Genomic DNA, 45450 nt, shown 5'->3' with positions numbered 1-45450 from the left:
AAACAACTAAGAACCGTCCCTTACGGGATCAGTCGTTCCGCCCGCAGACGGGTAAACAGATCGGCAAAAGAGTCCGGCGTGTACTGGTAATCCAAAAACCCGGCACGGCGGCTCTTGCTCATATCCGTCACACATTCGACCGGCCGTCCCAGATCCGCATCCGTATGCCAGGCCGAGGCCAGCCGCCCGATCCGGCTCTCCGTCAGACCGTATTTCGCGGCAATCTGCTCCCAGAGTTCCGCATCACCCGAAAGCGTTTCCTCAAGCGAGGTCGCATGCCCCGGATAAGGCGCAGCCTCAATCCCGAACCATACTGCCAGACGCGGCCAGAGCCATTTCCAGCGCACTAGGTCGCCATTCACGATATTGAAAGCCTCGTTCCGGCCCGCCGCAGACGTGGACGCCCAGAGCAGCTGCCGCGCCAGTTGCCGCGCATCCGTCAGATCCGTCAGACCATCCCACTGCACAGGCGATCCCGGAAAGACGAAAGGCCGCCCGGTCTCCCGGCAGATCGTCGCATAGACCGCCAGCGTGCTGCCCATGTTCATCGCATTGCCGACCGCATAACCGATCACCGTATGCGGACGATGCACGCTCCACGAAAAACCATGCCGCTCGGCCGCTTCGTAAAGGGCGTCTTCCTGATCGTAATAGAAGTTCCGCAGATCCAGCCGGGGCACTTCCTCCCGGAACGGCGTCACGGGCGGCTCGCCCGATGCATAGGCCTCGAACGGGCCAAGATAATGCTTCATGCCGGTCGTCAGCGCCGCATGAACCAGAAGCTCAGGCTCCGGCAGGGCTGCGAACAGATTACGCACCATCGCCGCATTGACGCGACAGTTCTCTTCCTCGGTCGCCTGACGCATCCAAGAGCAGAAGAAGACATGGCTTGGCCGCAGATCCTTCAGCGCCCCGGCGAGCGACGGCGGATCCAGCAGATCGGCCGCCACCGGCAGCACGCCCGCCACATCATGACGCGGCCGGCGCGCCAGACCATGCACCGTCCAGCCCTCGGCCACGAGACGCGCCGCAAGATTCTGGCCGACAATACCCGTCGCCCCGACCACCAGGGCGGTCCGGCTTGGTGTCACAGCAGGAACAGAAGAGGTCATGGGATTTTTCCTTTGCAGAAAACGGGGACTGCTCCACATCTGATACGACATCCCCATTTCCGCCAGACGGCACCTTGTCGTGCTCTGGTGACCAGAAGGTTCCCACTCCATGACATCGCCGCTGCCCGATCACTACCGTCAGGCACCTTTCGCCGAAGACTGTGCGCCACGCCGGATTCTGAGGCTTTTCAGCGGCAAATGGACCACCATGATCCTGCACACGCTGCATCTTCTGGGCGGTACGGCACGCCCCGGAAAGCTCCAGCGCAGCATCCCCGATCTGTCGAAAAAAATGATGACCCAGACGCTTCGTGATCTTGAATCGCAGGGCCTCATCCGCCGCAATGTCCGACAGATCATGCCACCCCATGTCGATTACAGCCTGACAGAACTCGGACAGACCTTCGTGGAACCCGTCGAGCTTCTCTATCACTGGGCCATCCGCAACGCCGATGCTCTCGACCGGCTCGCACGGCACGAAGCCTCCACATCCGAATAGGCCGCCCGCATGAAGAGGGTAGGACAGAGCCGCCGCCCTGTGCCATGTTTACAGCACCAGACCGCCCCCGGCGGACCACCCCGTGCGGACGCCAGACCGCGCGGCAGACCGCGTAATTTGCAAGGACTCATCAGACCGATGCCGTCGATACCCCGTCCCGATCCGTTTCCATCGTCTCCCACACGAACCGGACGCGCCGTCCCCGGCATCTTCCTCTTCCTGCTCCTCGGTGTCCTGGCGCTGTTCCCGGCCCGGGCGGCCGACACCACCACAGCCGCCCCGCTGAACCAGCAGGAAGCACAGCAGCTCCTCAACGTCCTGAACAACCCGAAGGAGCGGGACGCCTTCACCCACACCCTTTCCCTGATGGCGCGCGGCCTTCAGGTCGAGACCCCGGCTACTGCTCCTGCAGCAGCCCCGACACCTGCGACCGCAGCGCCGGCAAAAGCCGCACCAGCCAAAGCGGCCGCCAAGCCCGTCGCCGAAGTCCCGCCCGACATCCATACCGGTCTGAGCAGCATCCGCCTTCAGGCACTGGGCTATCTGCACAATTTCCTTGGCCTGTTCAGCGATCTCGGGATCGTCGGACGCTGGGCGCACACGACCCTCGCCTCGGCCGACACACGCACCACGATTCTGCATGCCTTCGCGGGTGGCCTCGTCGCCATGGTCTGCGGCATCGTGCTGGAGCGGATCGTCTCCCTGAGCCTGCGCAAACCCCTGCGCCAGCTCACGCAGAACGCTGAAAACAGGGAACAGCGCAACACAACCGCAACCAATGCCACCACGCCTGCGGAACCCATCGTCGACGGCTCCAGCCAGACCCGTGCCGCCGACCAGCGGCGACAGGTCGAGACCCTGCGCTTCCTCGCCCGCGTGCCCTACGCGCTGGGGCATTTCGCGCTGAAGGCCATTCCGGTCCTGGCCTTTCTGGCCGTCGCCTATCTCGCTGTTCTTGTCCTGCCCTGGAGCGAGAAGACCGACAACGTCATCACAACGCTCGCCAACTGCTACGCCGCCGCCCGCTGCCTCTATCTGTTCGTCGAGACCGGCTTCGCGCCCCGCTCCCCCACCATCCGCCTGCTGCCCGCAACGGATTCCACCGCTTTCCTGCTGACCCGCTGGTGGAACGTGCTGGTGGCCGCACCGGCCATCATCTTCTGCCTTTCCACACTGGGCAGCCAGTTCAACCTCTCCCCGCGCGGCACGGACGCCATGATCCGCGGCGTGGTCCTGATCGAGCACATCCTGATCGCCATCTTCATCTGGCGCATCCGGCACCTCGTCAGCCGCGCGCTCCAGCCCCGCGCGGTACCCAACACCGCGATGTGGACCTTCATCGTCGCCATCACACGCCTGTGGTGGGTCCCGGCCATGTTCCTCGACGTGTCACTCTGGGTCGTCTGGGCCGCGCATCTGCGCGGCGGCTACCGCTGGATCCTCGACACCACCGGCATCACCATCGGCATCCTGGTCGCCTCGCGGCTGGTCGCGGTCATGGCCTACGGCCTGCAGGACCGCTTCTTCCGCATCAACCCGGTCCTGACCGAGCGCTTCCCCGATCTTCAGAAACGCGCCGACCGCTACTATCCCTTCGCCCGCAGGATCCTGACCGGCGTTCTGCTGTTCCTGACCCTGATCGCCATGACCGAAGCCTGGGGCCTGCCCACATTCGGCTTCTTCCTGCACAACGCCGTCGGCCGTCACCTGATGGATGCCGTCCTGACGATGCTGGTCGCCCTCACCGTGGCCGTCACGATCTGGGAAATCATCAACGCCTTCCTCAGCCAGCAGCTCACCCGCTTCGAGAAGTCGGACCAGATGTCGCGCGCAACCCGCCTGCGCACGGTCCTGCCCATCATCCGGACCGTCCTGCTGGCGATCATCATCATCATCGTCGCGGTCACGACGCTCTCGCAGATCGGCATCAACGTCACCCCGCTGCTCACCGGTGCGGGCATCATGGGTGCCGCCATCGCCTTCGGTTCCCAGAGCCTGGTCAAGGACTTCATCACAGGCTTCTTCATGCTCGTCGAAGATGCCATCCAGGTCGGTGACTGGGTCACGACCGGCGGCGTCTCGGGAACGGTCGAAAACCTTTCGATCCGCACCGTGAAGGTCCGCGACATCAACGGCGACCTTCACATCATCCCGTTCTCGTCCGTCTCCTCGATCGCCAACACGGCCCGCGGTTACAACCAGGTCATCGTCAGGCAGCAGCTCGACCTCTCCGAAGATCTGCCCCGCGTGACGGCCATCATGGCGAAAACCCTCAAGGAAATGCGCGACGACCCGGTCTTCGGCCCCATGATCCTGTCGGACTACAACGATCTGGGCGTGGACAACAGCGACAGCGGCGGCGCCACCCTGCTTGGCAGCTTCCGCACGACTCCGATGATGAAATGGAAGGTCAAGCGCGAGTTCTACCGTCGCATCACCAACCTGCTGGCCGCAGAAAACGTCAAGTTCTACACCGGCACGTCCTACTTCACGACGCCACCAGGCAACGCCATGTGCATCACCGCAGACGTCACACTGCCGGCTCCGGCCAACGACGCTCCTGCTACTCCGACACCACCGACCGTCCAGAATCCCGCGCCAGAAACGGCCCAGGACAACGGCAAGCCGGAGGGCAACGCACCGGCCTGACCTCCAGACCGGCCCATGGGCGGAACGATGCCATTCCGACATGCTTCGCCCATAATTGTTAATCAATTAAATAAAGTCTTGATTTAAGGTTCCGACAGGATCATCCTGTCTTCATATTATCGAGAACCCTCCTCACCGCTGCCACGCAGACGATTTCCCGGCCCGATTTTCCTGTGGCCCCGCATCGCCCGCCAAACGGCGAGGATCATGCCAAGGAATCCAGCGATGTCTCTAGCCCTGGTCTCATCAGAGCCGTCCGAACCCGATCAGAAGACCGCCACGGCCGCCCTCACCGACACCCCCATGGCCACGCCAGATCCCGCCACCCTGGCCGAGAAGAACCGCCAGGAAGAGCAGGTTCTGAAAAAGCGTTTCATCGGAATGGTCCTCGGGCTCGTGTTCGCGCATGTCTATGTGGCGCTCGCGCTGGCCTATTCCTACATGGACGACCACAACCACCTGCACACCTGCTGGCTTCCGCTGCTCGGGGCCTTCATCTGCGGGATGATCTTCGTCTTCCACGTCTCGATCTCGTAATCAGGAGAGGCCTCCATGACCCGTACAATCCGCCACGCCTGGCTCCAGCCCTTCCTGTCCACGACATTGTGGACCCTCGTCCTGATCGACATCGCCGTCATGACCTATCTGGAAAATCAGGATTTCTTCAAGGATTACGCCGGATGGGCCTGGCCCTCCGTCCTGATCACCGGGATCATCGGCTATTTCATAGGGCCGCCGATCGACCGCCTCTTTTCCAGGAAATCAGCGGCACCGAACCGGCGTTAAGCGCGCCCTGACAGCGCCCGTCAGTCACAAGACAAAAAAAAGGGAGACAGAACACTGTCTCCCTTTTTCCGTTCGAAAAGCCCGCAACCCTTACCGCAGGATACCCGTATGCCCGACGCTGTAGCGTCCCGGCTGCGGCCAGACCGTCAGGCCATGCGGCTCCGCGCCGACCGGGATCTTGCGCATCGCACCCGTATCAGTGTCGATCGCATAGACCACGTCATCAAACCGACCCGACAGCCAGAGCAGCTTGCCGTCCGCGCTGACATTGCCCATGTCCGGGCTGCCACCACCGGGAATCATCCAGGTCTTGATGACCTTGTCCGTCGCGAAATCGATGATCGACACGCCACCCGGCCCATGCTTCGGACCATGGATGCGGTGTGAGCCACGATTGGCGACATACATCAGCTTGCCGTCACGGCTCGGATACAGGCCATGCGTGCCGATGCCCGTCGGGATGAAGCCGGTCTCCTTGAAGGAATCCCCATCCACAACGAACACGCCATCAGCCATCATGTCCGCCACGTAGAACTTGTGACCGTCCGGCGCCGTCAGGATGTCCTGCGGCATCCCGCCCCTGGACAACTTCAGCATCCCGATCATCTTCAGGTTCACCGTATCGACCTTGGCGACATAACCGCCGAACTCGCAGGTGAAGATCGCGTATTTGCCGTCGATGGAGAAATCGGCGTGATTGACGCCCTTGCATTCCGGCGTCTCGACCGAGCCCTTCAGCTCCATCGTATGCGGATCGCGGAAGTCCAGACGTTTGTGCGCCTCGGCCACCGTGATCGCGTATTTCCCGTCCGGCGTGAAATACATGTTGTACGGATCATCCACGGCAATGGACGGACCCGGCTTGGCCGTCGCCGGGTTGATCGGCGTGAGCGAGCCGTCCGGACGGCCTTCGCTGTTGTTCGTCACCCACAGCGTCCGCAGATCCCAGGACGGCACCACATGCTGCGGCGAGTGCCCGACCGGGAACGTGTCCACGACCTGAAAGGATGCCGGATCAATGACGGAGACGCTGTCCCCGCGCAGGTTCGGCACATAAATGCGGGCCGGGTCCTGCGCGATCGCCGGCGAGATATGGGACGGCGTCGTCTCGCTGTAGATGTTCTTCGGGTCGATCACAGGCGGCATGCCCGGAATCGTCTGGATACCGGAGGCTGCAGCCGGCGCCGTTGCGGCGACAGGAGCGGACGCATCGGCCGGCACCGGCACCATCGGCGCACTCGGGGAGTATTCCTGCGCATGGGCCGCGGCAGCTCCCAGCAGCGTCATCGCCACTAGAAGAGGAGTCTTGAATGTCATGGATGGCTCCTTTGGAAAGACTGGATTGCCGCAACCGCGGTCCGGATCTGCATGTCCGTGCCGATCCGGCCGAGCCCGGCCGATGCGCGCCGCGGATCGCCACCATAGACGCCATCGGCCGCACCCGGTTTCGGAGCCGCGCGCAACGCATCCTGACGCACAAGCGACGGATCGACCGCCAGCATCAGCGACGTATCGCTCAGCTCCGCATGAAGCCCCACCTCGGCCGCATGGCCCTGCGCGCGCAGGGCATCGGCATACTGGTGAGGAACGACTTCATAGTAATCGCGCAGATAAAGCACGGCTGCCTGACCCTTCCAGGCCCGGTTCAGCTCCTGCGCCACCTGCGCCATGAAAGACTGGTATCCGCCATGATCGCCCAGCAGCACGATCCGCCGGAAACCCTGAACACGGAAACTCTCCGCAGCGCCCTTGAGCAGCCCCTCGAACACGGCAGGCGGTACAGAAATCGTGCCCGGAAACTTCATGTGAGACGTGCGCGGACTCGTCGAGCCCTCGGGCACATAGGCCACAACAGGGGCCACCAGCGTATGCCCGGCCTGAACCGCAATCGCATCAGCCAGAACCTGTGCCCGCACATTATGCTTGCCGACCGCCATGTAAGGGCCGCTCTGCTCGGTTCCGCCCACGGGAATGATGACGGTATCCGTCCCCGCCTTCACATCCTGCGCCACCTCGGTCCAGCTCCGGCAGGCGAACTCGGCCTGAAGCGCCAGACCGCTGCAATGCGCGCCCTCGCCGGCCATACCCTGCGCCTGCACAACCGGGACAGACAGACCCATCCCGACGCAGAACAGGACAATATGACGGGACAGGCGAGACAGGTTGAACATCCGGACCGGAACACCTCTGGCAATGGCTGCCCTTCCCTACTCCATCTTGGGGCGCCTTTTCCAGAGCCCGGATTGCAGGCTTCCGGTCTTTCCGGAAACGGATTATGCAGTATAAGACGCTATGGCTTTCCCGATTTCCTATGATCCCGATCCCGTCGACAGCGCCGCCCACCTGATCCAGGTCGCGCTCACCCCCGTTTTCATGCTGTCGGGCATCGGCACCCTCATCAACGTGTTCAACACACGCCTGGCCCGCGTCGCCGATCATCTCGAAGACGTGCGCAAGAAACTGGGCAGCCCGAAAACGGACGATACCCCGGTCGACCCCGTCGACAGCCCCGAACGCCTCAAAACCCAGCAGACCCGCCTGCACCGCCGCGTCTTCGTTCTGGATGTCGCGATTCTCCTCAACGCCATCGGCGGCGCCTCGACCTGCGGCGCGGCCATGGCGCTGTTTGTGGGCTCGATCCGGGACGCTTCGACGTCAGCATGGCTGCTCGCACTTTTCGGCATAGCTCTCGCCTGCACCGTCGGATCGCTGATGTTCTTCCTCGCCGACACCCTGCTGAGCTGGCACGGACTGCGTCGCGACACCGATCTGAGCCTCGACGCGGAATAACCTTCCGCGCAATTTTATTTCAAAAACCACCCGGAACGGTACTGTTTCCCGCAAGAAATCCTGATCTGCAAGCGTATCCCGCTTTACTTTAACAAAAGCGAAATAATCGCCCGGCGGGAACAAAAACGGCGTCTCCGCAAAGAAGGCAAAAGTTTAAAAGGCATTTATGCACGGAATGCAGGGCTGACCCTGCATCTGTATTTGTTGCTTTGGACCCCGATTCTGGAGTTTCTCCCGCTGCACGCCGCAAAACGGCAAAGATAACCACACGGAGATTTTCCAAATGACGTCCATGACCCTGATCCACCTGATCGGCCTTCCCACCAGCCTGCTCGCACAGTTCTCGATGGTTGCTTTCGTTCCGATGATCGGCGCGCTGATGATTGCTACGGTTGCTTCCGACCGCGTTTCCGAGAGCTGATCCCAGTTATCTCGGGACAGGCCCGGCCTTCGTGCCGGGCGTCCCGCTTTTTCCTCTCCCGGCTGACGCGGACCGCGCTCAGTGCCGGACAGAGAGATAGGATTCCGGATCCAGCCGGCGGCGCCACAGATCGCACAGCCAGCAGCAACTGATCCCGACCAGCATGCCGATCGATGTCGACCCGACCCAGTGCGTCGGCAGAAACGACATCATGACTCCCGCCAGACCGGCGATCGTCCAGTTCATTGTTCCCATCAGCGCCGAAGCCGCGCCCGCCTGATGCCCGTGATGCGTCAGGGCCAGAATGCCCGCGTTCGGCCCGATGAAGCCCAGCGAAAATGTCGTGCACCAGATCAGCGCACACAGGATCCACGGATCCTTTGGCCCTGCCAGTCCGCTCAGACACACCGCCACGGCCAGCACGCAGAACATCAGCACCGCCAGCATCCCGATTTCCATCACCCGCGTAAACAGGAACCGGTTGGCCAGTCGCGCATTAATCTGCGAGCCAAGAATGAAGCCCACGCCGTTCAGCCCGAAGAAAATGGCGAACAGATGCGGCGAGAAATGCAGGATGTTCTCGAACAGCGCCGGGGCGTTGGACAGATAAGCAAACATCGTGAACGTCCCGAAGCTCACGACCATCACCGCGGAACAGAACAGCGGCTCCCGCAACAGATCCCGGTAACGCGCCGCCATGCCGCTGACCGGCAGAGCAAAACGCCGCTCCATCGGAAGCGTTTCCGGCAGCAGAAACAGCGTGCCGAGAAACATCACAACGCCAAAGACGACATTCGCCCAGAAAATCAGCCGCCAGTTCCCCAGATCCAGCAGGAAGCTGCCGATCGAGGGGGCCAGCAGCGGCCCCAGCCCGAAAATCAGCATCAGCTGCGACATGAGCTTCACACCCGCCGCTCCGGTCGCCACATCGCGCACCATCGCGCGCGGCGCGACCGAGCTGATCGCACCGCCCAGAGCCGCTATGAAACGCAGCGCACAGAACATATGGAAACTGGTCGTCAGGGCCAGCCCGACCGAAGCAAGGGCATACACCACCAGCCCGCACAGAAGCGGCAGCTTGCGCCCATAACGGTCACAGAGCGGCCCCAGGGTGAACTGTCCGATCGCCAGCCCCGCCAGCCACGCCGTCAGTGTCAGCTGCGCCGATCCGGGCCCATGCCCCAGATCATGCTCCAGAGCCGGAAACGCCGGCAGGTACATGTCTGTCGAAACGGGCCCCAGAATGAAGATCACACCGATCAGCACACGGGTCAGGGCATTCATCCCCGCGGGGGAGGTCTCTTCGGACAGCGACGTAACGGACACGCAGGCACCATGACTGGACAGAGCAGAAAACCGAAAACGGGCTTCCCCTGCTGGAGAAGCCCGTTGCCATACTCAACGCCTTTTTGTCCGGACTGACCAGCCCCGAATTCAGGAGCCATTCCTCATTCCGGACAGGGACGCAGACCTTACTTCGGCCAGTTGGCCAGAATGTCCGTCTTCACGTTCTGCGGCAGACTGACATAGTCGAGGCGGGCATTGTCCGCGTCACCATGCTGAAAACCCCACGTAAAGAAGTTGCGCACAGCCTTGCCGGACTCCTTCTGGGCGGCATCAACCGGCACCAGAACGAACGTTGCCGTCACGATCGGCCAGGACGATGCGCCATCCGTGTCCAGCAGGTTCACCGCATAGTGATCGGCATGGGCCCAGTCAGCAGCCTTGGCGGCTTCCGCGAAGCTGGCCAGCGTCGGGGCAACGAAGGCACCGCTGTGGTTCTTCATCTGGGCGATGTTCAGGTGGTTCTGCGCGGCATAGGAATACTCGACGTAACCCACGCCACCTTCCGTCTGACGCACCATGGCGGCAATGCCGTCATTGCCACGTGCACCCGAACCACCCGGCCAGGCGATGGACGTGCCGGCACCAAGCTTCTGCTTCCAGGTCGGGGAAACCTGCGACAGATAGGACGTGAAGACGTAGCTCGTGCCCGAACCATCCGCACGGTGGATCGGCGCGACATCCGTATCCGGCAGCTTCAGACCCGGGTTCAGGGCCTTGATGCGGTCGTCATCCCAGGTCGTGATCTCGCCGTCATACAGACCGGCCAGCGTCGGGCCATCGAGACGGAGCTGGCCCGGAGCAATACCCGGCACGTTCGCCACGACCACGATACCGCTCATGACGGTTGGGAACTGGTACAGCTTTTCCTTGGCCAGACGATCACCGCTCATCGGCTTGTCGGAGGCACCAAAGTCAACCGTGCGGGCAATGACCTGATCCTGACCGGCGCTGGAGCCCACGCTCTGGTAGTTCACGGCGATACCGGCCTGGCTCTTGGCCGCCGTGCCCCACGCACCATAGATCGGTGCGGCGAAGCTGGACCCTGCGCCCGTGATGTCCGCAGCCTGCGCCGACGACACGAACGGGGTCATGGCAGCCGTGCCAAGGGCCGTGGCGACGAGAAGACCGAATAGCGGAGCTCTGCTCTTGATCATGGGAATCCCTTATGGGGCGTGAAAACTGCGTCCTTAGTAACGCTGACCGCAAAACAGAAACAGTAGGGCATGCGTGATAGTTTCATGACACCTTCCGGACACGGGGAGTGCCGAAATGTCACACCCCCACTCCAGCAAGCCACCGGTTCAGACGGCTCTCGCAACAAAACTGACATACATAATCCGAAATCCGCGGTTTCCCTTGGGTGTCAGTCAGGAGCGTCATGGAACTGTCATGTTCCCGTCATGAAACCTTCCCATTATTTCAAAATGCGAATCAGATACCTGAACTGCGGAACACACGCCCTCCCCAGAAGGACGCACCGCAGCAATGGTTTTTTCTTTCCGCCGGACCACGGCCCTCTTGGCCACAACGACCCTGGTTTCACTTCTTCCTCTTTGTGGCCATGCCCGGGCCGCCGACCAGATGCAGATCATGGAACGGCAGATCCAGGCCATGCAGGCACAGCTCTCCACCATGAAGAAAGAGCATGCCGAGGAAGTCAAACGCGCCCGCGCCGTTCTGGGCCGCCAGCGGGAAGAAGCCGAAAACAACCCCTACGCCCAGCGTGGCCGCTATATCGGCCAGCCGCGCCCCGCCGCACAGCCGCTGATCAGCGTCCGTCCGGCAAAGGCTGGCGCCGATGATGGCCGTCCGCCGTCAGACCGCGCAGACGTCTCTTCCTGGTCCGACTTCCAGCGCGCAACCGCGCAGGACGAGGAAGTCACGGTCGGCGGCATCAAGGTGGGCTTCCCGGGCGGTCGCCCGACGATCCAGTCCTCCGACGGCGCCTACGCCCTGTCGATCGGCCTCGCCTATCATGAAGACTTCGGCGGCTTCTTCAATTCCGGACCGCGCGCTGGCGAGAGCCGTGGCGCCTTCAACGGCTTCACGTCCAACCAGCGCCGTCTGCGTATTCCGTTCATGTTCCGCTACAAGAACTGGGTCGCGGCCGTCACGCCCGACTTCGGCGCCAATCATAACGACGGTTATGTCGGCCTCTATGAAGGCAACCTGAACTATACCGGTCTGCACAACACGGTCCTGACCGTCGGTTACTTCCAGCCGCGCGTGACCGAGGAAGATTCCGAAAGCTCCAACGACTTCTTCACGCTCGAGCGTCCGAGCATCACCGACATGGTGCGTAACATCGCCGCAGGCGATGCCCGCTTCAGCGTCGGTGGCCTGCATTACGAGAAGCGCTGGTGGGTTGCCGGTTACTTCACGGGTCAGGAATGGGGCCATCGCAACGCCTCTGACATGAGCTCCACCTATTATGGTGGCGGCAGCGGTTCCACGGTCGACAGCCAGACCGGCGCCACCCTTCGCGTTGCCGGCCGTCCGGTCGTCACCAAGGACGTGGACCTGCATGTCGGTGCGTCTGCCATCTCCGCCTTCAAGGTGGCCTGCAACACGGGTTCCGACCCCAATCACTGCACCCGTTCCACGTCCTTCGGACAGCGTCCGGAGTTCGATATCGGCGAAGCCAACCTGGCCGCCACGGGCACCATCCGCAACGCCTCGCAGGTCTGGGCCGCCGGTCCGGAACTGGGTCTTCGCTGGCGTCGCCTGATCGTCAAGGGCGAGTACTATCACGTTGGCGTCCAGCGCTCGGCTCCGGGCCTGAAATCCGCCAGCTTCCAGGGCTGGTACGGCTCCGCGGCCTACACCCTGTTCGGCAACCCGCGCATGTACAACATCAAGGAAGGCGCGTTCGGCGCTCCGGGCGTGAAGGCTTCCGAAGAGTTCAACCCGGCCCTCAACCAGTGGGGTGCACTCGAAGTCGTCGGCCATTACAGCGTCATCGACCTCAACAGCAACCTCAACGATGCCAACTCCAAGAATGTCATCCGCGGCGGTCAGCAGACCGTCTGGACCGGCGGTCTGAACTGGTACCCGAACCGTCACTTCCGCCTGATGCTGGACTACAGCCACTTCATCGTGTCCCGCAGCAACCAGGCCACCAACACCGCCGGCCGCACCGGCAACTCGATCGCAGCCCGTATCCAGGCTGCTTTCTAAACCGTACCCGTTACCCTCTCCCGGCCCCCGGTCCGGGAGAGGCCCTTTTACCCAACACCATTGCGTGCACATCCGCTTTCCTTATTGCGGCCCACGCCCCGCAGACAGCATGCTTCCCGTTCCATAACGAGAGAACCGGCTGATGCTCCTCAACGCAAAACCGCTCCTTCCCGCAGCAGCACTCGCAGTGGCCTTCCTTTGCTCCGCCGCTTTTGCCCAGCCCGCTGCCAGCTCCCACATCGTCACAAGTCAGAAACTCGACTGGTCCGCCGCCGCGGCCCTGGCCTCCGAAGCCGTGCGCATCTGCGCCGCACAGGGCTATTCCGTGACCGCCACCATCGTGGATACGAGTGGGCATGAACAGGCCGTCATCAAGGATGACACCGTCCCCCTGCAATCGCTCTCCGTTGCCTACCGCAAGGCCTATACGGCCTATTCCTATGGTCTGGCCTTCAACAAGAACACGACCAGCGAACTGATCGCCGCAGGCGTCACCGGCCCCGCAAACGGCGCCCTGAACACCATTCCCGAAGTCCTGTTCGTTCCCGGTGGCGTCACCCTGCGCCGCACAAGTGACCACGCCATTCTTGGCGGGCTGGGCGTATCCGGCGCCCCCGGGGGAGACAAGGACGAAGCCTGCGCCCTGCATGCCGTCGAAAAACTCAGAAATACCTTCCAGTAACACAGCCTCTCTTATTGAAATCCGGAAGTTACAGGAGTTTTGAGAACAGGGCTCTTTCTGTCGATCCTTTCACGTGATTCCAGTCTTTCCAGCAGAGTTTCCTTTTGTGAATCATGCCGGTATTGTCCGGCCACACTGAAGACTTCCTGAAAGACTGTCTCTTGCTGCGCTGGTTTCTGGTTTCCATCCTGTCCCTCACCGTTCTTCTCCTGGCCCTGTTCGGCGCAGGATGGATCTGGATCGACCACAAGGACCTTGCCGCCTTCGCCACCGCGAAGCTGGAAAGGAAGCTGGACCGTCCCGTCCATATTGGCGCCCTGCACATCCATCCCGGAACCTGGCTGACGATCGAAGCGGATGACGTCTCCGTCGCCAACATCGCCAGCGGCACGCGCCCGCAGATGATGACGCTCGGCCATCTCGGCGCACAGGTCCGCCTGACTTCCCTGATCTGGGGGCCGCCCGAAACCCGCAACATCGTCATCTCGAAGTTCTCGGGCCTGTTCGAGCGCACGCCTGCGCATCTGCCCAACTGGCGCTTCGGCCCCCACCAGAACGACCCGCGCCCCCCGCTCACGCCAGAGCAGCAGGCCAAAGCGGACGCACCACCCGATCTGCACAGCGCCCCGGGCCTGCGCAACGTCACGATCCTCGACAGCGACGTGACCTACCGCTCGGCCAATGGCGCATCCTACAAGGCCACACTCGGGAAGGTCGAACTCGCCTCAACCAGCGATACGAGCCCGCTCACCATGACCCTGAGCGGCGCCTATAACGGCACCCCGATCGCGATTTCCGCCGAAATGGAGCCGATCCGCGACCTCCGCAAAACGCCACAGCGCCCCTACGGCACCAAGGCCCATGTCACATCCGGGGACATGACCTCGGACTTCACCGGCACCCTGACGGACCCGACAAATTTCGACGGCGTCGAAGGCCATACCACCGTCACCACACCCACATCCGACACGCTGTTCAACGTCGCTGGAATCAAGGGCGATCATGCCCCGGTCAAACTGACCCTGTCCGGCGATTTCAGCCATTCCGGCAATGACTGGCATTTCCGCAAGGCGAACGGCACCATCCAGACCAGCACGATGGAAGACGGGGACTTCACGCTTGTCGAAGGCAGCCACGGCAAACCCGATGACGTGACGGCAAAGATCGGTTTTGGCCGCCTCGACATCAACGGCCTGATGCCGATCCTCGCGCCCCCTGGCGCCAAAGGCAGCAAGAAAAGCCCCTCCACGCTCCACGCGGACCTGCTGCTTCTGACACCACCCGATCCCGATCCGCTGGTCCATTTCGACCTCGCGGCCCGTCAACTGGTCTACAACAGGCTCGACTTCGCAAACCTGAAGATCCAGGCGGCCCAGATCCCCAACCGCATCGACATTCCTGTCCTGCGCCTCGGCTATGTCGGGGCCTCCCTGAGCGCCAACGGACATATCGAAGCCGACGGGAAATCCTCCTCCCGCATCGCTGCCGAACTCGCCCTGACCCATGGCGACATCGACCGCCTGCGCCGCGTCGCGGGCCTCGCTCCCGTTCCGGTCAATGGCAGCCTGAGCTTTCGTATCATCGCCAGCGCAAACAACGTCCACACCCTCAACGAAGCCATGAGCCGCGCCGACCTCACCGCAGCCGTCAGCATGGAAAAGGGCGAGATCGCGCGTGAGATCGTCGAGGCCGCCTCGATGGATCTGCGCCTCCTCTTCCGCCACGCCAAGGGCGTCACCCCCATCACCTGCCTGCTCGGCGTCCTGCAGATGCATCAGGGCATCGGTGTCGTCGTACCGCTGCGTCTGCGCACCGGCGCAGGCACCATCGCGGCCAAGGCGGATTTCGATCTCAACCGCAGATGGCTTGATCTCGTCTTTGCCAGCCGCCCCTTCTCGACCAGCTTCTTTGCCCTGGATGTTCCCATCCGCGTCAGCGGCCGTTTCGATGCGCCGGTCCTTTCCCTCGCAAGATGGTCGAAGGAAGGCCGGAACATGCTCGCGGATTCAAACGAGGTCACGAACCTTCCCCCCGCCCTGCAGGGTTTCGCGGCCTCCAACGCCTGCGCCCGCCCCACACGCTAGCCATTGCATCCCCGGGATTTGCACCCCATCCAGCCCCCGGCTATGCACATCGCACCGTAGGAAGAGGGTCCAGATATGCGTATTGCAATGGTCGGTGGCGGATATGTCGGTCTTGTCTCAGGCGCCTGCTTCGCCGAGTTCGGAGCCGACGTCACCATCGTGGAGCGGGACCTCAGAAAGCTTGAGGCCCTCAATGCCGGTCGCATCCCCATCTACGAGCCGGGACTGGACACTCTCGTCAGCAGCAATGTCGACGCCGGTCGCCTGACATTCGGGGATGATCTCGGCGCCGCCATGACTGACGCCGATGCCGTCTTCATCGCCGTCGGCACCCCCACCCGACGCGGCGACGGCCATGCCGACCTGACCTATGTCTACGCCGCGGCCGGAGAAATTGCCCGAGCTGCGAAAACGGATCTGCTGGTCGTTACGAAATCCACCGTACCCGTCGGCACAGGACGCGAAGTCGCCCGTATCCTGCGCCAGACACGCCCGGACCTGACCTTCGACGTCGCCTCCAATCCGGAGTTCCTCCGCGAAGGCAACGCGATCGACGACTTCATGCGTCCCGACCGCGTCATCGTCGGGATCGACCGTTCGGGACCGGATAAAGGCGCCCGTGCCCAGGCCCTCATCGAACAGCTTTATCGTCCGCTGATGGCCATTCAGGCCCCGATCGTCCTGACGGATCTGGAAACGGCGGAACTGACCAAATACGCCGCCAATGCCTTCCTCGCGATGAAGGTCACCTTCATCAACGAGATGGCTGATCTGTGCGAGAAGGTCGGCGGCAATATCCATGACGTCGCCCGCGGCATGGGCCTCGACCAGCGGATCGGCAGCCGCTTCCTCAGTCCCGGCCCGGGCTATGGCGGCTCCTGCTTCCCCAAGGACACCCGCGCCCTGACCGCCATCGCTCAGGATGCCGGCGCCCCTACAAAACTGGTCGAAGCCACGGTCGCGATCAACGAAGCCCGCAAGACCGGCATGGCCGAACGCATTATCGCGCAGGCGGGTGGCAGCCTTGAGGGTAAAACGGTCGGTATCCTGGGCCTGACGTTCAAGCCCGACACGGACGACATGCGCGAAGCGGCGTCCCTGCCCATTCTGGCTCGCCTGCATGAAGCAGGCGCCGTCCTTCAGGTGTTCGATCCCGAAGGGATGGACGCGGCCCGCGCGCTCCTGCCGGAAGGCGTACGCTACTGCGAGGACGCGCTGACCGCCTCACAGGACGCCGACATCGTGGTCGTCCTGACGGAATGGAACATGTTCCGCGCCCTCGACCCTGCGCGCCTGCGAAGCGCCATGCGCGGCAACGCCATCGCGGATCTGCGCAACATCTGGAGCCCCGACCTCATGCGCGAGGCCGGGTTCGATTACCGCTCGATCGGGCGGCCCTGAAAGAGCGCCTTAGCGGGCCCGGGCTTCGGATCGGGCCACCGCACGATCCACAGGCGCAAACGTCCCGTTGCGCAGCCGCCGCTCCAGCTCCTCAAGGGACTGGCCTTTGGTCTCGGGCACGTAACGCAGCACGAACCAGAACGCGAAGGCGTTAACGCCCGCAAACAGCCAGAACGTCCACCCCGCGCCCAGCATCTGCACAAGCGACAGCGTGGTCAGGGAAATCAGCAGATCCGCCCCCCAGTGGCTTCCGGCCACGAGACTCATGCCCTTGCCACGGCAGGACAGCGGATAGACTTCCGCCCCAACCAGCCAGATGGCGACCGACAGGCTGCCCGTATTGAAAATGGTATAGGCCATGACGGCCGCGACCGTGATCCATGCCCCGATCCCGCCGGTCAGGTGCATCGCAAACGTCGTTCCCAGAACCGCCAGCGCCACCACGGCGCCTGGCAGCATCCGCAGGAGCAGCGTCCGCCGCCCCCAGGTATCGACGGCCCAGCCGCCGAATACTGTCGCAAAAACCATGCCCACGCCTACCGCCACAGAAGTCAGCAGGGCGGAATCCTGCCCGAAACCCGCATCGGCAAAGATCGTCGGCGCGTAATACATGACGGCGTTGATGCCCGTGAATTGACACAGGAGCGCAATCCCCACGGAAGCCGTCAGCGCAGGCCGCACCCAGGGCTTAGCCAGTTCAGACCACGGCGCCTGCACATCATGGTTTTCAATGATTTCCTCCAGCTCCCGGTCCGCCGCCTCATCGGACAGACGCACACGCCGCAGAACCGCCCTTGCTTCTTCGATCTGCCCGTTCAGGGCCAGCCAGCGCGGGCTGTTGGGCAGGAACGCCATGCCCACGAACAGGATCAGCGCAGGCAGCATCCCGATCCCGAACATCAGCCGCCAGCTCGAGTCCCGCAGCAGATAACCGGTCACGAAAGAACTCGTGATGCCGAAAACCACCGCCAGCTGAAAGCCGACAACAAGCCGCCCCCGACGCTCCGGCGGCGAGACTTCCGCGATATAGATCGGAACGATCTGTGACGCCGCACCGATGGCCAGGCCAAGGATCAGACGGGCAATAATCAGAACGGCCACACTCTGCGCCGAGGACACAACGACCGTCCCCAGCAGGAACAGCGCCGCCGCGATCATGACCGTGCGCCGGCGCCCGATCCGGTCGGAAATGCTCCCGGCCCCGAGGCACCCGATCAGCGCTCCCAGAATGATGGCCGACGTTACGATTTCCGCCCCAAGCGTATCCAGATGGAACTGGTTGCGAAGCTGGAGCAGGGCGGAAGAGATAATGCCGGTATCATACCCGAACAGCAGCCCTCCCGTTGCCGAAATGGTCGCAATGAAATTCGTCAGGGCATGTCCGCTCAACCGTCCGTGCGCGTTCCTGTTCTGCATCGTGAAACCTTCCACCGCGAAGCCGCAGGCCGTTATTCGTGAGACAATCTGCCTGCGTTAACGCTCCACAACAGGAAAATAACATCACAAAAGTTACGGTTTTCGTTTTTATCGTGAACTTTCTCGTGTGCCATCCGGCATATCCCTGAGGCGGCAGACATGAAAAAAACCCCTTCCCGTAAGGAAAGGGGGTTCTGACGTCATTGCCGCCGGGAAAGCCCGTCTTACGGCTGGACAATCCGCAGAATAAACGCCGTCAGGGTGTTGATGGCCTCCTGTTCCGGCCGGTCCGCAGGCAAACGCAGTTCGGGCGAAACCGGCGCTTCGTAAGGCGCGGAAATGCCGGTAAATTCCGGAATCTTTCCAGCGCGCGCCGCGGCATACAGCCCCTTGGGGTCCCGCTTTTCGCAGGTTTCCAGCGGCGTATCCACGAAGACTTCATGGAAGTTCTCGCCCACGATCTGCCGCGCCTGTGCCCGGTCCGCCTGAAGCGGCGAGACCAGCGCCACGATCACAACCTGCCCGCTTTCGGCCAGGATCTTCGCCACATGCGCCGCACGGCGGATGTTCTCGTGACGGTCTTCCGGCGAGAACCCAAGATCGCTGCACAGCCCGGCCCGCAGAGTGTCCCCGTCCAGAACTGTTGCATTGATCGCCTGCTCGGACAGCGCCAGTTCGGCCGCACGCGCCACCGTGCTTTTGCCCGAACCCGGCAGACCCGTCAGCCAGAACACACCGCTCTTGTGACCGCGCGTCTGGACCTGACGGGCGGCGGAAACACGGCTGGCCGTCGGATGGATGGCATGTTCGCCGTCCGCCAGTTCAGCCGGACCGATCAGCGGCGCGCCACCAACGATGCGCTGGTAACGATCTACCAGAACACCGCGCCCGTCACCAAATCCCGGCGAGAACGGGTCGAACAGCACGGCATGGGATGCCGCCAGCGTAATTTCCGCAAACCCGTCAGGCGGAACGCTGTCGCCTTCACGCAGGGTCAGATCTTCCAGATCGACCACGGCGTCGATGGAGGCCACTGTCACGTCATGCTCGGCCGTGGCCAGACGCAGCGTAAAGCTCTCGCCCACACGCAAAGGCTCGCCACGCAGCCAGAACAGACGCGTGCGGATCCGGGCCGAACGCTCCGGGGCCGCAGCCTGATCGTCAGCCGGGAACAGCAGATCACCACGATCCGGCACCAGATCCGGCTCCAGACGCAGCGCAATGGATTCACCTGCACCCGCGACCGGAAGCTCCGGAGCATGCCAGCGGCAGACTTCCGCCACGGTCGCAACCTGTCCCTGCGCCCCAATGCTCAGACGATCTCCCGCACGGACGGTCCCACGCTCGATCCGGCCCGCGACGTAGCGGATGCCGTCAAAGCGATAGACATCCTGCACCGGCATCCGGAACGGCAGCGCGGCGCGCGAAGCCGGCGGCGGCACATTGGCCAGCGCCTCGACCAGCGTCGGGCCCTTGTACCAGAGCGAACGCTCGGAGCGGCTGGCAATGTTATCGCCATCACGGGCGGAGGCAGGCACAACGGCCTCGACCTCGATTTCCAGACGGCCCAGAAGCTGGCGCACATCGGACTCGACCTTGACGATCTGCGCCTCGTCAAAGCCCAGGATATCGGACTTGTTGAGCAGCACGATCACATGGCGGATGCCGATCAGCCGCAGCAGCATGGCATGACGCCGCGTCTGCTCCTGCGCACCTTCCTTGGCATCCACGACCAGCACGGCGGCTTCCGCATCGGCGGCACCCGTAATCATGTTGCGCAGGAACTGGCGATGGCCCGGCGCATCAACGATCACGAACTCACGCGATCCCAGACGGAACGGAATCCGCGTGGAATCGACCGTCACGCCCTGATCGCGTTCGATCTGAAGAGAGTCGAGCAGGAAGCTCCACTCTACCGCCAGCCCACGCTTACGGCTGCTCTCGACGATCTGCGCCAGCTTGCCGTCCTGCAGGCTGTCAGTGTCGTACAGAAGACGCCCGATCAGTGTGGACTTGCCATGATCGACATGCCCGACGATGACGATGGGCGTCGCTGCGGCGCGGTGGGTTTCCGAAAAGCTCTCGGTCACGATGTTGTCACCCATTTTCACAGATATCCCGCTACACGCAGACGCTCGAACACGTCTTCGGACTCATGATCCATCGCACGCCCCGCGCGCTCGGAGGTCCGGCTGGTTTCCAGTTCGGCAATCACTTCCGCCACGGTGGAGGCATTGCTCTCGATCGGATTGGTGATGTCCTGATCGCCCAGCGAGCGGTAACGCTTGCCGTCTTTGGCGAAATACAGATCCACCAGCGGAATGCCCTCACGCTCGATATAGCGCCAGATGTCGATCTCCCGCCATGCCAGCAGCGGATGGACGCGGATATGCATGCCGTCTTCATACGGCGTCGCATACTGGTCCCAGAACTCCGGCGGCTGGTTGCGCACGTCCCAGCGATGCCCGGCACCACGCGGGCTGAACACGCGCTCTTTCGCACGGGTCGCCTGCTCGTCACGACGGATGCCTGCAATGACGCCCCGGAACTTGTGCTTGTCGATCATCGCGGCCAGACCGGCCGTCTTGCGGGCAGCAGAGCGCGCAGCCGGCGGCAGGGACGGGTCGATTTCCTCAACCGGCGGGCAGTAGCCCAGCAGCAGGTCCAGGTTCCACTTCTTCGTATATTCGTCGCGGAAGGCATACATTTCCGGGAATTTCTTCTCGGTATCGACATGCATGACGGGGAACGGGACATGCCCCATGAACGCCTTGCGCGCCAGCCAGACCATCACGTTGCTGTCCTTGCCAAGCGACCACAGCAGGGACAGGGGCTTCAGCTTGCGATAGGCCTCGCGCAGGATGAAAATGCTCTGGGCCTCGAGCTGGTCCAGATCATCCATGATACGCGGCTGTGCCAAACCGGTGGTGAACTGATCCCGGGACAGGATCCGTGTTTGCGTCATTATCCGCTCCGTAGTCATGCCGGCCTGTGAATGCCGCATTCCGTCTTGGCCAGACCGGCCCAGCGGCCCGCCCGTCCATCTTCACCATCCTTGACCGCCCTTGTGCATGGAGCACAACCGATCGAGGTGTAACCTTTTGCAACCAGGGGGTGCCGTGGCAGGTCCCGGCGCTGCATCTGCGCCTCGATTTTCTCGGGGCCCCAGCCCGCCAGCGGGTTGAGCTTCACGCTGCCATCAGGCTGCGGATCAACCAGCGGCAGCGCCGCCCGCGTCGCGGACTGGCTGCGCTTGCGCCCCGTAATCCAGACATCGAAATCCGGCAGCACCAGATCCAGCGGCTCGACCTTGCGCAGCGCACAGCACGCATCCGGATCGAAATCCGCGAGCTGATCCTGTGGATCACGGTCATGCAGCGCTTGCGGTGTAGGAGACAGGGTCCGGACATCCGAAAGCCCCAGCCTGCGGGACAGTCTGTCACGGTATTCCAGCGTTTCGGGAAAGTGCCGCTTCGTATCCAGGAAAAACACCGGAACCGAAGGGTCAGCCTGCGCTACAAGATCCAGCAGAACCGCCGACTCCGCCCCGAAAGACGAAATCACGGCCACGCGTCCCCGCAGCAGATCCAGAGTCTCCCCCAGCACCCGGTCTTCGGGGATCTGGCGGAGATGATCCAATTCCGTCCGTGAGAGAGGCATGCGCTGCACCTACCTGTGTCCAGATCAGTCATGCCACCTGCGTGGCACGCCCCGAGACATAGGCGCATCATCCGCAAAAATAAACTATTTTATTTGATATAACTTTTTTGTTTCGTCATTATATCACGTTGAGCGCACGTTTTTTCAGCGCAATCTCCGCCGCACAGGCGCAGTATATCGCCAGGCCGCAGACTGCCGCAGCCGCGTCATTCCCGGAAGACCCCGCAGACGCTCCCGCCAGTGCGAACCGTCCAGAGGGGATTCGTCCTGTAAAACACGAGACTCTTCTGCCCGCTCCGCTTCCCTCTGCCCGGCCGCCGCAGACCCCGGAAGCGGATCTGCCGCCTCACGCACCATGCGCTCCCAGCTTTCGACACGCCGGCGAACATCCGGCTCAGCCCGGAAAAACACCCCGAATTCAAACCCCGGCGGCGCCGTATCCTCAAACCCCGCGCACGCCAGATCCAGAACATTGTTCCGCGCCAGCGGGATCATCAGTTCCGCAAGATGCCGCGGCGTGAACACCCAGCAATGCACATCCACATAATGCGACGGATCGGACAGCGCAGGGCGCACCCAGTCCAGCGCCTCTTCAAAGGAAAACTGCACCTTCATGTCACCGGGCGCACTTACCCCCTCGTAAAAATCCTGACAGCGCACCTCGGAATCACGCACCTTGTTCAGCGCGAAGTCGAGAATGTCACGCGCATCCGGCGTGCGCCGCTTCTGCATCCAGGCGACCAGCAGATCCGCCAGCCGGGTCGGCGGCCGCAGCGCATCGAAGGAAAAACGGGCATCGGGCAGCATCAGGCGGATTTCGCCCTCCGCCGAGAGCACTTCGGACGCCTCGGCCAGCCAGCCGATCAGATCCGGAACATGCTCGCCCACATGAGACGCCACGATCAGATCAAACGAGCCGTCCACGCAGTCCTTCAAAGGACGATCGAGCCAGACGACATCTACCGGAGCCAAATTATCAGGGGTCACGGCCGGGTCCCACGCGAACTGACGCAGCAGCCCTTCCGTATCGACCCGGTCCGCATAAAGGACCTGACACGCGTCCCGCGTCAGGACCGGCGTCGTCAGCGCCCCGATTTCCAGGCAGCGGGCCCGACTGAAATCAATGCCGCGCCGCAGGGCCGCCTGACGTTTGCGGAAAATTTCTGGCACAGAACCTCGATCTCTGGACAGGAGCCTGACGCGACAGACCCGGAAAACACAAAAGCCGGAACGCGCCCGCGGGAAAGGCTATAGGAAGCCGGTTAAAAACCTGTCAACGCTGGCGCAGTCCCGACACCCTCAGGCGAAATGGCGCGCCGCCCCACATAATGGCCCACTCCGCCATTATAGCTTCCGCAAAAAGCCGGTTCGACAGCCTGAAAATCCCTCTGAACGCCATCTGGCACGGTTCATGCATCATGGGATTTCATGGACATGCTCTCACCCTTTTGCACCCAGCGCCTTGCGGGCTTCCTTGTCCGCCAGACCGTGCAGCCGCAGATGATGGCGGAACTGATAGTAAGTCAGGCCGAGCAGCTCGGCCGCGCGCCGCTGGCTGAACTGCGCCTCACGCAGGGCGGCTTCCAGAAGGCTGCGTTCATGTGCCCGGACATCCGCCCCGAAGTCCCGCGGAAATGTCAGCGGCTCGCCTATGCTTACGCTCCCCACAGGACCAGCAGCCGGCGCGGCCATGCCCTGCCAGTCCGGCGTCACGAACGGGTCCAGCACAATCTCGTCCAGCGCCCTTTCCGGACGGTCCATCCGATAAACGCTGCGCTCGACCACATTGCGCAACTCGCGCACATTGCCCGGCCAGTCATAAGCCTGCAGGCGCGCCAGAGCCCGGTCCGTAAAGCCCGCGAAAACCTTTCGTCCCAGTTCCGCGCTCATGCGGGTGGCAAAATGCCCGGCCAGCAGCGGAATATCTTCCGGACGGGCGCGCAGCGGCGGAATATTCACGACATCAAACGCCAGCCGGTCCAGCAGATCCGCCCGGAAGCGCCCCTCCCGCGCCATGGCCGGCAGATCGGCATTGGTGGCCCCGATCAGCCGCACATCCACGCGAATGGTCTCGCTGCCGCCCACGCGCTCGAAACTGCCATATTCGATCACCCGCAGCAGCTTTTCCTGCACGGCCTGCGACGCGGTTCCGATCTCGTCGAGAAACATCGTGCCGCCATCCGCCCGCTCGAAACGGGACAGGCGACGCTTCTGCGCGCCCGTGAACGCACCAGCCTCATGACCAAACAGTTCACTGTCCAGCAGCGCCTCGGGCAGGGCCGCGCAGTTGAGCTTCACCAGCGGCCGGTCCCAGCGGTCCGACAGCAGAGCCAGACGCGCAGCCACCAGTTCCTTGCCCGTCCCGCGCTCGCCGATCACGAGAACCGGGCGCTTCAGGGGCGCCAGTCGGGAGACCTGATCCAGCATCTCCAGAAATGCCGGAGCCCGCCCGATCGGGGTCGGCACCTCGTCCATATCGGTGCTTCTCGCCATTTTCTGGTCTCTCACGCCCCTGTTTCGGTCTTCAGTTCATAACACCCTCAAAACAGCATCGCTGACAAGGGCAGGCATTCTGTCCTAAGTCTCTCCAACAGGAAGGAAAGCATCATGGGTATTTTCTCTCGCCTCGCCGATATCGTGAACTCCAATCTCAATGCGATTCTCGCTACCGCCGAGGACCCGCAGAAGATGATCCGCCTGGTCATCCAGGAAATGGAAGACACGCTGGTCGAGGTCCGCAGTCAGGCCGTGCGCACGATCGCCGAACGCAAGCAGCTTGAACGCCGCGTCCGCACCATGATGCATGAGGAAGACGAGTGGCACCGCAAGGCTGGCCTCGCCATCGAACGCGGTCGTGACGATCTCGCCAAGGCCGCCCTCGCCGCCCGCCACAGCGTCGAACAGTCCCGCGAGGCGCTGGAGCAGCAGATCGCCCAGATCTCCGATGGGCTGGACCAGCAGAACGACGACATCTCCAAGCTTCAGGCCAAGATCGCCGACGCCAAATCCCGTGAAAAGGCGCTCTCCATCCGCGCCCGCACCGCGCAGGGCCGCCTGAAGACCCGCGAGAAGCTGTACGACATCCGCATCGACGACACCCTGAACCGCTTCGATCAGGTGGAACGCGCTCTTGATGAACTCGAAGGCAAGGCAGAGGCGTATGATCTGGGACGCCGCACCGGCCGGCCGTCACTTCAGGAGGAACTCGCAGCCCTCGAAACCGATGCGGTCGTGGAAAGCGAGTTCGAGGCCCTCAAGCGTCATGTCTCCGAAAAGAAAAGCGCAGGCTGAAAGACGGCTGACCAGAAAAGGCCCAAGGCATGAATTCGTCCATCTTCCCTTTCCTTGTCCCGATCACGGCCATCATTGCCTGGTCAGTAACAAGCATGGTCAAGCACATGACGCGCCAGCCTGACCGCGCTGTGTCAGCAGACCCCATGCTTCAGGCCGCCCTGACACAGGCCGAAGCCCATGCTACGCGTCTGGAAGAAAGGATCGACCAGCTCGAACGCATCCTCGATGAGGATATCCCGGGCTGGAGAGCAAGGAACGCACGATGACACGCCGCCCCGTCCCCTTTTATGGTCGCCGCCCGGCGCTACTGGCGCTGCTGGCGGGCACGGTCCTGCTGGCGCCTGCGGCCCATGCCGCACGGCTGACCCTCTCCGGTGAAGATCTCGACCTGTCCATTCCCTGCACGGGACAGGTGAAGGTCGTGGTTGATCCCGGCATGAAGGACGGGGCGACCCTTGATTCGAGCAGCATGGCGCAGGTCGCGATGCACACCGGCAAGGAAGAGGCGCAGAGCCGCATTTCCATCGCCACAAAAGCCTGCGCGCCGAACGGAAAACTGACGATCAGCATTTCCCCGAACACCGGCCTGACCATCCATGACAGCCATGACACGCATTTCGTCATCACGGGAAAGCTCGCCTCGCTCGACGCCAGCCTCGATTCCACGACCATGGACATCGAGGACACGCAGTCGCTGGACCTGAACATGCAGGGCGCTTCCAGCGTCCATATCAAGTCCCTGGAACGCGCGGCGCAGATCGTGGCGTCAGGAGCCTCGACCCTGACGGCCGACACCGTCCAGCTCACAGCCCTTTCGGCGCAGCTTACACAGAATGCGGCCATGACCCTTTCCGGCAGCAGCATTGATGCCCTGACGCTGGTGACGGCCGATCAGGCCAGCGCCACCATTCTGGGTCATGCGACTGTCGCGACCGTCGCGGCCAACGGGACGGGCGAGGTCAATATCGAAGCGGTTTCCGGACCGATGGTGCGCTCGGGCAAAGGCACCGTACGCGTCGGCGCGCAGAACGGCGTGATCTACCGCCCGACACCGCCGCCCCCCGCCGCGGTGCCGGTCCCCGCGACACCTGCTCCCCTGCCATCCACTCCGGTTCAGGCTCCCGCAACGGGAACGGAAGCGGCCGCAACCGTCCCGACCCCCGTCGTGCCGGCGCCAGCTCCGGTTCCCGCACCGACGGCGCCATCCGTACCTGAAAGCCCGACCGTACCGCAGGCCCCCAGCGTCACGCCTTCCGCGAAAGCCGCGCAGTCGGACAGTGCACCGGTTACAACACCTCCGGCCTCAACCGCGCCCGCTACGGAAGCGCCTGCAACGCCTTCGACATCCGCCAGTGGTGCATCCACATCGGTCACGGCACCGCAGACCACATCGCCAACCGCGCCCCAGACGTCGCCTGCCGCTCCTGCACCCCAGGACAGCAAAACGCCCGCAAAGCCGAGCGTCACGCCTGTGCCGGAAAGCACGCCGGCTCCCACCACCCCGGCGCCTGCAACCCCGACACCGGTCACTCCAACACCGGCAAACCCCGCAACGGTCACGCCGCCGGCTGCCGGAAACGGCTCACAGGGAGACTAAGACATGCGCCAGCCTCTGCCTGCGCGTCTTGCCCTGATCGCGCTTCTGGGATGCGGCATCGCAGCCCTTCCGGGAACGGCCTGCGCAGATCCGGCGGTCATGCCGCCTGCCCCTCCGCCTCCTCCCGCGCCGCCTGCACTGGAAGCTCCGCTGACGGCTTCCGGAACGCTCGTGATCCCCGCAACATGTCTGGACCACCTGTCCGTCGTGGGTGGAGAAGACGCCCATATCGTTTCGGGAAGCGGCCGCCTGAAAAAACACGGCGACCGGCTGACCTTCACGACATCCGCACGGGACTGCTCAACGCAGGACAATGCCGTCGTTATGGTCCCGGCGCAGACCGGTATCGAGATCCTGTCTCCCAGAAACAACCTGACGACGTATCGCATCAGCGGCGTCAACGGTGAGGTGACGGCCGTCACAGGGCGGGGCGATCTGGAGGTCGATCAGGCCGCGGGCCTGACCCTGAACATGGCAGGTTCGGGAACGGTCTCGGTCCGGCATGTCACGGGTCGGCTGACCGTACAGAACCTTGCCAGCGGTGACCTGCATATCGACAGTATCGCCGCCGCCAGTGTGAACCTGACGGCCATGTCGTCGGGCGACATCCGGATCGGCCCGGGCGATACGGATGTCCTGACGGTCCGGGATTATGGCTCGGCCGACATCGTGCTGAATACCCGCACGCGCGATGCGGATGTGACGCTCATGGGCAGCGGTGACATCACGCTTCAGAAAGTGAGCGAGACGCTGAAGAAGCGCCCGCTCGGCTCCGGCACCATCTCCGTGACCGAAAGCTCGGGCGCGCGGATCACGACCTCAACCACACCCGATCCGTCCGCGATCCTGTCCGATACGGCGCGAAAGGTCTTTAACAGCTTCCATATCCAGCTCGGGAATTCGGATGAGGATTCCGAAGCCCCTGTCCATACCCGGCATCACTCCGGCAGCCACGGACTGATTGGCCTTCTGCTGAAAATTGCTCTGATCGTCTGGGCCGTGCGTCTCTTCCGGCGCTATCGCCGGACGGGCGTCCTGCCGTTCCGGAGCACGCTGGACAAAGCCGCTGCGGGATATGCCGAAGGCGTGCGAAGCTGGTCCCTGCACCGCGCCGCCTGGCGGGATACTCCGGCTGCCAGCGCAACGGCCGTGATGCGGGATGCCGTGACGGGTTTCCGCCGCCAGCCGCCGGAACCGGCCGAGGATTTCTCCCGCTCCGTCCCGCCAGGTCATCCGCTGGCACGGCTTCAGGACCGGCTGGTCCGGATGGAACGGCGGCTCGGCCTGATGGAGCAGTTCGTCACATCGCCCGATTTCAGTCTGGAGCGGCAGTTCCGGGACCTTGAACGGGCTGACGAACGCCGCGCCTGAACCGCCCCGGGCAGAGGATGCGGACGACGGAAACTTTGACGTCCGGATGCTGGCAGGGTAGGGGCTGAAGGGTGAATGCCGTTCTTGACCCCATAGCGGCCCTTGGCCGTGCCGCTCTCGGCCTTATCAAGCAGGCAGGTGCTCTCGCCCTGTTCGCGCTGGAGGCTCTGTCACATCTGGTGCGACCGCCTTTCTACTGGCGCATCTTCTTTTCCAGCCTGATCGAGACGGGATTCTTCTCCCTGCCCGTCGTGGCCCTGACCGCCCTGTTCTCCGGCGCCGTCATCGCGCTCCAGTCCTATGTAGGCTTCGGGCAGTATCATGTTCAGAGCGCCATTGCCGGGATCGTCGTCCTGGCCGTGACCCGCGAGCTCGGGCCGGTTCTGGCGGGGCTGATGGTGGCCGGACGCGTGGGCGCGGCCATGTCCGCGCAGATCGGCACCATGCGCGTGACCGACCAGATCGACGCGCTCACCACGCTTTCCACCAACCCGATGAAATATCTCGTGACGCCGCGCCTTCTGGCCGGAACGCTCGCGCTGCCCTGCCTCGTGCTGGTGGCCGACATTCTGGGCGTGATGGGCGGTTTCACGGTTTCGGTCGCCAAGCTCGGCTTCTCGCCCTCGACCTACATCACAGCCACGCTGGACTCGCTCAAGACGATGGATGTCGTCGTGGGGCTGGTTAAGGCGGCGGTGTTCGGATTCCTGATCGCACTGCTGGGCTGCTACAACGGCTATAACAGCCGGGGCGGCGCGGAAGGCGTGGGCTCGGCCACAACGGCCGCCGTTGTGGGCGCCTCCATCCTGCTGCTGCTGTTCGATTACCTCCTGACGGATCTGTTCTTCTCACAATGAGCACGCCCCCCGTAAGCACTCCCAAGATCCGCATCCGCGGCCTGCACAAGGCTTTCGGCTCCAAGATCGTGCTCGATGGCGTGGACCTCGATGTCGAGACCGGCACGTCCATGGTCATCATCGGTGGCTCGGGCTCCGGCAAATCCGTCCTGCTGCGCTGCATCCTCGGCCTGATCGAACCCGACGCCGGGACGATTGAGATCGACGGTGAAAACCTCCTGACAGCTTCCCGTTCGCGGCAGGATGCCCTGCGCCGGCAGATCGGCATGCTCTTCCAGAACGCAGCCCTGTTCGACAGCATGAGCGTCGGCGAGAACGTGGCCTTCGGCATCCGCGCCAAACATTCCGACCGCAACGGTCCGCCCCCCTCGCGCGCGCAGGCTCTCCAGATGGCTGGCGATCTGCTCAAACAGGTCGGGCTGGACCCGTCCGTCGGCGATCTGAGCCCGTCCGAACTCTCGGGCGGCATGCAGAAGCGCGTCGGCCTGGCGCGCGCGATTGCGGGCAATCCCAACATCATGTTCTTCGACGAACCCACGACCGGACTGGACCCGATCATGGGGGCTGTGATCGACGGGCTGATCGTGGACTGCGTGCAGAAGCTCGGCTCCACGGCCATCGCCATTACCCATGACATGGCCTCGGCCCAGCGGATCGGGAACCGTGCGGCCATGCTCTATCATGGGCGGCTGATCTGGCAGGGCGAGGCGTCTGAACTCATGCATTCCGGCAATGCCATGGTCGATCAGTTCACCCATGGCCGACGCGAAGGCCCCATCACCATGGAACTGCGCAAATGAGCCTGCTGCCCCGCTTCCCCAAAACCGATCCCGTCATCTGGAAGCGCATCGGGCTGAGCTATCTGATCGCGCTGCCCCTGCTGTTCATCATGTTCCGCAACCCGCCAGCCCATCCGAACATGCTAATTCAGCTTCTGGGCTTTTTGCTGATCATCATGGTGTCCCGCCTTCTGGCACGCCTGATCCTGCGGACCGACAAGTAGGCATCGGGGCTCTGCCCGGGCCCGGCAGGGATTGTAATCCCTGCACCCTGATTCTGAAGGTTTCCAAAAGTCGCGACCTTTGGTGGGGTGCGGGGCAAAGCGCCGTCTGGATCAGTGCCAGCGCACTCCCTATATACTGGCTTTGTTCCCCTCAGACCGAAGAGATCCGTCTTGGCCAAAAAGCCGACTACCCGTTACGTCTGCCAGAACTGTGGCGCCACCTATCCGAAATGGAATGGCCGATGCGAAGCCTGCGGCGAATGGAACACGCTGGCCGAGGAAACGGTTGAACCCACAGCCCGCAAGACCGGCAAGCTAAGCGCAGGACGTCTTCAGACCGTCCGGCTGGATGGCGAAACCCGGCCGCCTCCACGCATCACAACAAGCATTGCCGAGCTGGACCGCGTTCTGGGTGGCGGCCTCGTCCCGGCCTCGGTCGTACTGGTTGGCGGTGATCCAGGCATCGGCAAGTCCACGCTCATGCTTCAGACGACCTGCGCGCTGGCGCGGTCCGGACATCGCGTCCTGTATGTCTCGGGCGAAGAATCGGTGGACCAGATCCGCATCCGCGCCCAGCGGCTGGGTCTGGACCGCGACCCGAAAATGCTGGACTCGCTGGACCTCGCGGCTTCGATCAATGTTGGCGAAATCGTTGGCTCGCTTGAGCAGGACCGGGCCCATACGGTCGTGGTCATCGATTCCATTCAGACGATGTGGCTGGAAAGCGTGGAAAGCTCGCCGGGTTCAGTCTCACAGGTCCGGGCCAGTGCGTTCGAACTGATCCGGCTGGCCAAGACGCTCGGTTTCGCGCTGATCCTGATCGGGCATGTCACGAAGGAAGGTGCTCTCGCCGGGCCGCGCGTGCTGGAACACATGGTCGATGCCGTCATGTATTTCGAAGGTGATCGCGGGCACCAGTTCCGCATCCTGCGCGCCGCCAAGAACCGCTTTGGCGCGACGGACGAGATCGGCGTCTTCGCCATGACCGATATCGGCCTGACCGAAGTCCCCAACCCGTCCGCGCTGTTCCTCGCGGAGCGGCGCGGCAATATCGCGGGGTCAGCCGTGTTTGCTGGGCTGGAGGGCACCCGCCCCGTCCTGCTGGAAATCCAGGCCCTGCTGTCCCCAAAGGCAGGCGATGGCGCACCCCGCCGTGCTGTCGTGGGCTGGGATACCTCGCGGCTGAACATGCTGCTGGCCGTGCTCGACTCCCGCTGCGGGCTCAAGCTCGCCAACATGGATGTCTATCTCAACATCGCTGGCGGCCTGCGCGTGAACGAACCTGCGGCTGACATGGCTGTGGCGGCGGCACTTGTCTCCGCAGCGACGGGCACGCCCACATCCCCTAACGCCGCCTATTTCGGCGAAGTGGGCCTGTCCGGCGAGATCCGGCAGGTCAGTCAGGCCGATCTGCGTCTGAAGGAAGTGGCCAAGCTGGGCTTCGGCGAAGCAATCCTGCCCCGCCGCGTTTCCGCAGCCTCGGCGCGAGTCAAACCACCGGCAGGACTGAAACTGCGTGAGATCGGACATCTGACGGATCTGGTCGGACCGTTTGCCGACAAGGACACATAACGCACAAATTTTTGCTTTTCCTGTGCTTAAAGGCGAGTTTTTAACGTTTTATTTTCGACACCCACAAAGTCTCGCAGGATATATTTGCGTATATTCTGCGTCTCTTGGGTAAAAATCCCGTATCATCTTTTATGGGAATACTTCCGGAGACCCTCCTAAAACTCTGGCGGGATCCTCATGATGGCGTCCAATGATTATTCAGCAAGCAGCAGTACCCAGCAGACCATCAGCAGTGGACAGTCCGCCAGTTTTCCCACCGACACCTCGATAACCTCCATCCTTGTTCAGGACGGCGGAACAGCGACCATTGAAGGGCCCGTCAGCAGTGTCAGCCTGACGGAGGGCCGTGAAGTCACCACGTCTTCCCTCCCCTTCACGGGAGCAGACATTACCAGCGGTGCAACCATCCAGAGCCTGTCGGTCGGCAACAACCGGTTTGCCGTTATCGAGAACGGTGCAACCGTGTCTTCCGCGACGGTTGTGGGGGGCACAGAACTCGTCTCCCTCTCCGGCTCCGCCCTGCATACCCTGGTCGAAGGCGCTCCGGACCAGATCTCGCAGGTCGCCCATCAGGGTACCCAGATCGTCCAATCGGGTGGTGTGGCGATCGATACAACGGTTTCGGCAGGCTACGATTACTTCACACAGTATCCGGTCATGTCCGGGCCACGTCAGGCGGAACAGATCATTGAGGCGGGAGGCTCCGCACAGGGGACGATCCTGACGGGAACTCCTTTCGTCACCGGCGGGGACCCTCTCTTCCCGCTCGATACAGTAAACTCAAGAAGCTATGCCTCAGCCATCCAGACGGTGGAAAGCGGCGGCTCTGTCAGTGGCACGACAGTCAATGGCGGCGGTTTTTCCACCATTCAAAGCGGCGCCACAGCCATCGATACAAACCTGGGTGGAACTTCCATCCAGGTCGTCCAGCAAAACTGGCCTTTTACGACGGCAACCGTTCCATGCTTCGGCGAACAGATCGTCAATGGTGCAACCTACAACGTTACAGTCGAAAATAACGGCATCCTGATTGTCGGCGGCTCCGCCAGTGCAGTGTCCGTTTCAAGCGGCGGCGAAGTCTCGGCTCTCAGCGGAAGCACCCTTTCCGACATCTCGGTCAACAATGGTGGCACGATTTCCATTGAGAGCGGCACCATTCTTCAGAACCCGGTACAGGTCGAAACCGGAGCGGCCTTCGTTTTCGCTGGAGTGGACAACTCGCACTCCAACGTCTCCGGCACGGTTGTACCAGAAACCGTGCACTCCGGGGACACGCCCCGGGCCATGCTGGAAGTGCTGTCCGCCGGGACGGTCGTCGAAGAGGTGGAAATCGCAGGGGATTTCACATCCCCGCTCTACTTCACGCGCGCAGCATCCGGAAATTATCTCGAAATGGGGTTCGGTACGCCCTGCTACTGTCCCGGCACCCTGATCGCGACACCACAAGGCGAGCGACCGGTCGAGGACCTGGAAATCGGCGATCCCGTCCTGACCGCGGGTGGTCAGATCCGCCCGGTGCACTGGATCGGGCGCCGCGCCTATGATCCCCTCTTCGCCTATGGCAACCGCGACGTCCTGCCGATCCTGATCCGGGCCGGCGCCCTGACGGAAGGGCTGCCCCGGCGGGACCTGATGATCTCCCCCCTGCATGCCATGTTCATAGACGGCTTCCTGATCCCCGCTCTTCATCTCGTGAACGGCATATCGATTATCCAGATCGAACGGCCTGAGACGATCCGCTACATTCACGTCGAACTTGAAAGCCATGATCTTCTGCTGGCAGAAGGCGCGCCATCCGAAAGTTTTCTCGACGATGGATCGCGTGGCATGTTCCACAATGCCGAAGAGTACAGGACCCTTTACCCTGACGCGCCAGGCCGGACGCCCCGGTACTGTGCTCCCCGCCTCGAAGGGGGTGCCGAACTGGAAGCCATCCACCGTCGTCTCTGTTCTTCTGCTCCGGCCCGTGACGACAGGGCCCCGACCGGCGCAGCGGCCTGAACCTTAGGAAACCCTGCGTCTTGACCGTCTCCCTTGTCGGCTATGTTGATGTCTGTGACCGTGAGCAGTTTGCCGGATGGGCCCTCGAACCGGCGTGGCCGGACAGGCCGGTCCGTATTCAGGTCCATGTTGACGGCGAACTGGTGGACGAAGTCGATGCTGACCATTTCAGGGCCGATCTGCGCGGCGGAGACTGGCACGGAAATTATGCCTTTCAGAAAGCCTGGCCGCTTCCGCTGCCGCATGAAGGCGCGCTGGTCGAATTCACCGATGCGCGGGAAGGCCGCCCGCTGACCGGTTCGCCGGTCCGCATCCCGCCCCTGCCCTCATCGCTGGTGGGCGCGTTCGACGTGGCGGACCGGTATCACGTTGCAGGATGGGTCCGGGATGAGGCCTGCCCGGACCGCACAGTCTGGCTGACGGTCTGGGTGGACGGGCAACCCGCCGGACGCCTCGCCGCCAACCGTTTCCGCGCGGATCTGCGGGACGCGGGTTTCGGGACGGGACGGCATGGCTTCCATCATGCCTTTTCGTCCCCGATCGATCCGCTGACGGATCACGTGATCGAACTCCGGCATGGCGAGGAGCGTTTCGGCACACCCTTCACGCTCCCGGGCACAGCCAGCCTGTCTGCGGATCTGAAAACCCATTTTTCCGGCATCCTGCGCGGACTGGATGCACCGCTCGAACGGGCAGACGCCCTGACATTCCTCGTAAGCGAAGCCGAGCGGCTGAGGACCCGGGACGCTGCGGAACTGACAGCGGTGCGCGAGCGCGAAGAGGCCCGGCAGGCACAGCGTCTCTACCCCACGGAAGCAGACAGCACCGATCCGGCACAGACGACCACACCACGTCCCGTCGCCCTTTTCATTGACGACCGCGCTCCGGATCCCGAACGGGATGCCGGTTCGGTCGCGGTCCTGTCCCATATCCACACCATCCGGAATCTCGGTTACCGCTGCTGCTTCATGGCTTCCCGCCTCTCTCCCAGCGAAGAGGATCGCATGCGGCTGGAGCAGCAGGGCATCGAATGTCTGATGCCGCCCGTCTTTCCCTGTCCGGAAGAAGCGCTCCGGCAACTCGGAAGCGGGCTTGAGGTGGTCTATCTGCACCGCCTCAACAATGCGGAAAGCTATTCCGCCCTGACCCGCGCCTTCGCCCCGACCGCCACGCTGATCTGGAGCGCGGCCGATCTGGCCTCCTTGCGTCTGCACCGTCAGGCCGCCGTCGAATCCCGGCCCGAACTCGAACGGTTTGCCAGCCGTCTGGAAGTCCGCGAGAACATGTGCGCCTGGCTGGCGGATTTTGTTCTGACGCATTCTGCCATCGAGGCGCAGCGCCTCTCACGGACCGTGCCCACGGCCAATGTCCATGTTGTGCCCTGGGCCGTGCCGGTCTCTTCCCGCCGGCGCCGGACGCCAGAGGCTCCCGTCATCGCCTTCGTGGGGCATTTCGCCCACGATCCCAATCTGGACGCAGCGAAATGGCTCGTCCTGACGATCATGCCGCGTCTGCGCCAGGTCATTCCGGGCCTGCGCTGTCGCCTGATCGGAAGCGCCATGCCCCATGCCGTCCATACTCTGGCGGCGGAGGACGTGGAGATCGTAGGCGCCGTGCCGGACCTTCAGGACGCTTTGGCGGACATATCCGTCTGTGTGGCGCCGCTCCGTTTCGGGGCCGGGATCAAGGGCAAGGTGCTTGAATCCTGGGCCATCGGGCTGCCCGTCGTCATGACCCCGATCGCCGCCGAAGGTCTGGTGGACCCGGCCGACCCGACATGGCGCGCCGCCATCGCAGACACCCCCTCCGACTTCGCGGAACGGATTGCCGCTTTTCTGGACCCCGCGACAGGCCGAAAACAGGTCCGGGCCGGACGGCGGATTCTGAAAACCCGTTTCTCGGAAGAGGCCGTCGCCGCTGCCCTCTCCCCTGTCCTGCCAGAGGTCTTTCCGGCGTTCGAATCCGACCCGCCCGTCCTGAACTGAGACGCCTCAGAAGCGGAAAACGACATTGGACTGGGCATAGCTTCCGCTTTTGCCACCCGCCGCATGAAGCCCGTTCGAGGCCATGAACCGCGCGCCATAGATCTGCCAGGTCAGGTGCCGGTTGAGCTGAAGCTTGAGCGACGCCTGCGGTACCACACCGATATAGCCACCGTGATAGGTCTTCGAGAATGTGTACGGGCCGGACGAGTTCCAGATCGCGCCATCCGCATTTTCCCTCCACATGAATGGCACCTTGAACTGGATGCTCGCAAAACCTTTCCAGGGCGTGACGCTGAAAACCGGTGAAACACTGACGAGGTTGGACGGCTGGATATAGGTCGTGGTGTCCAGATAGTTCGTCTGCGGATTGAAGGGCGCCATATAGGTCCGGACCGGTCCGTTCGTTCCATCGGCCCCGCCGGAATACAGATCCGCCTGCACGCCGATGAACGGATGGAGCGGCGAGGGCGTATGGCGGTATCCCACGATCGTATTGACCGAATAGGCCTGGACGGCACTCTTGTGCTCGCTCCCGGATTTCTGGAACGTCCCGTCCTGATAAAGCCCGCCGAACGAATATTCGAAGGACGCGGCGGTGCCGTACCAGCGGAAGCCCACATTCCCGCGTGAGGACGTGCCTTTCAGGGAGCCAGATGCGAGCGGCACGACCGACAGGCTGCCGCCATAGCGGTATCCGTAATAGAAGATGTCCAGAAACGAGTGCACCGTTTCTCCGCCAATGGAGAACTGCGGCACGAGAGCGGTGATGTCCCCGCCATACAGGCGTGTGCCGTAATCTTCTGTGTCATGGAACATCAGGGTCGCGTCCGTCTTGGTCTGGACGAAATCGAACGTATCGACCCGGATATTGGGCCAGATCGCATAGATGCGCCCACCATTCCACGACAGCGGCACATTGGGCGTCTCGCGGTTGTACAGAACGTAAGACGGCGCATCGAGGAACTGCTGACGGCCAAACATGAAGCCGGTCTGGGCTCCAGCCAGCTTGCCCTTGAATTCGATGAAGGCCTGCTGAAGGTCCAGCCGCTTGCGATACGTCGTGTTGTAGCCAAACCCTTTCCAGCCAGCCGCATCAGCATTGATAAGCTGACCGAACAGCCGGACATGCTCACCCAGATGCAGATCCGCGCCATACAGGTTCCGCACGCCGAAACGGCCGGAATTGCTGCCGTCCTTCTTTCCCAGAAAGGGCGTCTCTTCATACCAGTTGCGCAGGCGCGTTTCCCCCGAGAAGGACAGCCAGATCGTTTTCGCATCGTTCAGGGCAATAAACTTGAGCGGATCAAACGGATCATCCCGACGGCTCTTATCCCGCAGGAAGCTCCAGTCTTCCGCCCAAGGCGCCACGCCATAACGACCTACCGGCCCGAAGCCCGCTGATTCGCCGTTGCCGTAACTGAACGCGCCCCACGGACCCTGCCGTCCCTGCGGCGCATGGTTCTGACTAGCCACGACCCGGCGCGGCTGTCCCACGACACCGGCATGGGGATAGTTCTGAATGGGCGGACGTTCCGTGGACGGGACGTGAATCCATTCCTCCGTCTGTGTAACGGGCGCCTGCGTCACCGGCGCGGCAGGTGAGGAGGACTGAGCCGCCACTGCCGCCCGCGGTGCGCAGATTTCCAGTGCCATCAGGGCAAGAAGGGACCGGTTCCGGTATGAATGATGACGCGACATGCCCTGAAAACTCCACAGAGGGTTCGCAGAACATTAGGCAGAGCTGCAAAAACATCAATCGTCATAGTTTTAAATAATTTATACTATTTGTTTTAGTTTTTAATCAGGTCGCGTGATGTCCATCTGTCCCCGGGTCAGATCCCGCAGCCAGTCCGTGATGGCGTCCGCTTCTTCGACAGGCACGGCCAGCGTCATCCAGGCCCCTTCCCCATCGAAATCACATTCCAGCCGGGTCGCACGCCAGCCCTCGATCTTCGATTCCACCATCGCAAAGCTGGAAAACGGACAGTGAAACCGCAGCTTCACGGTCTCGATCCGCTCGATCCGGTCCGCTTCGCGCAGACAGGCCGACGCCGCGCCGCCATAGGCCCGGACAAGCCCCCCGGCCCCGAGCTGCACGCCGCCATACCACCGCGTGACCACGATCATGACATTGTCGAAATCCTGCCCTTCGATGGCAGACAGAATCGGCCTCCCCGCCGTGCCCCCCGGCTCTCCGTCATCGCTGCACCGGAAGCGCTGGCCCGTTTTGAAAGCCCAGCAGTTATGGGTCGCATCCAGGACCGCCACCTCGCGAAAGAAGGCCATGGCGGCAGCTTCATCTTCCACCGGGGCGGCGGAAGCACGAAAAACACTGTTCCGAATCACACTTTCGTAAGTCGCGAGGCCGGGAAGAGTCCATGTCATGGCTTTCCTTCTGCCTCAGGATCGCTGAAATGTCAGGATGGGGTAGGGAAACGCTGCCCGTTCTGTTAAGGGTAGGCCCCATGTTTTCGGATCTGACCGGTCGGCTGAATGCCGTCTGCGCGCGTCGTGCGCCCCTTGTTCTGGCGCTGTTCGCACTGCTCTGTGCTGGCTGCGTTGCCCTGAGTGTCACACGAATCAGTGTGACGACTGACACGAGCAAGATGTTTGCCAACACTCTGCCGTGGAAAAAGCGGAGCATGGAGCTGACGCGCCTGTTCCCGCAGGACAGCAACCAGCTCGTCGCCATCATCGACAGCCGCATCCCCGAACAGGGACGCATGGCCGCGAGGCAGCTCGCCGCGACGCTGGGTCAGGACCACACGCATTTCAAGACGGTCAGCCTGCCCGGCGACAACGCCTTCTATAACAGCCACGGCTTCCTGTTCCTCGACACGAAGGACCTTGAGCCCCTTCTGGATTCGATCGTCTCCGCGCAGCCCTTCCTCGGTACGCTGGCGGCTGATCCGTCCGCCCGTGGCCTGTTTGGCGCGCTGGGCCTGATCGGCGAGGGTATCAAGGCCGGACAGGGGATTCCGAGCGGCTTCAACGGCGCGCTGGACGGTTTTGCCAACTCTCTGACAGCGGCGGCAAACGGCCATCCGCAGGACATGTCCTGGCAGAACCTGCTGATCGGCAAGCTCGCCGAACTGGGCTCGCAGTACGAATTCGTCGTCACGCAGCCGAAGCTCGACTACAGCTCCTTCCAGCCGGGCGACGGCGCCACGACCGCCATGCGCCAGGCGATCAACAATCTCGAATTTGTGAAGACGAAGCAGGCGTCGGGCATCATCACCGGTGAAGTGAAGCTGTCGGACGAAGAGTTCTCCACCGTCGCACACGGCATGGTACTGGGCCTCGTCATCTCGCTCGTCCTCGTGGCGGTCTGGCTGATCCTCGCTGTCCACTCTCCGCGCGTCATCATCCCCATCCTGCTGACCCTCATCAGCGGTCTGCTCCTGACGACGGGCTTTGCAGCTCTGGCGGTCGGTGAGCTGAACCTGATCTCGGTGGCCTTCGCGATCCTGTTCGTCGGCATCGCCGTCGATTTCGCCATCCAGTACAGTGTGCGCCTGCGCGGACAACGCAATCCGGACGGCTCGCACCCATCCCTTCATGACGCCATCATCCTGACGGGTCAGGAAAGCGGTGCGCAGATCCTTGTCGCAGCCCTCGCGACAGCAGCGGGCTTCCTGGCGTTCTATCCCACGAGCTTCATTGGTGTGGCACAGCTCGGCCTGATCGCAGGCTTCGGCATGCTGATTGCCTTCTTCTGCACCATGACACTGCTGCCGGCGCTTCTGTCCATTTTCCATGCGAAACTGGGCAATGGCACCCCGGGCTTTGCCTTCATGGCTCCCGCAGACGCATTCCTGCGCCACAAGCGACATAAAGTCGTCGGCGTCTTCGCACTGCTCGGAATCGTGGGGCTGGCCCTCATGCCGCTCCTGAAGTTCGATGCCGATCCGCTTCACACGAAAGACCCGAACACCGAGGGCATGCGCGCCCTGCATCTGCTGGAAGCCAACCCGCTCACCACGCCCTACAGCGCGCAGGTCCTGACCCCGAACCTGACGGAAGCCGCCCGGCAGGCCGCGGCGTTCTCGAAGCTGCCGAGCGTGCATGACGTGCTCTGGCTCGGCGCTCTGGTCCCCGATGACCAGAAGACCAAGCTGGCCATGATCGAGGACACGGCGTCCATCCTGCTGCCGACCATCACGGTGCCCGACCCGGCCCCCGCGCCGGACGCCGCGGCCATTCGCGCCGCTGCCGTTACGGCTGCACAGAAGCTCGATGCCGTGAAGGATCAGCTCCCCGCTCCGCTGGAAAAGATCCGTCAGGCCCTGCACACGCTCGCGACGGCTCAGGACAGCACGCTGCTTCAGGCGAGCACGTCCCTGACGCGCTTCCTGCCGGACGAACTGTCGATGCTGCGCACGGCACTTCAGCCCACGCCGGTCACGATGGAGAGCATTCCGCAGGATGTGCGTCAGGACTATGTCCTGCCGGATGGTCGCGCCCGCCTGACGATCCACCCCAAGGGCCAGATGTCCGAAACGCCGGTGCTGCACCGCTTCGTCAAGGAGCTGCGCTCGGTCAATCCGGACGTCGCCGGCCCTGCGATGGAAATCACGGAGAGCGCCAACACGATCGTCCATGCCTTCACGGTCGCGGCGATCTGCGCGCTCATCATGATCGCCATCATCCTGCTGGTGGTCCTGCGTCGCCTGCTGGACGCGGCCCTCGTCATGGCGCCGCTGCTGATGTCCGCGCTGCTGACGGTCATTCTGGTCGTCACGGTGCCGGAAACGCTGAACTACGCCAACATCATCGCCCTGCCCCTGCTGCTGGGTGTGGGTGTGTCGTTCAACATCTATTTTGTCATGAACTGGCGTGAGGGCGTGAAGGGTCCGCTCACCTCTCCCACGGCGCGTGCGGTGCTGTTCTCCGCCCTGACGACCGCCACGGCCTTCGGCTCGCTCGCACGCTCCGGCCATCCGGGTACGGCCAGCATGGGTCGGCTGCTCCTGATGTCGCTGGGCTGCACGCTGCTCTGCACGATGGTCTTCGTCCCGGCCCTGCTGCCCAAGCGCCCGATCGACGAGGCCTGACCCAGGGCACGCTCTACCGGCCGCTGACATGGTTTGCAGCAATGTGACACACATTCTGGCAACCGTGCGTTTCCTCAGGGGTTGAGATCTTCCAGAACGGAGGATTTCCCCTTGAGCACAGAGCATTCAGGCCTGCCGCGTGGCATCGACCATATCGGCGTCACCGTCCCGGACATCAACGCCGCCATCCGCTTTCTTGAAGAAGCCTTTGCCGCCGTCGCCCTCTACCGCAACGTCACCCGCACCAAGCCCCAGAAAGGCCCCGAGACGGAAAAGATCCTCGGCCTGCCTCAGGGCACCGCCGTCATCGAGATGTGCATGATGGCGCTGGGGCATGGGCCGGGAATCGAACTCTTCGAAATGAAGGGGCCGGACCAGCGCGAGGCCGCACGTCCCTGTGACTGGGGCCTTCAGCATTTCGCTGTCTATGTCGATGACATCCATGCCGCCTGTCACCGTTTCCAGAAAGCGGGCGGCACGCTCCTGACCGAACCGCAGGGCCAGCCCTCGCTCGAAGCTGCGCCGGGCAACATGTTCTGCTACGGCCGCACGCCCTGGGGCATGATCGTGGAACTGATCAGCACTCCCCATCAGGAACGCTTCAACGACATCGCCCCCATGGATCGCTACCAGCCGCCCCCGCGCGCCACCCCGAATAAAGGATCAGACGCATGACCCGCTGTCCGTTCCATGATTACGATCTGAAAACCATGTCCAAACCTGCCGGCCCGCAATGGCAGGATCATGTGCATGAAGGTAACGCGCACATCATTTCCACCGTGCAACCTGCCCATTGGGACGGAAGCTGGCACCCCGATCCGAAAGTCCAGTGGATCATTCCGCTGAAGGGATCGTGGTACGTTACGGCCATGGACGGAAAGAAAGTCGTCATGGGGCCTGGCGACGTCTCTCTTGGCGAGGACCAGATGAGCCGCAGGGACGCAAAGGGACATATCGGTCATTTCGCCGGGAATATCGGTGACGGCCCCGTCACACTGATGGTCATCCAGACCGATGAACAGCCGACCGTGGATAAGCCCTGCCGCTTTCATTAAGGCTTCAGAACAAATCGCAGTTCCGCTCAGGCGCGAAGCGGCTCATCCGTTCGCGCCTGAACTGTTATCGGAACCGCAACATGCTGTACAATCACGTAACAACACTCGGTTTTCGTCAATAGTTCGCGAAAAACCTTCCGGAACCGATTTTCTCCCAGTTTTCAGACAATCCGCCCTGAAGCCCTCCTGAGAAATCCACCATGACAAACCGTGACTCAGTGACGTTTTCCGGATTCACAGATGATAATTCGATTATTCCATGAAAGATTGAATTGAAATCAAAAGAACAACAAAACAGACTCAAAATACAATCACAAAGAAACAATATGAAACCATCACAAAAACAGAAAAATAACCCAAAATAACTATCGCACATAAACTTTGTTTAAATTGTTTATTTTCAAAATAAACACACAACAGATCCATATCTTATTTTTTTATTTAGATTATCTTCCCGCATTCTTTTGACACATATCTCAGAAAAGCCAGAATGTGACATAAGCGCAACGCCTTTCATGACATGTGACAGGCATGTTGCATTCTTGTAGCAAAAGGATTGCACACCGTTTCGATTTCCGATGAAAATGTGGCTAGGGATACAAAACTTTCTTGCGACCCTATTCGAGAAGGGACCACGGCCGCGATGACCACCTCTGTGCAACATTCACTGAAAAGACGCACACCTGCGCCCCGGACGGTTGTCCGGATGTTCCTGATGGCGAGCATTTCCTACAGTGTCCTGCCAAGTGTCAGTGCGCACGCCCAGACCACCACGACCGCACCTGCAAAACACGTTTCCGCTCACAAGAGCGCAGCCAAGAAAAAGGCGCCGGCAAAGGCTGCCACGACAGCCAGAACTGCACCCGTCGCCGCTCCGGCAGCCACTGCCGCAACCCCGGTTGCAACCGCGACGGCGGCCGCTCCGGTCACCCAGACGAACAGCAAGGTGCTGCAGCAGGGAACCGAAGCTTCGGGTTCAGCTGAAGTCGTTACGGTTACCGGTACACGTCTGTCCCAGACGCGCCTGACAAATGTCATGGCGGGCACCTCGCTCAGCGCCGACCAGATCAAGAAGCGCGGTTACACCGATATCGGCATCGCGCTGATGCGTGAAAACCCGGCTTTCGGTATCGGCGACAACTCGCCGATCGGTAGCCAGGGCAGCTTCGGTGCCGGTCAGTCCTATACCTCACTGCTGAACCTCGGCAGCCAGCGTACCCTGACGCTGATCGACGGCATGCGTATGGTCGGCGGTGAAACGGCCTCCCTTTACGGCGCGGGTTCAGGCTCGCAGGTGGACATCAGCGCCATTCCGACATCGCTCCTGAAGGGTGTGGACACCAAGCTGGGCGGCGCAGGCGCGGCCTATGGTGCGGATGCCGTCGCAGGTGTAGTCAACTACCAGCTGGACGATCACTTCACCGGCGTGGACTTCAATGCCCAGGGCAACTGGAGCCAGAAGCTTGATGCGCCCGGCGAGAAAATCACCTTCAAGGTCGGCCATGACTTCGATCACGGCAAGGGTGGCATGGTCTTCGACGTCGAATACCGCAATCAAGGCGGCATGCTCGACAACGACCGGCCTTATTTGACCGGTCGCAACGCCACAACATATGTTCGTCAGCCAATTGATGGCACAGGAAAATATACTTACAATTTTGCGCAAGGCGCCCGTAACGTCATCGCATCCGTCACTGGTGTTCCGCAGCTGACCGGCAACAATCCGCCAATCTATGGCGGCAAGGTTGTGGACGGCATTTCCAATGCCGCTGGTCAGCCCCTGATGTTCAGCAGCAATGGCCAGTCCCTCGTCCCGATGACGTGGAACTACGCTACCAAGAGCCCGACAACGGTTGTGGGCGGCAACGGAACTGCACTTCAGGATTACGGCCAGCTTTACGCCCCGACCCAGAAGCTGAACCTGACCCTGCTCGGTCATTACGACATCACCGACCACATCCACGCGACGTGGCAGGGCTGGTACGCACGTGGCACCGCATCAAGCGAAGTCGCACAGGGTACGTGGTCGACGCCGACGTTCAACGAGCCGTTGACGCTGGAGAACTACCACAATGACGGTGCGGTCACCGGAGCCTACCAGCTCAGCACCAACAACCCGTTCCTGACGGCTGCTGAACGGGCGACAATCACGAACGCCCTCGCCGCCAAAGGTCTTCCCACCGATACATTCTACATGTCGCGCCTGAACCAGGATCTCGATGGTGGCATGTATCAGACGACAATGCAGATGTACCGCTTCCAGGGTGGTCTGAACGGTGACTTCGATGCCGTAGGTCGTCACTTCAACTGGAAAGTTACGGGTGAATACAGCCGTTATCTGAACGACACATGGCAGCCGTCCATTGTGGCACAGAACCTGATCAACGCGCTCAATGTCACGACTGATGCCGGCGGCAACATCATCTGCTCGCCCGGTTACACCAGCGCACCCGTCAAGACCCGCAGTTCCACATGCGCACCGTTCAATCCGTTTGGTTCGGGTCAGTCCACGCCTGCGGCTGTCAACTACATCACGGCGGACGCGCATCAGAAGAACGCGAACGCACAGCGTGACATCCAGGCCGAAATCTCCAGCACGGTCATGCGTCTTCCCGCTGGCGACGTGCGCTGGGATATCGGTTACGAGCATCGCCGCGAAGGCTATCGCTTCAACCCGGGTGCCTTCTCCCGCGGCTGGGAACAGGACGACGGTTCGTACCTGCAGTACGGCAGCTCGGCCTCGCTTCCGCCCACGGGTGGCGCGTATCACACGCATGAAGTCTTCGGCGAACTTGATGTTCCGCTGGTCTCGCCCAACATGCACGTCCCCGGTGTCTACAGCCTGTCCGCCACGGCGAACGGCCGTTACATCAACAACAGCATGACCGGCGGCTACTGGACCTACATGTTCGGTGGAGCCTGGTGGCCGACGCAGGACATCGGTCTGAGCGGCAACTATGCCCGCTCTGTCCGTAACCCGTCCGTCACCGAACTGTTCGCGCCGCAGAGCACGGACTATGAAGACGGTATCGATCCCTGCTCGTCCGCTGGCCTCAATTCCGGCCCGAACCCCGCCGTCCGTGCGGCCAACTGCGCCAAGGCCGGAATCAAGCAGCCGTTCGAATCCAACTTCAACAACTTCACCGTGCAGGGAACTGCCGGCGGTAACAGCAAGCTGAAGAACGAAGTCTCCACCAGCTACACCGGCACCCTGGAACTTCGTCCGCACTTCATCCGCGGTTTCGACTTCCGCGGCTCCTTCGTGGACGTGAAGATCAACAACGCGATCACGTCTCTTGGTGCCCAGAACATCATGGACGGCTGCTACGACTCGACGTCCTATGGTCCGAGCAATGCCTATTGCGCCGCCTTCACACGCGGAGCGGATGGCCAGCTCGAGAACTTCACGGCCGGCTATTACAACATCGCCAACTACGAGACGCAGGCTCTGCAGGCCAATATCGAATACAACACTCCGCTGTCACGCTTTGGCCTGCCGTCCTCGGCTGGTGAAATCGGCCTGACCGGAAACTATGTCCACTATCTCAAGAGCCAGCAGAGCTATCTCGGCAACACCTATCTGCTGACCGGCACGACGGGCTCGCCCAACGACAACTTCACGCTTAACGCGAACTAT

Annotated in this window: 36 protein-coding genes and 1 pseudogene (1 of these 37 cut by a window edge); 24 read left to right on the top strand and 13 right to left on the bottom strand. The window is 62.3% G+C overall.

Going from position 1 to position 45450, the window contains the following annotated elements:
- Positions 1-20: 20 nt before the first annotated feature.
- On the bottom strand, positions 21-1112 hold the full coding sequence (locus tag GOX01_RS05345) for an SDR family oxidoreductase (protein WP_024717120.1): 1092 nt from the start codon (positions 1110-1112) through the stop codon (positions 21-23).
- A 109-nt stretch (positions 1113-1221) separates the two neighbouring features.
- Between GOX01_RS05345 and GOX01_RS05340 the strand changes: the two genes are divergently transcribed.
- The 4 genes from GOX01_RS05340 (at position 1222) to GOX01_RS05325 (ending at position 5046) form a co-directional block, all read left to right on the top strand.
- Entirely contained in the window at positions 1222-1611 is a 390-nt protein-coding gene (locus GOX01_RS05340; RefSeq protein ID WP_011252479.1) for a winged helix-turn-helix transcriptional regulator, read from the top strand.
- A 138-nt stretch (positions 1612-1749) separates the two neighbouring features.
- Positions 1750-4260, top strand: a complete 2511-nt coding sequence (locus GOX01_RS05335) for a mechanosensitive ion channel family protein (protein WP_081107047.1) — start codon at positions 1750-1752, stop codon at positions 4258-4260.
- A gap of 225 nt (positions 4261-4485) precedes the next feature.
- Entirely contained in the window at positions 4486-4797 is a 312-nt protein-coding gene (locus tag GOX01_RS05330; RefSeq protein WP_024717118.1) for a hypothetical protein, read from the top strand.
- A gap of 15 nt (positions 4798-4812) precedes the next feature.
- The gene (locus GOX01_RS05325) at positions 4813-5046 is read left to right on the top strand and encodes a hypothetical protein (protein ID WP_024717117.1); all 234 of its coding nucleotides are present in this window, start codon (positions 4813-4815) and stop codon (positions 5044-5046) included.
- Between the two features lie 90 nt (positions 5047-5136).
- Here the strand turns inward: GOX01_RS05325 and GOX01_RS05320 are convergent, their stop codons facing one another.
- Together GOX01_RS05320 and GOX01_RS05315 are read right to left on the bottom strand one after the other, a co-directional pair.
- Positions 5137-6363 (bottom strand): YncE family protein, encoded by a 1227-nt coding sequence (locus GOX01_RS05320; RefSeq protein ID WP_011252483.1) that lies wholly within the window; start codon positions 6361-6363, stop codon positions 5137-5139.
- Complete coding sequence (locus GOX01_RS05315; protein ID WP_371858524.1) at positions 6360-7166, bottom strand: creatininase family protein; 807 nt, start codon at positions 7164-7166, stop codon at positions 6360-6362. Before GOX01_RS05315 ends, GOX01_RS05320 begins: the two co-directional genes overlap by 4 nt.
- 172 nt (positions 7167-7338) lie before the next feature.
- Here GOX01_RS05315 and GOX01_RS05310 point away from each other — a divergent pair, with 172 nt between their 5' ends.
- The gene (locus tag GOX01_RS05310) at positions 7339-7836 is read left to right on the top strand and encodes a DUF2721 domain-containing protein (RefSeq protein WP_011252485.1); all 498 of its coding nucleotides are present in this window, start codon (positions 7339-7341) and stop codon (positions 7834-7836) included.
- Positions 7837-8119: 283 nt separating this feature from the next.
- Positions 8120-8257: a hypothetical protein gene (locus GOX01_RS12855; protein ID WP_153429664.1), complete on the top strand. Its 138-nt coding sequence runs from the start codon at positions 8120-8122 to the stop codon at positions 8255-8257.
- A gap of 78 nt (positions 8258-8335) precedes the next feature.
- Here the strand turns inward: GOX01_RS12855 and GOX01_RS05305 are convergent, their stop codons facing one another.
- On the bottom strand, positions 8336-9583 hold the full coding sequence (locus tag GOX01_RS05305; RefSeq protein ID WP_011252486.1) for a multidrug effflux MFS transporter: 1248 nt from the start codon (positions 9581-9583) through the stop codon (positions 8336-8338).
- Positions 9584-9729: 146 nt separating this feature from the next.
- Positions 9730-10758 carry a phosphate ABC transporter substrate-binding protein PstS gene (gene pstS, locus GOX01_RS05300; RefSeq protein ID WP_062269222.1) on the bottom strand — a complete coding sequence of 343 codons (1029 nt, stop codon included), beginning with the start codon at positions 10756-10758 and terminating at the stop codon, positions 9730-9732.
- Between the two features lie 331 nt (positions 10759-11089).
- On the opposite strand from pstS, the gene GOX01_RS05295 reads away from it, so the two are divergent.
- From GOX01_RS05295 to GOX01_RS05280, 4 genes are all read left to right on the top strand, one after another.
- Entirely contained in the window at positions 11090-12781 is a 1692-nt protein-coding gene (locus GOX01_RS05295; protein WP_011252488.1) for an OprO/OprP family phosphate-selective porin, read from the top strand.
- A gap of 142 nt (positions 12782-12923) precedes the next feature.
- A complete protein-coding gene (locus tag GOX01_RS05290; RefSeq protein WP_131973805.1) occupies positions 12924-13463 on the top strand; it encodes a GlcG/HbpS family heme-binding protein in 540 nt (179 codons plus the stop codon).
- Between the two features lie 161 nt (positions 13464-13624).
- Positions 13625-15547 carry an AsmA family protein gene (locus GOX01_RS05285; RefSeq protein WP_024716880.1) on the top strand — a complete coding sequence of 641 codons (1923 nt, stop codon included), beginning with the start codon at positions 13625-13627 and terminating at the stop codon, positions 15545-15547.
- A gap of 75 nt (positions 15548-15622) precedes the next feature.
- Positions 15623-16948 carry a UDP-glucose dehydrogenase family protein gene (locus GOX01_RS05280; protein ID WP_011252491.1) on the top strand — a complete coding sequence of 442 codons (1326 nt, stop codon included), beginning with the start codon at positions 15623-15625 and terminating at the stop codon, positions 16946-16948.
- 9 nt (positions 16949-16957) lie between these two features.
- Here GOX01_RS05280 and GOX01_RS05275 read toward each other — a convergent pair whose 3' ends face one another.
- The 6 genes from GOX01_RS05275 to pspF all read right to left on the bottom strand — a co-directional run bounded on the left by GOX01_RS05275 (position 16958) and on the right by pspF (position 24517).
- Complete coding sequence (locus tag GOX01_RS05275) at positions 16958-18364, bottom strand: sugar porter family MFS transporter (protein WP_011252492.1); 1407 nt, start codon at positions 18362-18364, stop codon at positions 16958-16960.
- 224 nt (positions 18365-18588) lie between these two features.
- Positions 18589-20469 carry an adenylyl-sulfate kinase gene (gene cysC / locus GOX01_RS05270; protein ID WP_011252493.1) on the bottom strand — a complete coding sequence of 627 codons (1881 nt, stop codon included), beginning with the start codon at positions 20467-20469 and terminating at the stop codon, positions 18589-18591.
- 2 nt (positions 20470-20471) lie between these two features.
- Entirely contained in the window at positions 20472-21266 is a 795-nt protein-coding gene (gene cysD, locus GOX01_RS05265; RefSeq protein WP_024716878.1) for a sulfate adenylyltransferase subunit CysD, read from the bottom strand.
- A gap of 77 nt (positions 21267-21343) precedes the next feature.
- On the bottom strand, positions 21344-22024 hold the full coding sequence (locus tag GOX01_RS05260; RefSeq protein WP_011252495.1) for a phosphoadenylyl-sulfate reductase: 681 nt from the start codon (positions 22022-22024) through the stop codon (positions 21344-21346).
- Between the two features lie 144 nt (positions 22025-22168).
- Positions 22169-23194, bottom strand: coding sequence for a class I SAM-dependent methyltransferase (locus GOX01_RS05255; RefSeq protein ID WP_011252496.1), 1026 nt, complete (start codon positions 23192-23194; stop codon positions 22169-22171).
- 270 nt (positions 23195-23464) lie between these two features.
- Positions 23465-24517: a phage shock protein operon transcriptional activator gene (pspF, locus tag GOX01_RS05250; protein WP_011252497.1), complete on the bottom strand. Its 1053-nt coding sequence runs from the start codon at positions 24515-24517 to the stop codon at positions 23465-23467.
- Between the two features lie 114 nt (positions 24518-24631).
- Between pspF and pspA the strand changes: the two genes are divergently transcribed.
- From pspA to GOX01_RS05200, 10 genes are all read left to right on the top strand, one after another.
- The gene (gene pspA / locus GOX01_RS05245; protein ID WP_062269220.1) at positions 24632-25315 is read left to right on the top strand and encodes a phage shock protein PspA; all 684 of its coding nucleotides are present in this window, start codon (positions 24632-24634) and stop codon (positions 25313-25315) included.
- Positions 25316-25344: 29 nt separating this feature from the next.
- Entirely contained in the window at positions 25345-25584 is a 240-nt protein-coding gene (gene pspB / locus GOX01_RS05240; RefSeq protein WP_011252499.1) for an envelope stress response membrane protein PspB, read from the top strand.
- The gene (locus tag GOX01_RS12970; RefSeq protein WP_011252500.1) at positions 25581-26915 is read left to right on the top strand and encodes a head GIN domain-containing protein; all 1335 of its coding nucleotides are present in this window, start codon (positions 25581-25583) and stop codon (positions 26913-26915) included. The genes pspB and GOX01_RS12970 overlap by 4 nt, the downstream gene beginning before the upstream one ends.
- A 3-nt stretch (positions 26916-26918) precedes the next feature.
- Positions 26919-28286, top strand: a complete 1368-nt coding sequence (locus tag GOX01_RS05230; protein WP_011252501.1) for a GIN domain-containing protein — start codon at positions 26919-26921, stop codon at positions 28284-28286.
- Between the two features lie 71 nt (positions 28287-28357).
- Positions 28358-29143 (top strand): MlaE family ABC transporter permease, encoded by a 786-nt coding sequence (locus GOX01_RS05225; RefSeq protein ID WP_011252502.1) that lies wholly within the window; start codon positions 28358-28360, stop codon positions 29141-29143.
- A complete protein-coding gene (locus tag GOX01_RS05220; RefSeq protein WP_011252503.1) occupies positions 29140-29943 on the top strand; it encodes an ABC transporter ATP-binding protein in 804 nt (267 codons plus the stop codon). The genes GOX01_RS05225 and GOX01_RS05220 overlap by 4 nt, the downstream gene beginning before the upstream one ends.
- Entirely contained in the window at positions 29940-30146 is a 207-nt protein-coding gene (locus GOX01_RS05215) for a hypothetical protein (RefSeq protein ID WP_034953917.1), read from the top strand. The genes GOX01_RS05220 and GOX01_RS05215 overlap by 4 nt, the downstream gene beginning before the upstream one ends.
- Positions 30147-30317: 171 nt before the next feature.
- Positions 30318-31718, top strand: a complete 1401-nt coding sequence (radA, locus tag GOX01_RS05210) for a DNA repair protein RadA (protein ID WP_024716877.1) — start codon at positions 30318-30320, stop codon at positions 31716-31718.
- Between the two features lie 177 nt (positions 31719-31895).
- Positions 31896-33719 carry a Hint domain-containing protein gene (locus tag GOX01_RS05205; protein WP_011252505.1) on the top strand — a complete coding sequence of 608 codons (1824 nt, stop codon included), beginning with the start codon at positions 31896-31898 and terminating at the stop codon, positions 33717-33719.
- A gap of 20 nt (positions 33720-33739) precedes the next feature.
- Complete coding sequence (locus tag GOX01_RS05200; RefSeq protein WP_062269424.1) at positions 33740-35704, top strand: glycosyltransferase family 4 protein; 1965 nt, start codon at positions 33740-33742, stop codon at positions 35702-35704.
- A 6-nt stretch (positions 35705-35710) separates the two neighbouring features.
- On the opposite strand, the gene GOX01_RS05195 is transcribed toward GOX01_RS05200, so the two are convergent.
- Both GOX01_RS05195 and GOX01_RS05190 read right to left on the bottom strand, forming a co-directional pair.
- Positions 35711-37402, bottom strand: a complete 1692-nt coding sequence (locus tag GOX01_RS05195) for an alginate export family protein (RefSeq protein WP_011252507.1) — start codon at positions 37400-37402, stop codon at positions 35711-35713.
- Positions 37403-37501: 99 nt separating this feature from the next.
- Entirely contained in the window at positions 37502-38089 is a 588-nt protein-coding gene (locus GOX01_RS05190) for an IMPACT family protein (RefSeq protein ID WP_062269422.1), read from the bottom strand.
- Between the two features lie 80 nt (positions 38090-38169).
- On the opposite strand from GOX01_RS05190, the gene GOX01_RS05185 reads away from it, so the two are divergent.
- From GOX01_RS05185 to GOX01_RS05170, 4 genes and pseudogenes are all read left to right on the top strand, one after another.
- Positions 38170-40758: an MMPL family transporter gene (locus GOX01_RS05185; protein WP_131973807.1), complete on the top strand. Its 2589-nt coding sequence runs from the start codon at positions 38170-38172 to the stop codon at positions 40756-40758.
- 111 nt (positions 40759-40869) lie between these two features.
- Positions 40870-41433: a VOC family protein gene (locus GOX01_RS05180; RefSeq protein ID WP_174787470.1), complete on the top strand. Its 564-nt coding sequence runs from the start codon at positions 40870-40872 to the stop codon at positions 41431-41433.
- A pseudogene (locus GOX01_RS05175) lies at positions 41421-41813 on the top strand (cupin domain-containing protein); the annotation flags it as partial. The gene GOX01_RS05180 and the pseudogene GOX01_RS05175, both read left to right, overlap by 13 nt.
- 715 nt (positions 41814-42528) lie before the next feature.
- On the top strand, positions 42529-45450 hold the 5' portion of the coding sequence (locus GOX01_RS05170; protein ID WP_228119148.1) for a TonB-dependent receptor domain-containing protein. The gene runs 282 nt beyond the window's last position; only the first 2922 of its 3204 coding nucleotides appear in the window; the start codon lies at positions 42529-42531; its stop codon lies beyond the right edge, outside the window.

It is taken from the genome of Gluconobacter oxydans (assembly GCF_006539685.1).
In the GTDB taxonomy this organism is placed as follows: Bacteria; Pseudomonadota; Alphaproteobacteria; order Acetobacterales; family Acetobacteraceae; genus Gluconobacter; species Gluconobacter oxydans.
The sequence above is the reverse complement of the archived record's forward strand: the minus strand, read 5'-3'. Positions and strand labels throughout refer to the sequence as shown.

What these genes read in the sequence shown, in the direction of transcription:
- pspF (WP_011252497.1), bottom strand. Translation starts at nt 24,517, where the DNA reads ATGGCGAGAAGCACCGATATGGACGAGGTGCCGACCCCGATCGGGCGG.
- GOX01_RS05195 (WP_011252507.1), bottom strand. Translation starts at nt 37,402, where the DNA reads ATGTCGCGTCATCATTCATACCGGAACCGGTCCCTTCTTGCCCTGATG.
- GOX01_RS12970 (WP_011252500.1), top strand. Translation starts at nt 25,581, where the DNA reads ATGACACGCCGCCCCGTCCCCTTTTATGGTCGCCGCCCGGCGCTACTG.
- pspA (WP_062269220.1), top strand. Translation starts at nt 24,632, where the DNA reads ATGGGTATTTTCTCTCGCCTCGCCGATATCGTGAACTCCAATCTCAAT.
- GOX01_RS05280 (WP_011252491.1), top strand. Translation starts at nt 15,623, where the DNA reads ATGCGTATTGCAATGGTCGGTGGCGGATATGTCGGTCTTGTCTCAGGC.
- pspB (WP_011252499.1), top strand. Translation starts at nt 25,345, where the DNA reads ATGAATTCGTCCATCTTCCCTTTCCTTGTCCCGATCACGGCCATCATT.
- GOX01_RS12855 (WP_153429664.1), top strand. Translation starts at nt 8,120, where the DNA reads ATGACGTCCATGACCCTGATCCACCTGATCGGCCTTCCCACCAGCCTG.
- GOX01_RS05330 (WP_024717118.1), top strand. Translation starts at nt 4,486, where the DNA reads ATGTCTCTAGCCCTGGTCTCATCAGAGCCGTCCGAACCCGATCAGAAG.
- cysC (WP_011252493.1), bottom strand. Translation starts at nt 20,469, where the DNA reads ATGGGTGACAACATCGTGACCGAGAGCTTTTCGGAAACCCACCGCGCC.
- GOX01_RS05335 (WP_081107047.1), top strand. Translation starts at nt 1,750, where the DNA reads ATGCCGTCGATACCCCGTCCCGATCCGTTTCCATCGTCTCCCACACGA.
- GOX01_RS05290 (WP_131973805.1), top strand. Translation starts at nt 12,924, where the DNA reads ATGCTCCTCAACGCAAAACCGCTCCTTCCCGCAGCAGCACTCGCAGTG.
- pstS (WP_062269222.1), bottom strand. Translation starts at nt 10,758, where the DNA reads ATGATCAAGAGCAGAGCTCCGCTATTCGGTCTTCTCGTCGCCACGGCC.
- GOX01_RS05320 (WP_011252483.1), bottom strand. Translation starts at nt 6,363, where the DNA reads ATGACATTCAAGACTCCTCTTCTAGTGGCGATGACGCTGCTGGGAGCT.
- GOX01_RS05325 (WP_024717117.1), top strand. Translation starts at nt 4,813, where the DNA reads ATGACCCGTACAATCCGCCACGCCTGGCTCCAGCCCTTCCTGTCCACG.
- GOX01_RS05185 (WP_131973807.1), top strand. Translation starts at nt 38,170, where the DNA reads ATGTTTTCGGATCTGACCGGTCGGCTGAATGCCGTCTGCGCGCGTCGT.
- GOX01_RS05275 (WP_011252492.1), bottom strand. Translation starts at nt 18,364, where the DNA reads ATGCAGAACAGGAACGCGCACGGACGGTTGAGCGGACATGCCCTGACG.
- GOX01_RS05220 (WP_011252503.1), top strand. Translation starts at nt 29,140, where the DNA reads ATGAGCACGCCCCCCGTAAGCACTCCCAAGATCCGCATCCGCGGCCTG.
- GOX01_RS05215 (WP_034953917.1), top strand. Translation starts at nt 29,940, where the DNA reads ATGAGCCTGCTGCCCCGCTTCCCCAAAACCGATCCCGTCATCTGGAAG.
- GOX01_RS05295 (WP_011252488.1), top strand. Translation starts at nt 11,090, where the DNA reads ATGGTTTTTTCTTTCCGCCGGACCACGGCCCTCTTGGCCACAACGACC.
- GOX01_RS05230 (WP_011252501.1), top strand. Translation starts at nt 26,919, where the DNA reads ATGCGCCAGCCTCTGCCTGCGCGTCTTGCCCTGATCGCGCTTCTGGGA.
- cysD (WP_024716878.1), bottom strand. Translation starts at nt 21,266, where the DNA reads ATGGATGATCTGGACCAGCTCGAGGCCCAGAGCATTTTCATCCTGCGC.
- GOX01_RS05315 (WP_371858524.1), bottom strand. Translation starts at nt 7,166, where the DNA reads ATGGGTCTGTCTGTCCCGGTTGTGCAGGCGCAGGGTATGGCCGGCGAG.
- GOX01_RS05310 (WP_011252485.1), top strand. Translation starts at nt 7,339, where the DNA reads ATGGCTTTCCCGATTTCCTATGATCCCGATCCCGTCGACAGCGCCGCC.
- GOX01_RS05260 (WP_011252495.1), bottom strand. Translation starts at nt 22,024, where the DNA reads ATGCCTCTCTCACGGACGGAATTGGATCATCTCCGCCAGATCCCCGAA.
- GOX01_RS05345 (WP_024717120.1), bottom strand. Translation starts at nt 1,112, where the DNA reads ATGACCTCTTCTGTTCCTGCTGTGACACCAAGCCGGACCGCCCTGGTG.
- GOX01_RS05340 (WP_011252479.1), top strand. Translation starts at nt 1,222, where the DNA reads ATGACATCGCCGCTGCCCGATCACTACCGTCAGGCACCTTTCGCCGAA.
- GOX01_RS05190 (WP_062269422.1), bottom strand. Translation starts at nt 38,089, where the DNA reads ATGACATGGACTCTTCCCGGCCTCGCGACTTACGAAAGTGTGATTCGG.
- GOX01_RS05205 (WP_011252505.1), top strand. Translation starts at nt 31,896, where the DNA reads ATGATGGCGTCCAATGATTATTCAGCAAGCAGCAGTACCCAGCAGACC.